Source organism: Sphingomonas sp. CFBP 13720 (assembly GCF_014842075.1).
Taxonomy (GTDB): domain Bacteria; phylum Pseudomonadota; class Alphaproteobacteria; order Sphingomonadales; family Sphingomonadaceae; genus Sphingomonas.
Map to the genome: position 1 here is coordinate 1 of NZ_JACYVA010000012.1, position 45,860 is coordinate 45,860.

General features: G+C 64.7%; 44 protein-coding genes and 2 tRNA genes. 27 read left to right on the forward strand and 19 right to left on the reverse strand.

What is annotated here, in order from left to right; genetic code table 11:
• The 8 genes from IFT55_RS16175 to murB all read right to left on the reverse strand — a co-directional run.
• Positions 1–888, reverse strand: an 888-nt coding sequence (locus IFT55_RS16175; protein WP_192093389.1) for a hypothetical protein, incomplete at its 3' end; no start/stop codon positions are given.
• A gap of 461 nt (positions 889–1,349) precedes the next feature.
• The gene (locus IFT55_RS16180) at positions 1,350–2,936 is read right to left on the reverse strand and encodes a hypothetical protein (protein ID WP_192093390.1); all 1,587 of its coding nucleotides are present in this window, start codon (positions 2,934–2,936) and stop codon (positions 1,350–1,352) included.
• Positions 2,936–3,202 carry a spike base protein, RCAP_Rcc01079 family gene (locus IFT55_RS16185; protein ID WP_192093391.1) on the reverse strand — a complete coding sequence of 89 codons (267 nt, stop codon included), beginning with the start codon at positions 3,200–3,202 and terminating at the stop codon, positions 2,936–2,938. The genes IFT55_RS16180 and IFT55_RS16185 overlap by 1 nt, the downstream gene beginning before the upstream one ends.
• Before the next feature lie 491 nt (positions 3,203–3,693).
• Positions 3,694–5,379 (reverse strand): TolC family outer membrane protein, encoded by a 1,686-nt coding sequence (locus tag IFT55_RS16190; protein ID WP_192093392.1) that lies wholly within the window; start codon positions 5,377–5,379, stop codon positions 3,694–3,696.
• 156 nt (positions 5,380–5,535) lie between these two features.
• Positions 5,536–6,927, reverse strand: a complete 1,392-nt coding sequence (locus IFT55_RS16195) for an HlyD family type I secretion periplasmic adaptor subunit (protein WP_192093393.1) — start codon at positions 6,925–6,927, stop codon at positions 5,536–5,538.
• A complete protein-coding gene (locus IFT55_RS16200) occupies positions 6,924–8,747 on the reverse strand; it encodes a type I secretion system permease/ATPase (protein ID WP_192093394.1) in 1,824 nt (607 codons plus the stop codon). The genes IFT55_RS16195 and IFT55_RS16200 overlap by 4 nt, the downstream gene beginning before the upstream one ends.
• Positions 8,748–8,778: 31 nt before the next feature.
• Positions 8,779–10,080, reverse strand: coding sequence for a UDP-N-acetylglucosamine 1-carboxyvinyltransferase (locus IFT55_RS16205; RefSeq protein ID WP_192093395.1), 1,302 nt, complete (start codon positions 10,078–10,080; stop codon positions 8,779–8,781).
• A 4-nt stretch (positions 10,081–10,084) separates the two neighbouring features.
• Positions 10,085–11,116: a UDP-N-acetylmuramate dehydrogenase gene (gene murB, locus IFT55_RS16210; RefSeq protein WP_197976508.1), complete on the reverse strand. Its 1,032-nt coding sequence runs from the start codon at positions 11,114–11,116 to the stop codon at positions 10,085–10,087.
• A 402-nt stretch (positions 11,117–11,518) separates the two neighbouring features.
• Here murB and IFT55_RS16215 point away from each other — a divergent pair, with 402 nt between their 5' ends.
• Complete coding sequence (locus tag IFT55_RS16215; RefSeq protein WP_192093396.1) at positions 11,519–12,820, forward strand: UDP-glucose dehydrogenase family protein; 1,302 nt, start codon at positions 11,519–11,521, stop codon at positions 12,818–12,820.
• Complete coding sequence (locus tag IFT55_RS16220) at positions 12,820–13,800, forward strand: NAD-dependent epimerase/dehydratase family protein (protein ID WP_192093397.1); 981 nt, start codon at positions 12,820–12,822, stop codon at positions 13,798–13,800. Before IFT55_RS16215 ends, IFT55_RS16220 begins: the two co-directional genes overlap by 1 nt.
• A gap of 420 nt (positions 13,801–14,220) precedes the next feature.
• Here IFT55_RS16220 and dapE read toward each other — a convergent pair whose 3' ends face one another.
• Entirely contained in the window at positions 14,221–15,345 is a 1,125-nt protein-coding gene (dapE, locus tag IFT55_RS16225; RefSeq protein WP_192093398.1) for a succinyl-diaminopimelate desuccinylase, read from the reverse strand.
• Positions 15,346–15,633: 288 nt separating this feature from the next.
• Between dapE and IFT55_RS16230 the strand changes: the two genes are divergently transcribed.
• Complete coding sequence (locus tag IFT55_RS16230) at positions 15,634–16,596, forward strand: esterase-like activity of phytase family protein (protein WP_192093399.1); 963 nt, start codon at positions 15,634–15,636, stop codon at positions 16,594–16,596.
• A gap of 93 nt (positions 16,597–16,689) precedes the next feature.
• On the opposite strand, the gene rpmB is transcribed toward IFT55_RS16230, so the two are convergent.
• Complete coding sequence (rpmB, locus tag IFT55_RS16235; RefSeq protein WP_192093400.1) at positions 16,690–16,986, reverse strand: 50S ribosomal protein L28; 297 nt, start codon at positions 16,984–16,986, stop codon at positions 16,690–16,692.
• A 161-nt stretch (positions 16,987–17,147) separates the two neighbouring features.
• Between rpmB and IFT55_RS16240 the strand changes: the two genes are divergently transcribed.
• From IFT55_RS16240 to IFT55_RS16250, 3 genes are all read left to right on the forward strand, one after another.
• On the forward strand, positions 17,148–17,381 hold the full coding sequence (locus IFT55_RS16240) for a hypothetical protein (protein ID WP_192093401.1): 234 nt from the start codon (positions 17,148–17,150) through the stop codon (positions 17,379–17,381).
• Between the two features lie 84 nt (positions 17,382–17,465).
• A complete protein-coding gene (locus tag IFT55_RS16245) occupies positions 17,466–17,909 on the forward strand; it encodes a nucleoside deaminase (RefSeq protein ID WP_192093427.1) in 444 nt (147 codons plus the stop codon).
• Between the two features lie 48 nt (positions 17,910–17,957).
• Entirely contained in the window at positions 17,958–18,752 is a 795-nt protein-coding gene (locus tag IFT55_RS16250; RefSeq protein ID WP_446740736.1) for an EAL domain-containing protein, read from the forward strand.
• An 18-nt stretch (positions 18,753–18,770) separates the two neighbouring features.
• Here IFT55_RS16250 and IFT55_RS16255 read toward each other — a convergent pair whose 3' ends face one another.
• Entirely contained in the window at positions 18,771–19,448 is a 678-nt protein-coding gene (locus IFT55_RS16255) for an OmpA family protein (RefSeq protein WP_192093402.1), read from the reverse strand.
• Between the two features lie 133 nt (positions 19,449–19,581).
• Here IFT55_RS16255 and IFT55_RS16260 point away from each other — a divergent pair, with 133 nt between their 5' ends.
• The gene (locus tag IFT55_RS16260; protein ID WP_192093403.1) at positions 19,582–20,886 is read left to right on the forward strand and encodes a hemolysin family protein; all 1,305 of its coding nucleotides are present in this window, start codon (positions 19,582–19,584) and stop codon (positions 20,884–20,886) included.
• A 187-nt stretch (positions 20,887–21,073) separates the two neighbouring features.
• Entirely contained in the window at positions 21,074–21,328 is a 255-nt protein-coding gene (locus IFT55_RS16265; protein WP_192093404.1) for a hypothetical protein, read from the forward strand.
• Positions 21,329–21,353: 25 nt separating this feature from the next.
• Here IFT55_RS16265 and IFT55_RS16270 read toward each other — a convergent pair whose 3' ends face one another.
• Both IFT55_RS16270 and purD read right to left on the reverse strand, forming a co-directional pair.
• Entirely contained in the window at positions 21,354–22,046 is a 693-nt protein-coding gene (locus tag IFT55_RS16270; protein WP_192093405.1) for a hypothetical protein, read from the reverse strand.
• Between the two features lie 9 nt (positions 22,047–22,055).
• A complete protein-coding gene (gene purD, locus IFT55_RS16275; RefSeq protein WP_192093406.1) occupies positions 22,056–23,318 on the reverse strand; it encodes a phosphoribosylamine--glycine ligase in 1,263 nt (420 codons plus the stop codon).
• On the opposite strand from purD, the gene xseA reads away from it, so the two are divergent.
• Genes xseA through IFT55_RS16300 form a run of 5 tightly spaced genes read left to right on the forward strand, consistent with a single transcriptional unit; the run spans position 23,317 to position 27,370 of the window.
• Positions 23,317–24,690: an exodeoxyribonuclease VII large subunit gene (gene xseA, locus IFT55_RS16280; protein WP_192093407.1), complete on the forward strand. Its 1,374-nt coding sequence runs from the start codon at positions 23,317–23,319 to the stop codon at positions 24,688–24,690. The genes purD and xseA overlap by 2 nt on opposite strands.
• A 13-nt stretch (positions 24,691–24,703) precedes the next feature.
• A complete protein-coding gene (locus IFT55_RS16285) occupies positions 24,704–24,901 on the forward strand; it encodes a DUF2093 domain-containing protein (RefSeq protein ID WP_192093408.1) in 198 nt (65 codons plus the stop codon).
• Entirely contained in the window at positions 24,898–25,728 is an 831-nt protein-coding gene (locus IFT55_RS16290; protein ID WP_192093409.1) for a M23 family metallopeptidase, read from the forward strand. The genes IFT55_RS16285 and IFT55_RS16290 overlap by 4 nt, the downstream gene beginning before the upstream one ends.
• A 44-nt stretch (positions 25,729–25,772) precedes the next feature.
• Positions 25,773–26,300: a superoxide dismutase family protein gene (locus tag IFT55_RS16295; RefSeq protein ID WP_192093410.1), complete on the forward strand. Its 528-nt coding sequence runs from the start codon at positions 25,773–25,775 to the stop codon at positions 26,298–26,300.
• Positions 26,297–27,370 (forward strand): lactonase family protein, encoded by a 1,074-nt coding sequence (locus tag IFT55_RS16300; protein ID WP_192093411.1) that lies wholly within the window; start codon positions 26,297–26,299, stop codon positions 27,368–27,370. Before IFT55_RS16295 ends, IFT55_RS16300 begins: the two co-directional genes overlap by 4 nt.
• A 40-nt stretch (positions 27,371–27,410) precedes the next feature.
• Here IFT55_RS16300 and IFT55_RS16305 read toward each other — a convergent pair whose 3' ends face one another.
• Positions 27,411–28,019 carry a 5'-methylthioadenosine/S-adenosylhomocysteine nucleosidase gene (locus tag IFT55_RS16305; RefSeq protein WP_192093412.1) on the reverse strand — a complete coding sequence of 203 codons (609 nt, stop codon included), beginning with the start codon at positions 28,017–28,019 and terminating at the stop codon, positions 27,411–27,413.
• 285 nt (positions 28,020–28,304) lie between these two features.
• Here IFT55_RS16305 and acnA point away from each other — a divergent pair, with 285 nt between their 5' ends.
• Positions 28,305–30,980, forward strand: a complete 2,676-nt coding sequence (gene acnA / locus IFT55_RS16310) for an aconitate hydratase AcnA (RefSeq protein WP_192093413.1) — start codon at positions 28,305–28,307, stop codon at positions 30,978–30,980.
• A gap of 63 nt (positions 30,981–31,043) precedes the next feature.
• On the opposite strand, the gene IFT55_RS16315 is transcribed toward acnA, so the two are convergent.
• Positions 31,044–31,571, reverse strand: a complete 528-nt coding sequence (locus tag IFT55_RS16315) for a hypothetical protein (RefSeq protein ID WP_197976509.1) — start codon at positions 31,569–31,571, stop codon at positions 31,044–31,046.
• 202 nt (positions 31,572–31,773) lie between these two features.
• On the opposite strand from IFT55_RS16315, the gene IFT55_RS16320 reads away from it, so the two are divergent.
• Both IFT55_RS16320 and IFT55_RS16325 read left to right on the forward strand, forming a co-directional pair.
• Positions 31,774–31,859, forward strand: a tRNA-Leu gene (locus IFT55_RS16320).
• Positions 31,860–31,950: 91 nt separating this feature from the next.
• Positions 31,951–33,393 carry a site-specific integrase gene (locus IFT55_RS16325; RefSeq protein ID WP_192093414.1) on the forward strand — a complete coding sequence of 481 codons (1,443 nt, stop codon included), beginning with the start codon at positions 31,951–31,953 and terminating at the stop codon, positions 33,391–33,393.
• A 749-nt stretch (positions 33,394–34,142) separates the two neighbouring features.
• On the opposite strand, the gene IFT55_RS17815 is transcribed toward IFT55_RS16325, so the two are convergent.
• Positions 34,143–34,448 (reverse strand): helix-turn-helix domain-containing protein, encoded by a 306-nt coding sequence (locus tag IFT55_RS17815; RefSeq protein WP_446740737.1) that lies wholly within the window; start codon positions 34,446–34,448, stop codon positions 34,143–34,145.
• A 686-nt stretch (positions 34,449–35,134) separates the two neighbouring features.
• Positions 35,135–35,713, reverse strand: a complete 579-nt coding sequence (locus IFT55_RS16330) for a recombinase family protein (RefSeq protein WP_192093415.1) — start codon at positions 35,711–35,713, stop codon at positions 35,135–35,137.
• 712 nt (positions 35,714–36,425) lie between these two features.
• On the opposite strand from IFT55_RS16330, the gene IFT55_RS17820 reads away from it, so the two are divergent.
• From IFT55_RS17820 to IFT55_RS16350, 4 genes are all read left to right on the forward strand, one after another.
• Positions 36,426–36,905: a TauD/TfdA family dioxygenase gene (locus tag IFT55_RS17820; protein WP_446740738.1), complete on the forward strand. Its 480-nt coding sequence runs from the start codon at positions 36,426–36,428 to the stop codon at positions 36,903–36,905.
• Positions 36,905–37,867, forward strand: a complete 963-nt coding sequence (locus IFT55_RS16340) for a hypothetical protein (protein WP_192093417.1) — start codon at positions 36,905–36,907, stop codon at positions 37,865–37,867. The genes IFT55_RS17820 and IFT55_RS16340 overlap by 1 nt, the downstream gene beginning before the upstream one ends.
• A gap of 678 nt (positions 37,868–38,545) precedes the next feature.
• Positions 38,546–39,946 (forward strand): ABC transporter substrate-binding protein, encoded by a 1,401-nt coding sequence (locus tag IFT55_RS16345; RefSeq protein WP_192093418.1) that lies wholly within the window; start codon positions 38,546–38,548, stop codon positions 39,944–39,946.
• Positions 39,947–39,951: 5 nt separating this feature from the next.
• The gene (locus IFT55_RS16350) at positions 39,952–40,383 is read left to right on the forward strand and encodes a DUF4112 domain-containing protein (protein WP_192093419.1); all 432 of its coding nucleotides are present in this window, start codon (positions 39,952–39,954) and stop codon (positions 40,381–40,383) included.
• Positions 40,384–40,500: 117 nt separating this feature from the next.
• Here the strand turns inward: IFT55_RS16350 and IFT55_RS16355 are convergent.
• Positions 40,501–40,575: transfer RNA gene (locus IFT55_RS16355), tRNA-Thr, on the reverse strand.
• A gap of 111 nt (positions 40,576–40,686) precedes the next feature.
• On the opposite strand from IFT55_RS16355, the gene IFT55_RS16360 reads away from it, so the two are divergent.
• The 4 genes from IFT55_RS16360 (at position 40,687) to IFT55_RS16375 (ending at position 43,369) form a co-directional block, all read left to right on the forward strand.
• A complete protein-coding gene (locus IFT55_RS16360) occupies positions 40,687–40,827 on the forward strand; it encodes a hypothetical protein (protein ID WP_192093420.1) in 141 nt (46 codons plus the stop codon).
• 48 nt (positions 40,828–40,875) lie between these two features.
• Positions 40,876–41,844, forward strand: a complete 969-nt coding sequence (locus IFT55_RS16365; RefSeq protein ID WP_197976510.1) for a cellulase family glycosylhydrolase — start codon at positions 40,876–40,878, stop codon at positions 41,842–41,844.
• A 65-nt stretch (positions 41,845–41,909) separates the two neighbouring features.
• Positions 41,910–42,617, forward strand: coding sequence for an alpha/beta hydrolase (locus tag IFT55_RS16370; RefSeq protein ID WP_192093421.1), 708 nt, complete (start codon positions 41,910–41,912; stop codon positions 42,615–42,617).
• Positions 42,614–43,369: a tetratricopeptide repeat protein gene (locus tag IFT55_RS16375; protein ID WP_342029336.1), complete on the forward strand. Its 756-nt coding sequence runs from the start codon at positions 42,614–42,616 to the stop codon at positions 43,367–43,369. Before IFT55_RS16370 ends, IFT55_RS16375 begins: the two co-directional genes overlap by 4 nt.
• A 13-nt stretch (positions 43,370–43,382) precedes the next feature.
• Here IFT55_RS16375 and IFT55_RS16380 read toward each other — a convergent pair whose 3' ends face one another.
• Entirely contained in the window at positions 43,383–44,096 is a 714-nt protein-coding gene (locus tag IFT55_RS16380; RefSeq protein WP_192093423.1) for an SIMPL domain-containing protein, read from the reverse strand.
• A 110-nt stretch (positions 44,097–44,206) separates the two neighbouring features.
• On the opposite strand from IFT55_RS16380, the gene IFT55_RS16385 reads away from it, so the two are divergent.
• Genes IFT55_RS16385 through IFT55_RS16395 form a run of 3 tightly spaced genes read left to right on the forward strand, consistent with a single transcriptional unit; the run spans position 44,207 to position 45,747 of the window.
• Positions 44,207–44,605: a VOC family protein gene (locus IFT55_RS16385; protein WP_192093431.1), complete on the forward strand. Its 399-nt coding sequence runs from the start codon at positions 44,207–44,209 to the stop codon at positions 44,603–44,605.
• A complete protein-coding gene (gene gloB, locus IFT55_RS16390) occupies positions 44,605–45,324 on the forward strand; it encodes a hydroxyacylglutathione hydrolase (RefSeq protein ID WP_192093424.1) in 720 nt (239 codons plus the stop codon). The genes IFT55_RS16385 and gloB overlap by 1 nt, the downstream gene beginning before the upstream one ends.
• A gap of 24 nt (positions 45,325–45,348) precedes the next feature.
• On the forward strand, positions 45,349–45,747 hold the full coding sequence (locus IFT55_RS16395) for a hypothetical protein (RefSeq protein WP_192093425.1): 399 nt from the start codon (positions 45,349–45,351) through the stop codon (positions 45,745–45,747).
• Positions 45,748–45,860 lie beyond the last annotated feature (113 nt).

Genomic DNA, 45,860 nt, shown 5'->3' on the forward strand with positions numbered 1-45,860 from the left:
CGGCGCGAGGTTCACCGGCACCGGCGGACGCGGTGCGGTGATGACACCCGAGTCGATCTGCGACAGTGTGGCGCCGAGATTGTCGGTCACGCCCAGATACATGGTGATCTTGGTCGATTCACCGGGCTTGAGCGCGCCGAGGCCGAAGGTCAGGTTCAGCGTCTGGTCGACGGTCTTGGCATATCCGACCGCCTGTTCGGTGGCATAGGCGGCAGCGGCATAGGGATCGGTGTTCACGAAGCCGTAGAAGGATGCGACCGCGCGCTGATCCGGGGTGTAGAGGAAGAACGGGGTCGACGGTGCGACCTGCGCCGTCACCAGCGCGCCATTGTCGCCCTGACGTTCGATCTTGTTCGCCGTGGCGAACTTGTCCGACTGGTCGGGATCGGCGGTCCGCATGTACCGCACGTCGTTCATCGTCACCGACGAATTGTTGGTCAGCGTGACGTCGATGCGGATGTACTTCGCATCGTCGGCCAGCGTGATCTTCTGTGCAATGCCCAGCTTGTCGGCGGTCGCGCCGCTCCACGTCGCAGCAGCGGCTTCGGACGTGCTGGCATTGTCCAGCGAGCCCTTGATCTGCGAATAGCCGGTCAGCGTCTGGTTGCTGCGCACGACGGTGGTCGCACCGAGCTTGTATCCGACGTTGAAGCCTTCGATCGCGCGCCCCTGCAACAGCACGTCGTTCAGGGTCGTTTCCTTGCCCTGACCAAAGCCGTCGAAGTCGGCAAACAAACCGACACGGCGAAGGCCGGTGTCGATGTCGGTCTCAATGCCTTTCGTGGCATTGTACATCGTTCCCAAAGTTCCGTCGACGTTGATCCCAATGCTGAGATACTTCGCCTGCAGAAAGACTTCGCCGTTTGCTACGCCGCTAGTGATTGCCATGGTATCCCCGCAAGTAAAATTTCGCCCAGGTTCGGTGCCGGCGGCACTTTTGTTGCCGTCCAGACTTTGTCCCCGAAGCCCCGAGGACGTTAATCGCTGAATCGTTTTGCCGAACTACTAAACTAATAGGTTATGGGCTTATTCACCCAATATTAGGGCGGTGCCGCCGGCCGGCGGCACCGGCTGTCCCGCCGCTACCCGCCGAGCGCTATAGAGACTCGATTCAACGGTCGACCGTCCCGCGATGAGACGTGTCGTGAGAACGGTCAAAAACAGCCAGTTCTAATAGGTTGCGTCATAATAACGGCTCATCGCCGATAACCATCCGTTCGTCGTGTCCTGGAACACCGGACCCAACCTGCCGATTTTTTGGAAAATGGTTGCTTTCCGGCCGGCCGGCTGGACTTTCCATATGATTCTACGGCCGAAATTCCGCGGCGATGAAGTGCGGATACGTGTCACTATAGCTGATAGCGCAAAACGCGGTTCTTGGCCGGCACGCCCGGATGGGTCGCCGCATCATTACCAATATGGAACACATCTTCGCCGAGCCACACGCCCTCGATCGCATCGGCACCGGGCGCCGTTTCGATACCGATCGCGACGGGCCCGCCATAATCGAGCCGGTGATACCGATGGATCGCACCGGCCGCTCCGTTAACGCCGGCGCTGACGATCAATTCGCCGGCACCGATTCGCCCGTGGCCGACGCCGGTCACGAAACAATGGTCGCTGGCAGGCGGAAGCGGAAAGCTGCCCGTCCGCGCTTTTCCCTGCTTGTCGTACAGAATCAGTTCGGCACTGTCGCGAACGATCCAGAACCCGTCGGTTTCCGGGTCGTACGCAATGCCGTTATCCCCTGCGGCGATCGGGATCGGCGTTCCGATCGCCAGCCCGGTTTCCGGCTCCATCCGAACGAGATAGCTGCGATTTCCGTCCGGCCCGGCCAGTTTGACGATGAACCAGATCGTGCCGTCGCCGGTGTCGCAGGTAATGCCCTGGCACGATCCCGCCATGTCGGACGAAAGGCCGAGGCGGGCGACATCGAATTCCAGATCGATCGCGACCATGTCCGGTGTCATCCGGGTGAACAGCAACGCATGTCGCGTGGTCCGGCCATTGGCGATGTACCAGCGGCCGGCCGGGTCGCGCGCGATTCCGGTCACGGCCATGCCGTTGCCGGCGGTGATCGGGGCGCTGCCATCGGGCAGGGCGACTGGATCGGCGGGCGATAGCGCACGTGACGCAGCGGCGGGCAGTCGCGCGACACCCAGCGCACCCAGATAGTCTGCGAGCGCGTCGTACAATATGCCGTGCTGCTGCTCGCTCAAACTATCCCCCCCGACGAAGGCGCAGAATTGCCCGTCGGCGGCGATACCGTTGGCGAGGCCAAGCCCGATCGTGGCCGCCGATGGTGCCGCCGACGGAGCAGAGCCATTGGTGGCGCCCAGCCGTCCCTGCACGAATTGTCGCAACCGCGCCGCGCCGTCGCGGTCGACGGCGCAGAAACCATAGCCGGTCGTCACCGACCCGGCGGACACCACCGTCGTCCCGTTCAGCCGGCCGGCATTCGCATCGCTGGCGTTCCGGGGGGTAATGGAAACCGATGTGCCGACGATCGTGCCGACCGGCACCGTCGCATTGCGCCCATCCTTGCGCGTCCAGCACCCGGCCATCGCGCTGTTCCGCTGGAATCGCGTCGCGCTGGCGGGGACCAGCCCGGTGTCGATCCAGTCGTCCAGTCCGTCGCACCACCAGCCACGGTCGGCGATGAACCGCGGATCGCCGCCACCGACGGCAGCATCGCGGCCCCCGGTCCAGTTCAACAATGCTGCCTCGGGCGAATGCGCCGCCAGCAGCAGCAGCGTGTCGATCCGGCTCCAGATCTGGTGATCGATCAGCGTACCGATCAGCAGGTCGATCCGCGTGGCCCGCGCCGGATCGGGCGGTGGCTGCATGCGGGCGATCAACGCCAGCGTCGCGGCCCGCATTTCCCGGACGACGGACCCGCGAACGGGCCGGGCGATGGTGATATCGAACCCCAGCATCAGCACAACGCCACGATCTGCGTCGCGGTCGTGCCCGTCGCACGGACGATCTGCGCGCGGACCGGCACGATGCTGCCCGCCGCGATGCCGCTCAGTACGACATCGTCCGTACTGTCGATCGCGCGCAGCACGATAGTACCGCCACCGCCGACGTACAGCGCCTTGGGCAGTCGGGCCAACGGCACCGTGTCGCTCGGCACGACGGCGCTGGCGCTGCGGGCCGGACCGACCGGCGAATCTGCAAAGGACCTGAAAGAATCGGACATCAACCACTCCCGCTATTCCGACCCGCGCTGGATCGTACTCGGTTTGTTCCATGCGGTGCGGTTTGTAGGAAAGTGATTTTTTCCGGTTCGGTGTGGCAGAGCGCCCTTTGCGCGGCGAAGCCGGCGGGCGGACCCCGCGCGATCCCGGACGATCGACCGCCTCGGTTCGACGCAAAACGTCTTCGCGGATCGCCTGCGATGGCCGGAGTCGCGTCGGTCGAAGTCTGCCAGAGGTCGCATGGTCCCGCCGTGCCGTCGGATTTGCTCGCGGGCTGACGCTTGCGGACACGCCCCCGAACGATCGCCGCATGCCGAAGATCGCAAAGTGGGAGTCTCTACGACAGGTCTGCCGTAGCGTTTCCGATATGCGATGAATGTTCAGGAGACCCGCGCATCGATCAGGCCCGGGTTCTGCACGACCGCCGCGTCGATCCGCAGGGTTGGGGGGGAAGACCGGCGCCAGCTATCCGCGCGGCACCGGTCGAACCCGATTACTGCTCGCCGGGAACGGCCACCGGACGGCGGGTCGACGGCGGTGCCTGATCCTCGGGTGGCAGCGGACGGGTGCGCGGGGCGTCCGGCAACGGCAGCGCCGTGCCCAGCGGGCGTTGCGGCGCGGGGTTGAGCGGCGTGCCGAGGATCGTCGGTCCGGCGACCGGGACCAGCGGGGCGTCGCGGGGATCGTCCGGCGCGCGCGCCAGTCGGTCGAGCACGCTCACCACCGGCTGGAACGGATCGATCTGCTTGGCCTTCTGCCGTTCCAGATTGCGCGTCGCGTCATAGGTCGCGTTCGCCGGGCTGAGCAGCGCGGTTTCTAGCCGGCCGATATAGGTCAGCAACGTCGCCTGCGAACTGTAACGCTGATAATCGGCATTGGCGACGAGCAGCTGCGCGTTCAGCAGCCGCTGTTCCGAATCGAGCACTTCGAAGTTGGAGCGGAAGCCTTCCTGGAACCCGCGCCGCACGCCTTCCAGCGCACGGTTCGCGGCTTCGACGCTGCGCAGGCCGATCAACTGCTGTTCGGCCGACGAGATCGTCTGGTTCCATGCCGACTGTACCTGCGACGATACGCCGCGCCGCGTCGCCTCGACATTGAACTGCAACGCCTGCTGGTTCGCCAGCGCCGCCCGGACGCGCGAATCGACCACTCCGCCGGTCAGCAACGGCACGGTCAGCGTCGCCGATGCGCTGGCCCCGCGCCGCAGATTGTTGAAACCGATCGCCGTATTGTCGTTCAGCCCGATCGCTGCATCCGCGCTCAGCACCGGATTGCGTTCGGCACGTTCGGCGGCGACGCGCGCGCGTCCGGCGCGTTCGTTCAGGATCGCCTGCCACAGGGTCGGGCTTTCGGCCTCGGCATCGCGGAACGCCATGTCGATCGACGCCGGGATACCGGGCAGCGGGGCGGGGGGCGTCAGATTGCCCGGATTGCGTCCGACCGCGGCGGCGAACCGCGCCCGGCTCCGCTGAAGATTCGCCTCGGCCTGCGACAACTGCGCCTGCACGATACCCAATTGGGCTTCGGCCTGGGCGATGTCGGTGCGGGTCAGGTCGCCTGCGCGTTCGCGCGCCCGTGCCTGATCGACCTGCCGCGCATAGGAATCGACCGATCGGCGCTGGATCGCGATCAGCGTCTGATCGCGCAGCACCGACATGTACGAATCGACGACTTCGAACAGGATGAAGTTCTCGACCTCGCGCAACCGCTCGCGTCCCGACAGGACGTCGGCTTCGGCGGCGGATACCTGCGCGGCGGTGCGGCCGCCGTTGAACAGGATCTGCGACGCAGTCAGCGACGCACCGGTCGCGCGATTGCGGTTGGTGACCAGATCGTCGAAAAAGACGTTACGCTGAACCTGTTCCTGATAGCGGATCGATCCGACCACGCTGGAACGCAGGCGATAGGGCGAGCTGGCCTGAATGACCGTCTCGTCGATCGCGCGAAGCTGCGCGCGCTGCGCTTCGAGCTGCGGGTTGTTGCGATAGGCGTCGGCCAGCGCTTCGGCCAGCGTCTCGGTCCGCGCCGCCGGATCGACGGGCAGGCTCGGCATCGGCGGGGTTGCCGGCTGGACCGGTGCCGCCGTGGTCCGGGGCGCCTGCGCGACAGCCGCTTCGCCGATGATGGCAATGCTGGCCGTCAGGCATAGTGCGATGCGCGATCGAAGTCCGGCAGTCATCCTGTCCCCCTGTAGTTCCCCGCCGCCCGATCCCCGTCCGACGCGGGGAAACCCACACGGCATTTCACACGGCAATTCAAGCGTAGAGTATCAACCATATGTCACGTCGTACGGCCGGGCGACGACGATGAAGTCGACGCCGCCCGGCCGTCCCGGTCAACGCTCGTGCATCGACCGCCGGAATGCTTCCGTCAACGGATCGAGCATATATTGCAATGCTGTACGCGGACGCAGCTTGATGAGCACGCTCACCGGCACACCGGCGCGGATACCGGTATCGGCCCCGCGCACCTGCTTCAGCAGCGCGATCTGCGACTGCGGCACCACGATTTCGGCAGTGAAGTAGCTGCGGCCCGATTTCTCGTCGGTCAGGCTGTCGGCCGACACGTTGCGGATCTGGCCCAGCAGGATCGGCAGATCGCGTTCGTGCAGCGACAGGAACTTCACCTCCGCCTGCCGGCCTTCATACACGCCGTCGATATCGCTCGGATCGAAATTCGCGCGGACTACCAGCGGCGCGGCATCGGGAACGATGTCGAGGATCGGCTGTCCCGCCTGCACGACGCCACCTTCCGAGAAGACGCGCAGTTCGACCACACGCCCCGAAACCGGCGCGCGGATCACGGTGCGTTCCAGCTGCTCCTTGGCCGACATCCATTTCGGCATGATCTCGTTCAGCTGGAACTGCGTGTCGCGCAGCAGCGTCGCAGCGTCCTCGACATAGCGACGCGACTGGGCAACGCCCGATTCGCGTGCCTGTCCGACCTGTTCGCGCGCGGCGGCGGCACGGGCGGCATAGTCCGCATCCGCACCTTCGAGCTGCTGGATCGAACGTTCGATCTGGCGGACCGAATTGCGCGAGACATAGCCTTCGTCGGCAAGCCGCTTCGTGCTGGCAAGCTGTTCTTCCAGCGACGCGCGCTGTTGCGAACTGGCGCGCGACTGCGCGGAATATCCGCCGATGCTGCGCGACGCTTCCGCCTGTTGCTGGCGGATGACGGCGCGGTTGGCAGCCAGCGCGCCGGTACGCGCGTTCAGCTGTGCCAGCTGGAGCGCCTTCGATCGTTCGACCAGCGCGCGATCCTCACCCGTGGCCTGCGCGAAGCTGGCCGGCCACTGGATCGTGCCGCCGCGGATTTCGGCTTCCAGCCGTGCCCGCTGCGCCTGAAGGTCGATCACGCTGCCCGCCAGCGCCCGCTCCGTCGCGGCCACTTCGGCCCCGCGCAGGCGGATGATGACTTGTCCCCGTTCGACATGCATGCCGTCGCGCACGTCGAGATGTTCGACATAGCCGCCGTCGCGATGCTGCACCGTCTGGCGATTGCCCGACACCACGACGCGCCCGTCGCCCGCCGCCGCCGCGTCCAGCCGGGCGAACGCCGCCCAGCCGAGCAGCACCACGAAGAACCCGACCGCGATCACGATACCGATCCACAGCGCGCGATTGGGCGAATCCTCGATCTCCAGCCGTTCCTGGATCATCTGCGGAACCGGCATCACCTGCTGGCCGGGGGTCGATGGCCCCCTGCTGACCAATTCGCCGCTCATGCTTCGCCTCCCGTCGCGCGATTGCCGCCATCGCCGGGCAGGGGGGCGGGCGGTGATCCACCCGCTGCCTGACCTGCCGTCGGCGGTGCCGCGTTCGATGCGTCGTGCGGCATCGGCGACCCCTGTACCGCCGGTGCCGCCGGACGGATCACCTTGTTGCGATCGTCATAGATCTGGATCGCGCCGTCGCGCAGCAGCATCACCTTGTCCACCGCCTGCAGCAACCCGGTCCGGTGGGTCGACACGATCACGGTCGCCCCGCGTTCACGCAGATGCTGCAGCGTATCCATCAACCGCGTCTCTGCATTGATGTCGAGATGCGCGTTGGGCTCGTCGAGAAACAGGATACTCGGCGCACCAAACAACGACCGAGCAAGTGCGACCACCTGTCGTTGGCCGGCGGAGAGACCGCCACCCTCCCGAACTGCCAGCTGGGTTTCGTAGCCGTGCTCGAAGCGCAGGATCAGGTCGTGCGCGCCGGCCAGCTTGGCGGCGGCGATCACCGCAGTGTCCAGTTCCTCGCCGCCCATCCCCTCGAACTGGCGAAAGCGCGAGATGTTCGAGTGGACCGATGCGGGGAACAGCGTCGGCGTCTGCGGCATATAGCCCAGATGGCGGCCCAGTTCCTCGCGGTTCCAATCGGTCAGGCTGGCCCCGTCGACGCGAACCTCGCCCTCGTCGGGATCGATCGCGCCGGCCAGCGCGCGCAGCAGCGTCGATTTGCCCGCGCCGCTTGGCCCGACCAGCGCCACGATCGTACCCGGCTCAACGGTAAAGCTGAGCTTGTTCAGCAGGATCCGGTCCGATCCGGGCGCGCGGATGGTCAGCCCGTCGACCTCGATCCGGCCCTGCGGTGCCGGCAGCGACGTGCGCATGACGGTGACGTCGGGCAGGCGGCAGAAATTGTTCAGCCCCTTATAGGCGTTCTGCGCGCTGATGACGTTCTTGAGCGCGTTGAGGATCTGTTCCACCGGCTGCAAGGCGCGGCCGAGGATCAGCGAGGCCGCGAAGATCGCGCCGCCCGAAATCTGCTGTTCGATCGCCAGATAGGCACCCAGCGCAAGCGCCATCGACTGAAGGAACAGTCGGAAGAACTTCGTAACCGCCAGGAAGAAGCCCGACGTGCCCGCGATCGTACCCTGTCGGCGGACCAGATCGGCACGTTCGACAAGGTGCCGCGTGACAAGTGCACCGCGCATGCCGAGCGCGCGGGCCACTTCCGATGCCTGGATTGAGTAATCCTGCACGCGATAGGCCGAACTGGTGCGCTGGCCGACTTCGTTGAGGCTGTTCTTCGTCGCGCGGTCGCTTGCGACGGCCAGCCCGATCAGCAGCAGCGAACTCAGCAGTGCCAGCAGCCCGATCAACGGATGCAGCATGTAGGAGATGATGATGTAGATCGGTGCCCATGGCGCGTCGAACATCGCGATGATCGCCGGCCCGGTCAGCGTGCCGCGCAACGTGTCGAAATCGCGCATCGCCTGCGATCGCTGTGCCGGCGTCGCGCCGTTGGTGCCCAGAACGCGGTGCAGGATGTTTGCGGCGGCCATCTTTTCGAGCCGGACGCTGGCGCGCAACAGCAGCCGCATGCGCACGGTATCCAGCGCTGCGAACACCACCAGCGAGATCGCTAGGATCAGCGACAGGACCAGCAGTGTCGACACTCCGCGCGTCGGTACGACCCGATCGTACACCTGCAACATGAAGATGGAGGGTACGAGATACAGGATGTTGATCAGACCGGAGAAAATGCCGGTGGCGACAAAGTGCCGCCGGCATTTCCGCAATGCAGCCTGTAACGGGTTCGAATCGTAGGACATGGCCGTGACAAGTTTCCTCTGGGAGGGCGCGTTACGCGCCCTCATAGGTGAGGTTGGCGTTAAGAACGCGCGCTTTTTCCAAAAACTTGTCGTACCCGCGTTCGATCTGCCACGCATCGCTGATGCGGGTTTCACCCTCAGCCACCATGCCGAGCAGCGCGAGTGCCGCACCGGCACGCAGATCGGCGGCGCGTACGTCCGCGCCCATGAGTTTCGGCGCGCCGATGATATGCGCCGTGCCCTCGCGCACAAAGCTCTTCACGCCCATCCGTTCGAAATCGGGCAGATAGGCATAGCGGCCAGCGAAACGCAGATCGACGATCCGCGATTCGCCACGTGCACACGCACCAAGCGCGGCGAAAAGCGGCTGCATGTCCGAATTGATGCCCGGATACGGCCCGGTGCTGATTTCCACCGGGTAGGGGCGACCCGACCGGACGATCGCGGTGTTGCCGTCGCGGAAAATCTTCGCGCCGCTTTCGCGCAGGAAGATCAACGGCACTTCCAGATCCTCGAACGGGAAGTCGAGGATCTCGACGTCGCCGCCGGTGATGACCGACCCGACCAGCCACGTCATCGCTTCCATATTGTCCGGCATCACCCGGCGTGACGTCCCCGACAGTTCCGGTACGCCGGTGATTTCGATGCTTTCCTGACCGTGGACGGTAATCGTCGCGCCCATCGAACGCAGGAAATCGCACAGGTCGAGGATTTCCGGCCGGATATGCGGGTTCCACAGTCGCGTGGTGCCCTTTGCCAGCGACGCCACCATCAGCGCATTTTCGGTCGCGCCGGTGGAGCGCAGCGGCAGCACGATGTCGGCGCCGGTCAGCCCGTTCGGCGCTTCCGCGAACAGCCGGCCGTCCTTGCCATATACATGTGCGCCGAGGCTGGTCAGCACCAGTTCGTGCAGGTCATAACCGCGCCCGCCAAGGTCGCAGCCGCCGGGCAGCGGTACGCTTCCCGCGCCGGTCCGTGCGACGAGTGCGCCCATGATGAGCAGCGTGTTGCGGATCGAACGGCCTTCCCACACCAGTTCGCTGGGCGGTGCGGACGCTTCCTCGATCGTCAGTGTGCCGCCGTCGATCGTGCAGCGCTTGCCCAGTACTTCGAGCATTCCGACATGGACCTGCGCGTCCAGCAGCCCTTCGGGATAATTGTGGAGGACGATGCGCTCGCCCGTCAGCAGCGAGGCGGCAAGCAGGCGCAGCACGCTGTTCTTCGCGCCGCTGACGGTGACGGTGCCTTCCAGACGGGACGACCGTACCGACAGGATGCGGTTGGACGGGGCGGAGGCGTGATCCGCCTGAAGCGGGGCAGTGGTCGTGTTCATCGGGTCAAGCTCCAGTATGCGGACGTTCGTCCAGTTGCTCGGCAACTTCATGCGCCGGGCGCATGGTGCCGTCGGGGGCTAAATGGCGGACTTCGGCATCCATCGCGATGCCGGACATGGCGGTGACGCTGCGTCGCGCCAGCCGGATGAGGTGCAGGACGTCGCGTGCCAGCGCGCCGCCATTGTTCACGATGAAATTGGCGTGATCGGGCGAGATCTGCGCACCCCCCTCGCGCGTGCCCTTCAGTCCGGCGCGCTCGATCGCGAGGCCGGGAGGGCCGATCAGCGAATAGAGTTTGGGGTCGCTGACGAACACCGATCCGCAATTGGCGCGGACCTTGGGGAACTTGGCACGGCGCGATTGCAGGATCGATATCGCCTCGCGCCGCATCGCTCCGGCATCGCCCGCGTCGAATCGCAGCCGCGCCGACACGACGATCAGGTCGCCGCGCTGCAAGCGTGACGCACGATAGCTGTAGTCCAATGCGGCATGATCGATGCGGTGGGTGCCACCCTGATGATCGATCGCGTCGACATGGACGACGTTCTCACCGATCCCCTTGCGCTGGCTGCCGCCGTTCATCGTGATTAGGCCACCCAGCGTACCGGGAATGCCGATCGCATGGACCGCGCCCGACAGCCCGGCATCGATGACCTGCCGCACGAACGTCGGCACCCAAACCCCCGCGCCGGCATCGACCACCCCGTCGCCCCGGAACGTCACGCCACCCAGCGCGCGGCCGATGCGGATAACGACGCCCCGGAATCCGGCATCGTCGAACAACAGGTTCGATCCATCGCCGATCACGATATGCCGTGCGCCATGGCGCGTGACGATCGCCAGCGCAGCCGCGAGCGATTCGGCCGACGCGGGCGTCACGACGACGTCCGCCGGCCCGCCGATCCGCCAGCGCCCCAGCGATGCGAGCGGTACGTCGACCGCGACTTCGCCGGGCGCGAGACTGTCCTGAAGCGCCCGTGCCACGGTCATGCCGGCTTCCCCGTCCGCCAACGCGGCGATTTCATTCGACGCCATGTGCGTCCTTCCCCCGTTTCGCCGACCTGCGCGCCCGACCCATGCCGGTCGGATGATCGCGACGCCGCCGCCCGTCGCGCAATCCCGCCCGGGCGAAACGATCGTTTCCGCCGTGCTGATTAGAGTGCCAGCAAGGTTAGGTCCAGTGCCACGTTGCAGCGCAATGTACGGTGATGGAACGAACATGTCGGATCACGCGAGACATTTGCGGTTTCACCCGCTAACGGGGACCGGTCGCAGCTTGCGGGGGCACCGGACAATTTTAATCGCATGCGATCGCTTGTGTCACGACAGGACGAAGTTCCTGTCTTTAGTCACTGGCATCGTCCTGTATTCACGCATAAAGGGCGATGCTGCACCGCAGCAAGCCATATCAGTATCAGGCAGAAGAAGGAACGAATGATGCGCATCCGGATGGTAGGTTCTGGTTATGTCGGCCTCGTGTCGGGAGCGTGCTTCGCGGACTTCGGCCACGAAGTCATCTGCATCGACAAGGATCAGGGCAAGATCGACGCGCTGCTTGCGGGCCGCATGCCGATCTATGAGCCGGGCCTCGACGAACTGGTGTCGCGCAACGTCGCCGCCGGCCGCCTGTCGTTCAGCACCGATCTGGCCGCCAGCGTGAAGGATGCCGATGCGATCTTCATCGCGGTCGGTACGCCGTCGCGTCGTGGCGATGGCCATGCTGATCTGAGCTACGTCTATGCGGCCGCCAAGGAAATCGCTGGCGCCGTGACCGGCTTCACCGTCGTGGTGGACAAGTCGACCGTGCCGGTCGGCACCGGTGACGAGGTCGAGCGCATCATTCGCGAAACCAACCCGAACGCCGACGTGTCGGTCGTGTCGAACCCCGAATTCTTGCGCGAAGGCGCGGCGATCGACGATTTCAAGCGTCCCGACCGCGTCGTCATCGGCGGCGACGACGAGCGCGCACTGGAAGTGATGCGCGAAGTGTATCGCCCGCTGTATCTCAACAAGTCGGCGCTGGTCGAAATGAGCCGTCGTGCGGCCGAGCTGACCAAATATGCCGGCAATGCGTTCCTCGCGACGAAGATCACCTTCATCAACGAGATCGCGGACCTTTGCGAAAAGGTCGGCGCGAACGTGCAGGATGTTGCGCGGGGTATCGGCCTCGACAACCGCATCGGCGGCAAGTTCCTCCACGCCGGTCCGGGCTATGGTGGTTCGTGCTTCCCGAAGGACACGCTGGCGCTGCTCAAGACCGCGCAGGACATGGATGCGCCGCAGCGTATCGTCGAGGCGGTCGTCGCGGTGAACGACAACCGCAAGCGCGCAATGGGCCGCAAGGTCATCGCGGCCATGGGCGGTGACGTGCGTGGCAAGACCGTCGCGATCCTCGGCCTGACGTTCAAGCCGAACACCGACGATATGCGCGACAGCCCGGCGATCTCGGTCATCCAGACGTTGCAGGATGCCGGCGCGACCGTCCGTGCGTTCGATCCGGAAGGCACCGAACAGGCCAAGAAGGTGCTCGACAACGTCGTGTACTGCGAAGGCGCCTACGAGGCGATGGAGGGCGCGGACTGCGTCACGATCGTCACCGAATGGGACGCGTTCCGCGCGCTCGACCTCGACCGCGTGAAATCGCTGCTGTCGGCGCCGATCATGGTCGACCTGCGCAACGTCTATCCGCGCGATACGGTTGAAAAGGCCGGCTTCACCTATCACGCAGTGGGTCGCTGATGCCGGTGCCCGTGCTGGTGACGGGCGTGGCCGGATTTATCGGCCACGCCACCGCGCATCGCCTGCTCGCCCGTGGCGAACAGGTGATCGGGATCGATATCGTCAATGACTATTACGATCCCGCGCTGAAAGCGGCGCGGCTGGCCACCTTCGATGGGCTGCCGGATTTTACCTTCCACCGCATGGACGTCGCCGACGTCGCGGCGGTGGCGGCGCTGGTGCGCGACAACGGTATCCGCCGGGTCGTGCACCTCGCCGCACAGGCGGGGGTCCGCTATAGTATCGAGAATCCTTTCGCCTATGAACGCTCGAATCTGGCGGGCCACCTGTCGATCCTAGAGGCGTGTCGCGCCATCGATGGCTTCGAACATCTCGTCTACGCATCGTCCAGCTCGGTCTATGGCGACAAGCCGATGGGCGGCGCGGGCTTCGTAGAGAGCGAACCGGCGGTATCGCCCGTCTCGCTCTATGCCGCGACGAAGCGCGCATGCGAATTGATGAGCGAATCCTATGCGAAGCTGTATCGCTATCCGCAGACCGGACTTCGCTTCTTCACGGTGTACGGTCCATGGGGCCGGCCAGACATGGCGTATTTCAGCTTCACGCAAAAGATCATCGCCGGTCAGCCGATCGAGGTGTTCGGTGAGGGCAGGATGGCGCGCGACTTCACCTATATCGACGATATCGTCGACGGGATCGTCGGCGCGCTCGATCATCCGCCGGAGCCGGGCGATCACCGCGTGCTCAACATCGGCGACAGCCATCCCGTCGGCCTGATGGAAATGATCGAGACGCTCGAACGCTCGATCGGGCGTGAAGCGGTGAAGGTGATGCGGCCGATGCAGCCGGGCGATGTCACCGCGACCTATGCCGACGTCAGCAAACTGCACGCGCTGACCGGCTACCGGCCCAAGGTCATGTTGGCCGAAGGGCTCGCGCGCTTCGCCGAATGGTACAAGGGATATTACCGCGTGAATTGACGCGGAATGGGGGCTGACCTCGTGTCGATCGGGAACGCCTGATCGTTGCGACGATGCCCCTTCAGACCGGGTCGGCCGGGTTTTGGTCGAAGCGCCTGATCGACGCACGGGCGGCAATCCCTCGATGCGCCGCCGTCCGATCCGCGATCTTTCGTTCCGGCCGAGGTCGGGATGCGAAGTCGCTGCCGACGCGAAAAATCTATGCTGGATCGACATCAAGCCAAAATTGGTCTTCTGTCGTCACCCGGACCCGTTCCGTGGTTCACCTGACCGCGAGCGATGCGTAAAGAGGGGCTCGACCGGCACCGGTTGCCGCACGGTGGACCCGGCACAGGGCCAAGGTGACCGTCGTGCAGGCCGCAGGGGCATCATTGCGCTGAACGTCGACCCGAACTGGCCTCGCCAGACCGGGTGACGCTACTATCCGGCCAACCCTGCTTTCAGGATATCGGCATAGATCGCCGTCAGCGCATGCAGGTCGTCGACCGCTACCGCTTCGTCGACCTTGTGCATCGTGGCGTTCAGCAATCCGAATTCGACCGTCGGGCACAGCGCCGACAGGAACCGCGCATCCGATGTGCCGCCGGTGGTCGATAGTTCCGGTCGCCGTCCGGTGTGACGTTCGATCGCATCGCCGATCAATGTCGAGAAATTGCCGGGCGGGGTGAGGAACGCTTCGCCCGAAATGCGTCCTTCGACACGCGCGCCCGATGCATGCGTATGAACGATCGCCGCAATCCGATCGATCAGCTCAGGCCCGCGCTGTTCGTCGTTGAAGCGGATCGACAGCCGTGCCGAGGCGCGGGCTGGAATGACGTTGGTCGCGACATTCCCTACCGTCAGGTCGGTGACCTCGATGTTCGAGGGCTGGAACCAGTCGTTGCCGTGATCGAGCACCACGTCTTCGATCGCCGCCAGCGCCGCGATCAGCTTCGGGATCGGATTGTCGGCCAGATGGGGATAGGCGACATGCCCCTGCCGTCCGTCGACGTCGATCCAGATGTTGACCGATCCGCGCCGCCCGATCTTGATCATGTCGCCCAGCATCGTGGTCGACGTCGGTTCGCCGACGAGGCAGAGGTCCGGTCGCAACGAGCGTTCGGCCATCCGATCGATCAGCGCCCGCGTGCCATGGATCGCGGGACCTTCCTCGTCACCCGTGATGATGAGGCTGACCGTGCCGTCACCCGCTGGCACCCGCGCGACGGCGGCTACGAACGCCGCGACTGCTCCCTTCATGTCGACGGCACCGCGCCCATAGAGCATGCCGCCGCGTAACACGCCTGCAAATGGTCCTGCCTGCCAGCCATCTCCGGCCGGAACCACGTCGACATGACCCGCAAAGGCGAAATGGCGTCCGCCCGTTCCCCGCACCGCCAGCAGATTCTCAACCGGCCCATCTGGCGCTTCGCCGACGACGAACCGATCGACTGCAAAGCCGATCGCGGTCAGTTCGGCTTCCAGGAGTGCGAACACCCCGCCTGTCGCGGGCGTGACGCTGTCGCAAGCGATCAGGCGTTGGGTCAGGTCGACGACATCGGGCATCAGCTTCTCCACAGGCACAAGGACGGGCTGTAGCGGGCGCGGTGTGAAATGCCACCGGGTCCGCTGCCGTCCGAAGGATAGACTGACCCATAGCCGCCAGCGATAGGCTCACGCCGTCCTGCGCATGCGTTTTAGGGTCTGCGAGGTCGTATGTTTCCCACAGGGCCGCTGGGGGCAGATCGACGCGGGCACCGGTCGGGGCAGAAGGGACGGGCAGTGATCATCGTTTCGAAGGAGAGCGTCGATCCTGCCTAGCACTCGCCGCGCCAACCGTTACAGCCGGGCGCCATGCGGATCCTGTTCGTCATTCTGGCAGTGCTGCTGCTTGTTCCGGCCTGGAGCGGGGCGGAGCGGCTGCCACTCCATCGCGGACCACCGGCGATCGATGTGAAGCGGGTCGCGCTGTACCCCGACGATCCGGCGCGGCGGGACGTTGGCGGCCTGCGCTATCTGGGCGGGGCGGTGCTGACGTCGCGGGATCCGGCGTTCGGGGGATTTTCGGCACTACACGTGCGAGGCGACCGGTTCAGCCTGTTGTCGGATGGGGGCACCGTCGTGCAATTCCGCATGGGCGACGACTGGACGCCGCATGACATTCGCCTGCATGATCTGGGCGGACCGGGCACCGGTTGGGAAAAACGTGATCGCGATACCGAATCGCTCGCGGTTCGTCCCGACGGGTCGGTGCTGGTCGGATATGAACGGCACAACCAGATCTGGCGTTTTTCGCCCGACATGTCGCGCATATTCGGCCATGTCGCGCCACGCCCGATGGCCGCATGGTCCGCGAACAGCGGCGCGGAGGCGATGGCGCAACTGCGCGACGGCAGCGTCGTGGTGTTGAGCGAAAGCCATGCCGAGAAGGGGCAGCGCGGATATAGTGCGGTGCGGTTCCTTGGCGATCCGACCCGGCCCGGCACCCGCTATCATCGCTTTTACTATACCCCGCCGGTGGCACTGGTCAGTACCGACGCGACGGAACTACCCGATGGGCGACTGCTGGTGCTGACGCGTCGGGCGCGGTTGCGTGACCTGTTCACCTCGACGCTGGAGGTTGTCGACATTCGGAGCGTGCGGCCGGGGCAGACTTTGCGCGGAAAGACGCTCGCCGTCCTCGCCCCCCCGACGATCCACGACAATTTCGAAGCGCTGGCAATGACGCGCGAAGCGGGCCGGACGATCCTGTGGATGATGTCGGACGACAACCAGTCGCGGTTGCAACGAACCTATCTGCTGAAATTCGCGCTGTAGGCGGAAGTCTCCGATGTCGAAACGACGTCGTTGACGCAGAAAAACCCCCGAAACCGAAGTTTCGAGGGCTAATTCCGTGTCGATCGCGCCGGATCAGGCTGCGTCGGCGAGCTTTGCCTTCTTGGCGACATCACGCTTGAGGCGACGTGCGCGCAGCGAGAGGTCGTCGTCGCTGGTTTTCAGCAGCCAGTTGTCCAGACCGCCGACATGCTCGACCGAGCGGAGGCCGTGCGTCGAGACGCGCAGGCGCACCGAACGCTCCAGCGAGTCGGATATCAGCGTGACGTTCTGCAGATTGGGCAGGAACGTACGCTTGGTCTTGTTATTCGCGTGGGAAACGTTGTGACCCACCTGCCGGCCCTTGCCGGTCAGTTCGCAGATGCGCGACATGATCGTCTATCCTGATTCTGTATCAGGGCAAGTGCCCCGGAAAGAGGGCGCGGATAGCGACTGCCGGGGGCGGCGTCAACCGCGCGCATCGTGCAACCCGCCGCGATCCGGCGCGTTGTTTCGCCATCGTTTCGGTTTCGCAAGGTTCAACGGAGGGTCGTATGCGCACGTTACTCGTATTGATCGGCGTGGCGGCGCTGATCCTCGTCGGACTGATGTCGCTGGGCTTCGTCAGTCTGGACCAGACCCGCACCGCCGCACTCCCTACAGTCAAGCTGGAAGGCGGCCAGACGCCCAAGTTCGACGTCGATGTCGGCAAGGTCGATGTCGGCACGGTAAACCGCACGGTTGAAGTGCCGGCGATCTCGGTCGAGCGCCCGGGCAACACGCAGTAAGGCGATCTGAGCCGACTTCGCCTGCGTCCGCTGGCCCCCGGACCGAAAGGCTGGCATCACGCCACGATGTTCGATTCCCGCCCGATGCGGCTGGCGCTGGATGCCGCGCGCGCGGCCGCAGCCACCGGCGAAGTGCCGGTGGGTGCGGTTATCGTCCGTAACGGTGAAGTGATCGCGACTGGTGCAAATTGCCCACGTGCGACCTTCGATCCGACTGCACATGCGGAAATCGTTGCGATCCGTGCGGCCGCGCGGACTCTCGGCCGCGACCGTCTGGACGATTGCGATCTTTGGGTGACGTTGGAGCCATGTGCGATGTGCGCTGGAGCGATCGCTCATGCTCGCATCGCCCGGCTCTATTATGGCGCGGACGATCCGAAGGGCGGGGCGATCGTGCATGGCCCGCGATTGTTTGCCCAACCGACCTGTCATCATCGACCTGAACTGTATGCGGGGATCGGTGAGGCGGAATCGGCAGAACTGCTGCGTGCGTTCTTCGCGGCCCGGCGCTGTTCGGCACCTTTATAACCTGGGTAAATCGCGATCCGTTAACGCTTTGCCACCATAAAGGACGGCATGATTTCGTCCGATTCCTGTCCGCCCAAGGTCCGCTGTTCCGGCTGCCGAGATGGTGCGGCACTCGATTTCGCCATTGCGATGGCGTTCCAGCCGATCGTCGACCTGACCACCGGTCTGCCTTTTGCCTATGAGGCGCTGGTGCGCGGCGCGAACGGCGAATCGGCAGCCAACGTGCTGGCGCGAGTGACGCCCGACAACCGGTATGCGTTCGACCAGCGCTGTCGCGTCGCCGCGATCGAAGGCGCGGTCGCCGCCGGCATCCTCGACACCGGCGCGCGGTTGTCGATGAACTTCCTGCCCAATGCTGTCTATTCGCCTGCCGCCTGTATCCAGCTGACGCTGCGCACGTCGCAGGCGACGGGAATGCCGATCGAACGCCTCATCTTCGAATTTACCGAGAATGAGCGGATGGACGATCCGGCGCATGTCGCTACGATCGTCGATACCTACCGCCGGATGGGCTTCGGCACCGCGCTCGACGATTTCGGCGCGGGCCATGCCGGACTGAACCTGCTTGCGCGGTTCCAACCCGATATCGTCAAGCTCGACATGGAGTTGGTCCGGGGAATCGAAGTCAGCATGCCGCGGCGGATGATTGTCGAAGCAGTCGTGCGCCTGTGCGAATCGCTCGGACTCACCGTCGTCGCGGAAGGGGTGGAGACGCAGGCCGAACTCGACGCTCTGCGCGCGATCGGCATCCGCTATATCCAGGGCTACTATTTCGCGCGTCCGGGGTTCGCGACGCTGCCAGCGATACGTATGGACTCAGGCGGCGAACGACTCGTCGCCTGAGTCCCAGCAGTCGTAGCGTTACTGAAGGTCGCCCTGTTCGATCGGCACGATCTTGATCTCGACCCGTCGATTGGCCGCGCGGCCTTCTTCGGTCTGGTTCGACGCGACCGGCTGTTCGAAGCCGAAGCCGCGCGTGCCAATCCGGGCGGACTGAACGCCCTTCGTCGACAGATAGCTGGCGACCGCGCCCGCGCGACGTTCCGACAAGGACTGGTTGTACGACGCCGATCCGGTCGAATCGGTATGGCCGTACACGTCGATATAGGTCTGGTTATATTGCGACAGCACCTGCGCCACCTCGTCCAGCGTCGGACGGAACTGCGGCTGTACCGTCGCGCTGTCATAGCCGAAAGTGATGCCCGACGGCATGTTGAGCACCAGATCGTCGCCGCGCCGGATTACCTGCACGTCGGTGCCGGCGGTACGTGCACGCAGGTCACGCTCCTGCCGGTCCATATACGCGCCGACGCCTGCGCCCGCGAGGCCGCCGATCCCGGCGCCGAGGATCTTTTCGGTCCGGTCGCGCCGTCCGCCGACAAGGTCGCCGAGTAGATAGCCGCCGACGGCGCCACCAAGGCCGCCGATCGCCGCCTTCGAGATCGTCCGTTCGCCCGTCACCGGGTCGGTCACGCACGCGCTGGTCAGCATTGCGGCCGACAATGCCCCAGCGACCCAGATTTTCGATGCGAACGCCATATAGTCCTCCGTGAAATTCGTTCTTGGCCGGGAAAACACCGGCGGTGACGGCCTTGTTCCGCATCCGTATTGAACAAAGCCTGACTGACCGGTTGTGCAAGTGTCAGGGTTGCGGCATGGGGGTGTCAGTTCGATGGAACCTCTCACACCCTTCCCCTGGTTCGACGTCGTCATCATCCTTGCGCTGGTGGCGTTGAACGGCGTGTTCGCCATGTCCGAACTCGCCATCGTGTCCGCGCGCAAGGCACGGCTGGACGGCCTTGCCCGTAACGGGGGCAAGGGCGCGGCGACCGCGCTGTTGCTGGCCGACGATCCCGGCAAGTTCCTGTCGACCGTCCAGATCGGCATCACGCTGATCGGCATCATCGCCGGTGCCTATTCGGGGTCCAGCCTCGGCGGTCCGACCGGCGAACGCCTTGTATTGCTTGGCCTTCCTGAATCGTTGGCGGCGAATGTCGGGTTCGGGGTGGTGATCGCAATCACCACGTTCGCCAGCCTGGTCATCGGCGAACTGGTGCCGAAGCAGTTCGCGCTGCGCAGCCCGGAACCGATCGCGGTGCTGGTCGCGGTGCCGATGCTGTGGCTGTCGCGGATCACCGCGCCGTTCGTGTGGCTGCTGGACAACACATCGGCGCTGATCTTCAAGATCCTGCGGCTGAACCGCGAATCGGAAAACCGCGTGACGGCGGAGGAGCTCCACTTGCTGGTCGCCGAAGCCAGCCGATCGGGCGTGATCGAGGAACACGAACGCTCGATCATTTCGGGCGTCGTCCGCCTTGCCGACCGTCCGGTGCGCGAAGTCATGACGCCGCGTACCGACGTACAGTGGCTCGACGTGACGCTGGACGATGCCGGCGTGCGCGCGGCGATGGCACAGACGCCGCACACCCGCCTGCCGGTGGCCGAGGGATCGGTCGATGCGGTGATCGGCGTGGTGCAGGCGCGCGATATCGTCGCAGCGATCTGTCGCGGCGAACCGCTCGATCTGCGCACGCTGATGCATGCCGCGCCGGTGCTGCCCGATCAGGTCGATGCGATGGATGCGTTGCAGGCGATTCGCCGGGCCGAAGTGCCGATGGGCCTCGTCCACGACGAATATGGTCATTTCGAAGGAATCGTGACGCCCGCCGATCTGCTGCGCGCGATCGCGGGCGATTATGCGTCGGATACGGACGACGGCGACAGCCCGCATATCGTACGGCGCGACGACGGATCGCTGCTGGTATCCGGCCAGACCCCGGCGGACCAGCTGGCCGAACGCATCGGCATCGACCTGTCCGAAGACCGCGACTATGCGACCGTCGCCGGTCTGGCGCTCGCGATCCTCAAGCATCTCCCGACCGAGGGCGAGCATTTCACCGAGCAGGGCTGGCGGTTCGAGATCGTCGACATGGACGGCCGCAAGATCGACAAGCTGCTGGTCGAAAGCGTCGAATAGCCGGCGTTCCACGCTATCGTCCCGTTGCGATGCACAGCAGTCTGCCGCACCGCACAACCGCGTTGCGCGGGGACGGGTGCCAATGATACGATCGTTGCATGGGCATCGCGGCGAACTATGCAGAGCTGGTCCAGTGGATCAGGAACAATACCGACATGTCGATACGGTCCTGCACATCCACGCCGGAATGGCCGTCCTTGTCCTCGCCCGGTTGGCGACTCGCTATCCGCTGTCGCACCCGGTTCCGCTGATGGTCGTGGTGACGATCGCCGTCGTCAACGAAGTGCTGAACCGGTTGGCATGGGGATCGTGGCGACTGCACGACACGATGATGGATTTCAGCTACTCGATTTTCTGGCCCGTAGTGCTTTTCGCAACGCTGGCGCTGGGCCAGCGCCATGCGACGAAGCGCGAGCGGCAGCTGGCCGGACAGCGCAGGTAGGTCGGTCCGGGCAACCGCGCCCGGATCAAAGTTTTCCGAAGCGTGCCTCGAACCCTGCACGGTCCCCTGCCGCAAGCAACCGTGCCTGTTCTACCCATCGGTCGCGTGTCATGCGCGGCGCGAACGTGCCCAGTTGCTCCGCCACGGCGTCTGCCTCCGCATCGCTCAAACGGGCCAGTGCCGCGATATCGGCAATGCCCTGATCGACCAGCATCGCCGCGACCTTTGGCCCAAGTCCCTTGAGCAGCGTCAGGTCGCTGCCGGTCGGGGTCGGGGCCGATTCCGGCGGCGCAACGGCTGCCGGAAGTTCGGGAGCGATCGTTGGTTCGGAGACGATTGGCGCAGCGGCGACCCGCTCCGCTGCGACGGCGGGACGCATCGCCGGTTCGGCCACGACCGGTTTGACTGCCACCGGTGCCGGGACAGGCGATGCCGCCACCGGCGCGTCCGTTCGGTCGGGCAGCGTCGTCTGACGAGCGACCGCCGGATCGGCCGGTGTGTCGGGATCGGGGCTGGGGGCATTGCCGCCATGATCGAGATGGCCTGCATCCTCCAGCTCGCGCGTGCCCCTGCGCCGCCGCCGGGCCAGCCGCATGCCATAGATGATGCCAATGATCGTCAGCACCGCCAGCAGCGCGATCAGCCCGAAGGTGACGTTGGTGAACGGGCCGACCGCGTCGGCGGCCTCTGCCGGGGAAGAAGCGATACTGTCCTGCATGTCCGTCCCTTATTCGCCTTCGCGCGCTATTTCGCGCCATCCGATATCGCGGCGGCAGAACCCCGGAAAGTCGAGTGCGTCAACTCCGCGATACGCCGCCGCCTGCGCTGCGCGTACCGTGTCGCCGGTCGCCGTGACCGCCAGCACGCGGCCGCCCGCCGTCACAACGTCCGACCCCGCGTTGCGGGTTCCGGCATGAAAGACCGTCGTCCCGGCCGCCTCCGCCCGGTCGATGCCTCCGATCGGTTGTCCGGTTACCGGCGTGCCGGGATAGCCGGTCGCGGCCATGACCACCGTCAGCGACGTTGCCGCCGAAAAGACCGGCGGCGTCACCGTGTCCAGCCGCCCCTGCGCCACCGCCAGCAGGATCGGCAACAGATCGCCGTCCAGCCGCGTCATCAGCACCTGACATTCCGGGTCGCCGAACCGCGCGTTATATTCGATCAGCTTCGGCCCACGGTCGGTCAGCATCAGTCCGGCATACAGGACGCCCGAATAGGGCGTGCCGCGCGCCGCCATCGCCGCCACGGTCGGTCGCACGATCGTGTCGATCGCCTGCTGTTCCAGCGCCGGGGTCAGTACGCGGGCGGGGGAATAGGCGCCCATGCCGCCGGTGTTCGGGCCGACGTCGCCGTCGCCGACGCGCTTGTGATCCTGCGCCGATCCGAACGGCATCAGGTGCACGCCATCGGTCAGCACGAACAGGCTGGCTTCCTCGCCGGTCAGGAATTCCTCGATCACCGCCTCACCGCCGGGCTGGTCGAAGATCGCGGCCAGTGCGGCCTCCGCCTCGGCACGGTCCATCGCGATCGTCACGCCCTTGCCCGCCGCAAGCCCGTCCGCCTTGATGACCACCGGCAGCGAGAAGGGCGACAATGCGGCGATCGCACCATTCAGATCGGTGACGCGGACATAGCCGGCGGTCGGGATATCCGCCTCGCGGCACAGATCCTTGGTATAGCCCTTCGATCCTTCGAGCTGTGCCGCCGCCGCCGATGGGCCGAACACCGCCACGCCCGCCGCGCGCAGATCGTCGGCCAGACCCGCGACCAGCGGTGCTTCGGGACCGACGACGACGAGCGACACCCGCGTTTCGGCACAGAACCGCGCCACCGCGGCATGATCCGCGATGTCGAGCGGGACGATCGTCGCGTGGCGCGCGATGCCGGGGTTGCCGGGCGCGGCATAAAGCGTATCGAGGACGGCCGATTGCGCCAGCTTCCACGCCAGCGCATGTTCGCGGCCACCCGATCCGATCAGCAGGACATTCATGGACGATCGCTTCCCCGATTTTCAGTCGAGCCGGCTCGTAGCCGACCCGCAGTCCCGCGACAACGCCACCCCCGAAAGCGTGTCGGAACTGGCCGGCCGGCTCAAGCGGATGGTGGAGAGCGAGTTCGGCCGCGTCCGGCTGCGCGGTGAGATTTCCGGCTACAAGCGCGCGACGTCGGGCCATGTCTATCTGGCGCTCAAGGACGACGGCGCGCTGATCGACGGGGTGATGTGGCGCGGTTCGGCGGGCAGCCTGCCGTTCACGCCGCAGGACGGGATCGAGGTGATCGCGACCGGCAAGCTGACCACCTATCCCGGTCGGTCGCGCTACCAGATCGTGATCGACCGGATGGAGTTGGCGGGCGAGGGCGCGCTGATGGCGCTGCTCGAAAAGCTGAAAGGTCAGCTTGCGGGCGAGGGGCTGTTCGCGCCGGAGCGCAAGCGCCGCCTGCCGTTCCTGCCGCGTACGATCGGCATCGTCACATCGCCGACCGGGGCGGTGGTGCGGGATATTCTCCACCGGTTGGAGGATCGCTGTCCGACGCATGTGCTGGTGTGGCCGGTCAAGGTGCAGGGCGAGGGATCGGCAGCGGAAATCGCGGCGGCGGTGCGCGGCTTCGGCGCGCTGCCACTCGACGGCCCGGTGCGTCGCCCCGACCTGCTGATCGTTGCGCGCGGCGGCGGATCGATCGAGGATCTGTGGGCATTCAACGAGGAAGTCGTGGTCCGCGCCGTCGCCGGCTCCCCGATCCCCGTCATCTCGGCGGTCGGGCATGAAACCGACACCACGCTGTGCGACCATGCCGCCGATCTGCGCGCACCGACGCCGACCGCCGCCGCCGAAATCGCGGTCCCGGTCCGCGCCGAACTGGCGCACAGCATCGCGACCCTGTCGCTCAGGACGCAGCGTTGCGTGCGGCGCTACCATGAACGCGGCAGCGAACGGCTGGCGGCGCTGGTGCGCGTGATGCCCCGCCGCGATGCATTGCTGGGGCCGCAGCGGCAACGGGTCGACGACCTTGCCGGCCGGCTGTCGCTCGCGCTCGAACGCCGCGTGGCCGGGGCGCGGCGCGATCTGGACCGGCGCGGCGGTGCGCTGCGCCCCGCGATCCTGACGCAACGGCTGGCGCAGGCGCGCACGCGGTTCGACGGCGCGGCGCGGATGCTGGACAGCGTCAATCCCGACAATCTGTTGCAGAAGGGCTATGTCCGCGTCGTAGCCCGCGCGACTGGCCGGACCATCGCGTCCGCCGCCGATGCCCGCGCGGCCGGCGCGCTGTCGCTGCACTTCCGCGACGGCGAGGTCGAGGCGAAGGTTGAGCGCGGCTCCGCCCGGCCCTATGTCGCACCGACGCAACCCACGCTTCTCTGACCCGGACCACCCCATGTTGATGCCCAGCAGCCGCCCCGCCAAACTCCAGTATCTCATGAGCAGCTTTCGCGTGCTGGTCGATGGCGACCATGTCACCTGCGCGGTCAGCGGCAAGCGCATTCCGATCGACGAACTCCGCTACTGGAGCGCTGCCCGGCAGGAAGCCTATTACGATGCCGAAGCCGCGACCGAGGCGATGACGCGCGCATGACACTCGCCGGCGTCGCGCTGTCGGCGCTGTCGGTGCTGATCGCCGCGCCCGGCATGGCGCAGGGGATCGACCTGTCCGGTACGCCGGGACAAGGGATGTTGATGACCGGGACCGTTCCGGCGGGGACCGTCGCGCTGACGCTGGACGGACGACCGGTCGAGGTCGCTCCCGATCGCCGGTTTCTGATCGCGTTCGATCGCGACGCAGCCCCCGTCGCGACGTTGGTCGCTACCACGTCGGACGGGCACAGCGTCGTTCGTACGATTGCCGTACCGGCCCGCGCATGGCGGATCGAGCGGTTGCCGACGCTGCCCCGCACGTCGCAGCCGACTGCGGAATTCCAGCGTCGCCGCGCCCCCGAACTGGCGCAGATCGCCGCCGCCCGCGACACCATGACCGACGCGGCGGGCTGGCGGCAGCGGTTCGTCTGGCCGGTGACCGGGCGGGTATCGGGGCTGTTCGGGGCGCAGCGTATCTATGCCGGTACGCCGGGGGCCTATCATTCGGGTGTCGACGTCGCCCGGCCGACCGGCACGCCGATCGTCGCGCCCGCCGACGGTGTCGTGATCCTCGCCGCCCCGGCGCCGTTCACGTTGGAAGGCAATCTGTTGATGATCGATCATGGCATGGGGCTGAACTCGGCGTTCCTGCACCTGTCGCGGATCGACGTACGCGTCGGCGACCGCGTGCAACAGGGGCAGGCGATCGGCGCGGTCGGGGCGACCGGTCGCGCGACGGGGCCGCACCTCCACTGGAGCATGAAGTGGCGTGACGCCCGGATCGATCCGCTGCTGATCGCCGGCCCGATGCCCCGGCTGGAACCGTGAACGCCGCTGGTCCATTACGCTTCAAACCAATCGGGAGACCGTCGATGTTTCGTGCCACCTTTCTGACCGCGATCGCCGCAACGGCGCTTGCCGGCTGCACCACCACGACGGCAGGCGACGAAGCGCCCGCGCAACGCAGTGCAGTCGCTCCGCTGCGCACCGCCGCAGGTGCCGATGTCGGCAGCGTCACCGCGACGCAGGTCGATGGCGGCCTGCGTATCGCGATCGACGCGCGTGGCATGCCGCAGGGGCCGCACGGCGCCCATATCCATACCGTCGGTCGGTGCGATGCGCCCGATTTCACGACGGCGGGCGGACATTGGAACCCCACGGCACGTCAGCATGGCACCAGCAATCCGGCTGGTCCGCATGTCGGCGACGCGCCCAACCTGTTGGTCGGTACGGACGGTAGCGGGTCGCTATCGATAACGTTGCCCGGCGGTACGCTGGCGGAGCTGCTCGACGCCGATGGAGCGGCGTTCGTGGTCCACGCCGCAGCCGACGATTACCGCACCGATCCGTCAGGCAATTCGGGGGCGAGGCTCGCGTGCGGGGTGTTTGCGGCGGCATGACCAGCCGGCGTGACGTGATGGCCGGCATCGCCGCCATGGGTACGTTGGCCGCAACCCCCGTCCGTGCCGGTACGGCGCGACCGGCGTTGGTGGCGGGAACCTATGCGGGGAAGGGCGGGGCGGGGCTGGTCCCGATCGACCCCGCCGGGCGGGTCGGCGCGCCCGTCACCGCGCTGAAGGATGTTTCGTTCGGCGTCTCGCGTGCGACCGGTCCCCGGTATCTGGTGCGGGAAGGTCCCGCCGGACGATTGATCGCGACCGATCGTGCGGGGAATATCCTTGCCGATCGGGCGAGCGGTGGCGACGATCCGTGCCATATCGCGATCGATCCTGCCGCGCGCGCTCTGGCCGTCGCCAATTATTCGTCGGGGACGGTGTCGGTCTATCCGCTCGACCGGGCTGGGTTGCCCGGCGATCCGGTCGTCCGCCAGCAACGCGGCACCGGGCCGAATACGGAACGACAGGGCGGGCCGCATGCGCACTGGGTCGGGTTCACCGCTAATGGCCGTCATCTGCACGCCGTCGACCTCGGCGCGGACGCCGTCTTCGCCTATGCGATGCGGGGCGCGATCCCGTCCGAACCGCGGGTTGCATGGCGTGCGCCGGCGGGATCGGGGCCGCGTCATCTGGCGCATCATCCGCGTCGCCCGCTCGCCTATGTCGTCACCGAAATGGCGAACACGCTGGTCACGCTGACGGCCGCATCCGATGGCAGTTTCACGACGCGATCGACCCGCTCGCTGCTGCCAGCGGACTTTGCCGGACCGTCGCAGGCGGCGCATATCGCGATCGATCGCCGTGGCCGCCGCCTATATGCCTCCAATCGCGGGCATAACAGCATCGCGGTGTTCGATCTGGGCGACGACGGGACGCCGCGCCCGATCCAGCACATCGTCAGCGGCGGCGACTGGCCGCGCTTCTTCCTGTTGCTCGAAGACGCCGGGCAATTGCTGGTCGCGAACGAACGCAGCGGGACGGTGGCGGTGTTCGCGATCGGTTCGGATGGCCGGTTGTCCCCGACCGACGAGCGGATAGCGATCCCCGGCGTGGTGTTTCTCGACCGCGCATAGGGATGGTGCGGTCGCCCTTCCAGGTCATGGGATGGCCCGGTCAGGCGGCCGTCAGACGATCCACCGCCGCCGCCAGCCGTTCGTCCAGCACCTCCAGCATCGCGGTCCATCCGCCCAGCGCGTCGAGTTCGCCCGGTCCGTCGGAAACCCCGCGTAGTCCGGCGAGCGGCACGCCGAAGCGCTGGCAGGCGCGCAACACGGCGAACGTCTCCATATCGACCATATCGGCGTCGATCCGGTCATAGTCGTCGCCACCGACGATGTTCGCGCCGGTCGACAGCCGCGCCGCTGCCAACCCCGCGATCGGCATGGCCAGCGGCATCTCCGCCGGATGGTCGGTGAACGGCGTGACCCCCTTCGCCACGCCGATCCGCGTCGCATCCATGTCGTGCCACGACACGCTCGCCACCTGCCACACCGATCCCAGCGCCAGCCGCCGCGACCCTGCCGACCCGATCGACACGACCATATCGGGAAGCCCGCCCGCCGCAGCCAGTCCGCCCAGCGCCACGCCGGTCGCCAGCGCGGCCTCGACCGGTCCGACCCCCGTCACCAGCGGATCGAACCGCGCACGTAGATGCCGGCCGTATTCGTGCGTCGTCGCCATGACGAACAGCGTTCGCCGCCCGTCGATCGTCGTGAGTTCCATTGGTGCAGTGTATGGCGGCGCGTGCGGTGTGGCGCAATCGGACGGAAGCGTTCCGTTATCGCCCGCCCAGCTACGTCCAATATTGCTATTGCGAATTGACATCAATTGTGATGAACTGGATTGACGGCAGATCGGCGCTTTGCAGCGGATTCACCCACTTCCCCCGGCGGCACCCCCTTGCTAAGGCGCGGCGTACAGCACGCATTCGCACCTGCGGTACGCGCGTGGCGGCCACACGATCGGCCAGCCCCTTCAGCGTCCGCGACCATCTGGGAAGGACCCCGCATGACCGCAATCGGCCAGGACACGCTCGGCACTCGCGACACGCTCGATGTCGAGGGCAAGACCTATTCATATTATTCGCTGGCGAAGGCCGCGGCGAAGCTGGGCGACGTGTCGCGGCTGCCCTTTTCGATGAAGGTGCTGCTGGAGAACATGCTGAGGTTCGAGGACGGCGTCACCGTCACGCCGGAAGATGCGCAGGCGATCGTCGACTGGCAGAAGGACGCGCGGTCGGACCGCGAGATCCAGTATCGCCCGGCGCGCGTGCTGATGCAGGATTTCACCGGCGTTCCCTGCGTCGTCGATCTGGCGGCGATGCGCGACGCGATCACGGGCCTCGGCGGCGATGCGGCCAAGATCAATCCGCAGGTTCCGGTCCACCTCGTGATCGACCATTCGGTCATGGTCGACGAATTCGGCACGCCGAAGGCGGCCGAAGCGAATGTCGAGCTGGAATATCAGCGCAACATCGAACGCTATGAATTCCTGAAATGGGGATCGAAGGCGCTCGACAATTTCTCGGTCGTGCCCCCGGGCACCGGCATCTGTCACCAGGTGAACCTCGAATATGTCGCGCAGGCGGTGTGGTCGTCCGAATCGACCGACGGCACCGGCATGATCGCCTATCCCGACACGCTGGTCGGCACCGACAGCCACACGACGATGGTCAACGGCCTTGGCGTACTCGGCTGGGGCGTGGGCGGGATCGAGGCGGAAGCCGCGATGCTCGGCCAGCCGGTATCGATGCTGATCCCCGAAGTCGTCGGCTTCAAGCTGACCGGCAAGCTTCAGGAAGGCATTACCGCCACCGATCTGGTGCTGACCGTCACCCAGATGCTGCGCGCCAAGGGCGTGGTCGGCCGTTTCGTCGAATTTTATGGTCCCGGCCTGTCGGCGATGACGCTGGCGGATCGCGCGACCATCGCCAACATGGCCCCGGAATATGGCGCGACCTGCGGCTTCTTCCCGATCGACGACAAGACGATGGACTATATGCGCCTGACTGCGCGTCCGGCCGAAGTGATCGCGCTGACCGAAGCCTATGCGAAGGCGAACGGCTTCTGGCGGTATGACGATGCCGCCGATCCGATCTTCACCGATACGCTCGAACTCGACATGTCGTCGGTCGTGCCGTCGCTCGCCGGCCCGAAGCGTCCGCAGGATCGCGTCGAACTGCCGATGGTCGACGACGTATTCAACGGCGACCTGACCAACGTGTACAAGAAGGCCGCCGCCGTGCGGGTGCCGGTCGAGGGTGCCACGCACGATATCGGCGACGGCGACGTTGTGATCGCCGCCATCACCAGCTGCACCAACACGTCGAACCCGTCGGTGCTGGTCGCCGCCGGTCTGGTCGCGCGCAAGGCGCATGCGCTGGGCCTCAAGCCCAAGCCATGGGTCAAGACGTCGCTAGCACCGGGATCGCAGGTCGTGACCGACTATCTCGACAAGTCGGGCCTGACGCAGGATCTGAACGCGGTCGGCTTCAACCTCGTCGGCTATGGCTGCACCACCTGCATCGGCAATTCGGGGCCGCTGGCTGCACCGATCAGCGCCGCGATCAACGGCAACGACATCGTCGCCGCGTCGGTCCTGTCGGGCAACCGCAACTTCGAAGGCCGCGTGTCGGCTGACGTGCGCGCCAACTTCCTCGCCAGCCCGCCGCTGGTCGTCGCCTATGCGCTCAAGGGCACGGTGACGCAGGACATGGTGTCGACCCCGATCGGGCAGGGAACGGACGGACAGGACGTCTATCTCAAGGACATCTGGCCGACCAACCAGGAGGTGGCCGACCTGATGGCCGCCAACATCGACGACGGCATGTTCCGTGCGCGCTACGGCAACGTCTATGCCGGCGACGCGCACTGGGCGGGGATCGAGGTCGAGGGTTCGGACACCTATCGCTGGCCGACCAGCAGCACCTACATCGCCAATCCGCCCTATTTCGACGGGCTGACGATGACCCCGAACGCGGTGGCCGACATCGTCGAGGCCAAGCCGCTGGCGATCCTTGGCGATTCGATCACCACCGATCATATCTCGCCCGCCGGATCGATCAAGGCGGACAGCCCGGCCGGCACGTTCCTGCAGGAGCATCAGGTCAGCCGCGCGGACTTCAACTCGTACGGCGCACGTCGCGGCAACCATGACGTGATGATGCGCGGCACCTTCGCCAACATCCGCATCAAGAACGAGATGGTCCCCGGCGTCGAAGGCGGCATGAGCCGTTACGACGGCGAAGTCATGGCGATCTATGACGCAGCGATGCGTCACAAGGCTGACGGCACGCCGCTGGTGGTGGTCGCGGGCAAGGAATATGGCACCGGATCGTCGCGCGACTGGGCGGCGAAGGGCACCAACCTGCTGGGCGTCCGTGCGGTCATCACCGAAAGCTTCGAGCGGATCCATCGCTCGAACCTCGTCGGCATGGGCGTGCTGCCGCTCCAGTTCGCCGAGGGCGTCACGCGCCAGACGCTGGGTCTGACCGGCGACGAGACGTTCACGATCCGTGGCGTCGCGGAACTGCGCCCGCGGCAGGACGTGGAAGTCGAACTGGTCCGCGCCGACGGATCGTCGGAAACCTTCCTGACCAAGTGCCGGATCGATACCGTCAACGAGCTGGAATATTTCCTGAACGGCGGCATCCTGCACTACGTCCTGCGCAAGCTGGCCGCATAAGCCATCGTCCGGTAACGGCAGGAAAGGCCGCGTCACCGTCGGGTGGCGCGGCCTTTTCGTATTTCAGGCCGCTGCCCGGCCGAACAGCCATGCCGATGCCAGCCACAATCCGGCGAACAGCACCGTGATCGGTCCGATGAACCCGAACCCGGCCACCAGCGCGACCATGAACACCGCGACCTGAGCCGCCGCCGTCGCGATCATCGCCCGCCGCATCCCCGCTGCCCGCGCCCGTGCGGCCACCGTTCCGCCGATCGCGACCGCCAGTACGCCGGCGAACAGCAGGTTGGCGGCATTGTCCTCCGAACCTATGATCCCGACCGCCAGGTTGATCCACACCAACAGGAACGCCGCCAGCAACGCCAGCCCCGCCGCGATGCGGTACGCCGCACTTGCCGACGTCCGTACCGCCAGCTCGAATGCGATCCCCACGCCGCCGATCATCGCGGCGGCGAACGCGAAGTCGGCCGGCGTCCAGTCGACTTCCTGCGTAAACTGCATCGCGACCAGCGGCAGCGCCACCAGACCCGCCGCCGTACTCCATGCCGCAACCCGTATCCGGTTGCCCCGCTGCCCCGTCATGACCGTCATTCCTGCCTCCTGTCGCTGTTCGGGGCAGGATAGGGCAGGGTCACCAGTCCGGGAAAGCATGGGTTCGAAGGAAGGACGATGCAGGAACGGTGCAGTCTGCCGCTGCGCCTAGCAAAGATCGACGCCCGGAACGGCGTTCATGCCGGTGGGTCACTTACCCGGCTTGACGGTTCGGCCGCGATCCGCTTGGAACCAAGCGCGGGCGGACGTGGCGAAATGGTAGACGCAGCGGACTTAAAATCCGCTTCCCCTATGGGAGTGTGGGTTCGAGTCCCACCGTCCGCACCAAGCGCTTCTAAGCCCTTCTAGGGCCTCAAGATGCTCAGAAATCAGCCTCTTTTGACCGCTTGCCTATTACATTTGTATTAGGACCGCGATCATGTGCACGTACCTCGATACAGTCGGCAGCACCTACTATTTCCGGCGGGTCGTACCGCTCGAACTGAGGCCGTACATTCTCACCCGAACGGGCAATCCTCGGACGGAGTGGAAAATTTCGCTCGGCACAAAGGATCGGGCTGAAGCGAAGCGGCTGTTGCCAGGTATCACCGAGGGCACCAACGTCGAAATCGACGCGGCGATGGCGCGGCGGGCGCGGGAGGATGCTCGGAACGTCCCCGAGGCGACCGTTGGGCGTCGTTCTCGCAACCCGGGAGCACAGACTGGACTCTATGCTCGACTTGCTCAGGAGCAAGCTGACAGGCGCGAGGCGCGGCGACGGCTCAGGGAGGAAATGGAGGACACAGCTCGGAGTTTTTCTACGTCCGAACTCGATCCGATCCACGCGATCATCAAAGACATCATGCGCGAGCGGGAGGAAGCAGCGCAGGGGCAGGCCCAGCCGGAAGTCGCGTCGCGAATTGGGCAACGCACAGCCGTTCCGCTGATCGACCTGTTCGACTCTTACGCCAAAGAGCAGGGGATGAGTCCGGTGACGGCTCAGGATTGGAAGGGCGTGCTGCGGTCGTTGGTCCGGTTTGTTGGGCATGACGACGCTACCCGACTCGTTGTCGACGATATAGATCGCTGGCGGGACATGCTCCTGTCCGAAGCGACCAAGCGGGGCGGCCTACGCAGCCCTCGCACAGTAAAAGACAATTACCTGTCGGCGCTGCGTTCCACGCTCAACTACGCGGTGAGCAAGCGCAAGCTGCCTGAGAACGTCGCTTCCACGGTGACGGTCCGCATACCACGGCAGCCGAAACTACGCGAGCGGGACTTCACCGACGCAGAAGCAGCCTCGATTTTAAGTGCTACCCTGAAGCTACAAACAGATGCACCGGCGCTAACCCAACGGGCGCGGCGCTGGATACCTTGGTTGTGCGCCTACACAGGCGCGCGGGTAAACGAGATAAGCCAGCTCCGCGGCAGCGACGTTGTGGAAGTGGAGGGTGTGTGGACCATTCACATCACGCCCGAGGCCGGGCGGGTTAAGTCTGGCGAAGCCCGGACAGTCCCGCTGCATCCGCACATAATTGAGCAAGGGTTCCTAGCTCTGGTCGATCAGGTTGGCGCTGGCGCGCTGTTCTACGATCCCGGCAGGGTGCGGAAGCCGGGTGCGGCGAACCGGCATGTGTCAAAGGTTGGCGAGCGTCTTGCTGCTTGGGTTCGGGAAGAGGGCGGGGTCGCTGATCCCAACGTGTCCCCGAATCACGGCTGGCGACACACGTTCAAGACGCGAGCATTGGAGGCAGGGATGCCCGAAAGGTTCATGGACGCGATACAGGGGCATGCCGCACGAAGTGTGGGACAAACCTACGGGCGGGTTCCGATTAAGACGCTTGCTGAGGCAGTGGCTAAGCTGCCAAGATTCGCGGTGTAGGGGTACCTCAACAGGGTGGCGTTATCGCTGCGGCTCAGAAGACGGTCTACGCGCTCCATGGGGACTTTCACCCCCGGCACCTTCCCGAGCAGTTTACCTACCTCGCGATCATACGCCACAGGTGGCGAGCGGTACTTCGGGTTGTCCGCATCGTAGGCGGCAGCAACGGCCTTGCCGGGCAGCACCACGGACGGACGCGGGTTTCGTATTTTGAATGCGGAATCCCTAGTATTTCGAGCGTAGCCCGAAGCGGAGACATTTTCCGACGATCCGTGTTGGTAGTACGCCTCTCAACAGAGAAGTAATGGGACACTGAGGTTTAAAAGATAGTTATTAATAATTTCATTGCTATAGAAATTGATCTACAAAAATCAAGAGAGATAGTGCCCGTACATGCGCGTCTCAGGGTCGCAAGCTTAGCCCTCAATGAAAGTCTATAATAGGGCTAGCTAGTCAGGATTGATTGGAGGACGAGCTTGGTAGCTAGCTACAGGTTTAATCCTGTATTATATACATCATTCTAGATTGGATAGTGGTAGGAGTGGCCCGGTCCATCCCGACCAAATAGATTGATCGTTCAAGTCCGGCCCACTTACATCATTCTGAGTTGGATCAGCGTGTAGGTGGCGGCCCGGCTCGCGCAACGGTCAGCACAATGCTGATCGCCATCCGGGGATTGCTCCCGTCCAAACGCGATGATCGTTACCGTCCGATCCACGACGAAAGAGGCTCCGCTAAAAGCGTTTTCTCTACTTAGGGGGTATCAATTCAAGAACGGCAGAAATCTGGGAAATTCCAGCATCTAATTTGGGGTTTTGAGCTAGCCCGACTTCGTCCGTCTGTAACCGGAAAAGCAAACTCTTGAGGCGCTTTTCCCCCTCTTCGATCTCACGATCCCACTCCCGCATTTTCTTTTCACGCTTCCATGCTTCACGTCCTGCAATCGCAGCTTCGCCGTAGTCGCGACAGTATCTTTTTACCGTGGCCTCGCTGATGCCAAAATGTTTGGCGGTCTGTCGTATGCTAGTCTTCCGAGACTGTCGCCATCCCGCCACTCTGCGCGCGTCTTCTATTATGAGTGGTCGTCCCCCAACACTCGCTGGGGTCTTAGTATGTTGCTGCAAGCTCAGCCGATCATTTACGCGTTTGGCAGCCAGATATAATCCGGCGTGAGAGTCAGACGCTATACAAGGAGGAAAGGTAACAGACCTGCGGCTGAGCTTCGGAGCATCCAAGACTTGCTCCGGTGTCCCTCAGGGCCGTCTTGGCGGCGAGGGTGCGCATCTAGCGCAAGGAGGAAAATGCCTGCGGCTCCGGCATCTGTCAATCGGCCTTTGGGTGCCCCACAGAGAGTCCTCGGCGTTCACTACTGCCGACTGGTCTGTCTCGGCCCGCCGATCAGAGAAGCGCCTCAGCGGGCGTCTGCGTTGACCTAGCAAGGGCGCACGCGTGGCGCTGTTCTGACATCAGGCCATAGAGTGCGCCGATCAGGTGCGCACGACGCGTAAGCTCGCTGGTGCAATCAGAGACGGGCGCAAACCCGGCGCTCCCATGCGAATGGCATAGCCCTGCTCAACCAAGTATGCGGCCTCCTCTAATGATCGCACAAAGGTTGAGCTTTCCCTGTGGTGGCGCTTCTCGGGGATGCGCCGGTCGACTAGCTCGTAGCCCCGTTCGGACAGCACCGGCTGCTCGTCCCTGCCGTCGCGGGGCTTTAGCCGTTCGATCGTGACAGTCATACTCAGTCCGCCCGCTGCTCAATGCGCTGGATGGATGAGCGAGACATGCCGAACTCCTTGGCTAAGACACCTAGCGAAACGCCTAGCGCGCGGCGGATGCGAATGTCATGCTGCTGAGCATTGGAAAGCGACTGTTTGCGGCCAAGCTGTTTCCCCTCAGCCTTTGCACGAGCAAGGCCGGATTGCGTCCGCTCTATCAGGAGGTCGCGCTCGAATTCCGCAACGGCATTGATAACGCCCATTGTCATTTTGCCTGCCGGGCTAGTCAAATCGACGCCACCTAGTGCAAGGCAATGGACTCTGACACCTTCGCTTGCGAGCCGATCTACCGTGGCGCGAACGTCCATCGCGTTGCGACCAAGCCGATCTAGCTTGGTAACTAGAAGGACATCGCCGTCCTCAAGCCGATCTACGAGCTTTGCAAAGCCGACACGTTCCATAGCAGCCGTGGAGCCGGACACGGTTTCCGTCACAACCCGCTTAGGCTCTACTGTAAAGCCCGCCGCCTCAATCTCGCGTACCTGATTATCCGTGCTCTGATCCGCAGTGCTGACGCGGCAGTAAGCAAAAGTACGGGCCATGCTTTTCCTCCTGTACCGAAAACCTGTTCCGCAATGTGTGGCGTACCGGAAGTAAGGTCAAGCTATATTTTGGGACAAGCTACGGCAGTGTCCCAGAACCCTACGATTTCGGGCTAGCCTGTGAGCAAGCGCAGGCCATAGGCTAAATCGTAGAGTGGGCTGATACGTGGCCTTGCACGGCTAGGCATCGGTGACGCTGGACCGGCCGTGCTTCATGGTCACACAGCCCCATCAATGCCGCGTAGTGATACCACTCAAGCTGAATCATTACGGCGGCAAACACAGGGCTACCCTGTAGCAGGACCATAGTGGCAAGGCTCTTAATGGTCCTCCAAAGCTGCTCTGCATTGATGACACGCCTGCCGGCATACTTATCCCCCCATAATGCAGGACGCGCGCTTTTGGCATACAGGCCTGAGCAGGGTCGGTACGGGGGTAATCGCATGTGTGAGATGTGGGACTTGCCTCCTCGTATAAGCGGATCAGAATAAGGTCACGATCATGTTTGGCTCTCGCGCGTTGACGGCGGAGATGTCAGATTGGCGTTATGGACATTCAAACATCACTCCAGCGTAACGGCTGGGCGGCGCTATCCTGCGCGTCATTCGGATGGTCCGAAATTGAGCAGTTTCTAGCTAAGCTCGATGCGTGGCCCGCCTCAGACCCCAAGATCCTTCGTCCCGTTTCTCGGTCCGTTGCGCGACCCGGGACCATGTCCGCAGTTACAGGCTATTCGCGCCAGCCGCTTCACACTGATGGCGCACATTTAGCCGAGCCTCCAAGATATGTTGTACTCCGGTGTCTTGATCCCGGCGAGCGGTCCTGCCCAACTATAATCGGCACACTTGACTGGAAAGCTATTACGGCAACCAAGCCGTATGCTCTCTACAGAGCCGGATGGAGGGTGCGCCCTCGACCTTATCAAAGCTTTCAAGCCAAGATCGTTGACGAAGCGTCGACCCATAACAGAATACGCTACGATCCAATTTGCATGCGCCCCGAAAGAGGTGGTGAAATTGCAAAGAATGCTACTATCCAAATTTTGGACATGTACACGTACCTACACGTGCATTATTGGAAGAAAGGTGAATTTCTTATTCTCGATAACTGGTTAGTCTTGCATGGCCGAGGCGATGGCGGGGATCAGGCTATTAGTCGGTGCTTAGAGCGCAGAGCATACGGAGCAGTTTAATGGATTGGGATAGCGGCCTTTTACTGAGAAAAGCCAAGGTTTATGCGCTGCGTGCGCATGACGAAGGTATAGAGTCAGAACTGTTCGGCTTTTGGCTTAGCCTAGCGATGGAACTGCTCACGCGATCGGCGCTTGCTGCAATCCATCCGGTCCTTTTAGCCGATCCAAGGGAGGAGGGGAACATCCACTATTCCTTTGGGATAAACCCCAAGGGCAATCCTAGGTCGATCCAGGCTAAAACGGTGTTTGCTAGATGCTCTATATTCATCGAAGGTTTCACCGATCAAATGGTAGCGCATTGTTTAATCTTGGCTGATCGACGTAATAAGGAGCTTCATACAGGAGCACAGTCTTTTGGAGCAACAGACAGTTCCACTTGGCTGCCACAGACCTATGAGGTCATGGAGGTCGTGCTCAAAAGTATGAGTGTTGAGCTAACCAACTTTTTTGGAAACGCTCATGGCGATCTTGTAAGCAGCATGCTTAAGGATCGCCGCTCCCACATTCACGGGGAGGTTCAGAAAAAGGTCGCCGCTAGCCGTAAAGCGTTCGGTGATCTTAAAGGAACTGAGAAAGCTACGAGAGTGAGCGGAGGCCAACATTTACTAGCGGAGTGGGCAAAAACTAGTCCAATGAACAAGGTCTGCGAGTGCCCCGCATGCTCGTATAGCGCAGCACTTACTGGCGAGTCTTTGAATCGAGGATCGGTAAAGCTCGATGAAAATAATGGCCTGTTAACAAGGGAGTTGCGCGTCTTACCGAACAGCCTCCGGTGCCCAACATGCCACCTGAAGCTTGATGGATACCAAGAGCTTTTGCAAGTCAACTTGGGTCAAGTGTTCGTTACAACGGAAGAAGAAGACCCAATCGAGTTTTTCGGTATCGTCCCTGAGGACCACGTTGATATGGATAAAGTTCTTGAGGCGTATTATGAATCTCAGCACGAGTATGATAACGAATAGTAGAGTAATCCTGTCTTCGTCGTATTTCGGCATGTCATAATTTATGGGGCGTCCGATGATCGCGGATAATCGCAGATCGTCTGAACCACAGTGCTCTAGATGTTATCGTTTATGACTGTGCAATGATGCTTCGTCGTGGTGACGCTATCCTAGGCGCTGCGTCTTGAACAGGTCAGAAGAGCCGGTGTCGCTACGAAGGATACAAAAACAGATGTTAACCCTTGCCAGAGCTATGTTGCTCAGTATGGTCGCCTGAAGGATCAGTTGACTTAGCTGGCGGAGGCTGACGCGGCTCTTGTTGTCGTGTCACGCGTTTTAAGCATAGGCGTTCAGGCCCGTCTCGGTGATTGCCTAGAAGTTTGTAAGTCGCTGTTTGGACCGACGCATTGTCGTGCTTTCTTCTCATTTATATTATGTCGAACCTTCGTCGATCATCCGGCCTCACGCGCGAAGATCGTAATTCGTCAATGCCGAAGGGACACGTTGGCGGGCACACGTCGCTGAGCCGATTTAATCTTGTGCCCCTTCGCAGGTTTGTTACATTTGCCTATACCATCCACTATTGGCGGCGGCCACATAGGTATTGATTCTGCTTGGTTTTTCGGATTTCGGGTTCGAGTCCCACCGTCCGCACCACCCCACTGGTTCGCCGCGCCGGTTTCGTGGCATGGAGGGGCGATGCTTCGGTTCCTGCTTTCCGCGTCGCTACTTGCGTCGCTCGGCGCGTGCGAACGGCGGTCCGACGACCAGCCGGTGGTCGTCGGCGTTATCCCCGATCGCGACCGGCGCGAAGGCGGCGTCCGCGTCGTGGTTCGCGCTGCGCTGGCGCAGGGGCTGGTGCGTTTCGATGCGGCGGGACAGGTCGAACCGGCGCTGGCCGAGCGTTGGAGCATGGTCGACGACGGGCGCAGCTATATCTTTCGGCTGGCGGACGCGACGTGGAGCGACGGGACGGCGGTTACGGCGGCACAGGTCGTGATGAGCCTGCGCCGGGCGGTACGGGCCGGGGCGGCGCATCGGTTGACCCCCTTCCTGAGATCGATCGACGAGATCGTGGCGATGACGCCGCAGGTGATCGAAATCCGGCTGAAGCGACCGAACACCGAATTGCTCACGCTGCTGGCGCAGCCCGAACTGGCGGTATCGCGCGGATCGCGGGGCAGCGGGCCTTTGCGCCCGGTAGCGGGGCCGGGGACCAGGTTGCGCCCGCCCGTCGATACCGACGGCGATGCGGCACCCTCCCTCCCTTCCGACGAAGTGCAGGTGCAGGGCGAACGCGCGGCATTGGCGGTGGCGCGGTTTGCGCGGCGGCGGTCGGATCTCGTACTCGGCGGGACGATCGCCGACTGGCCGTTGGTCGCGGCGGCACGTATCGCACCCGTCGAGGTGCGGATCGACCCGGCGGGTGGCCTGTTCGGTTTCGCGTTCGCCAGTCGAAGCGGGTTCCTCGCAACGCCGCAGGGGCGGGCGGCGATTGCGATGGCGCTCCAATCCGCCGCTATTCCCGGTGCAATCGACGCAAGTTGGAACGACGCGGTCGCGATCCTGCCCGCGCGCCTCGATTCGGCTGCCGGTCCGGCGCTGCCGCCATGGCATGGGTTGTCGCGCGACCGGCAACGCACGTTGGCGCGCGAGCAGGTGACGGCATGGACCGCGCCGCTCGTGGTCCGCGTCGCGTTGCCCGCGGGGCCGGGGGGAACGTTGTTGTGGGGGCGGATCGTTGCCGCTCTCGGTAGCGTCGGCGTTGGTGCGGAGCGGGTTGCTTCCGATGCGCCGGCGGACCTGCGGTTGGTCGACCGGGTGGCGCCCTATGACAGCGCGCGCTGGTATCTGGCGACAGCGTGCCGGCCTTGTTCGAACGACACAGCGACGCTGATTGAGGATGCGCGCGATGCGGCCGACCTGCCCGAGCGTGCTCGGCGGCTGGCGGTGGCGGATGTGGCGCTGGCGCGCGACGTTGCGTTCGTGCCGCTGGCGCGTCCATGGCGCTGGTCGCTGGTCGCGCGACGGCTGGACGGGTTCCAGACCAACCCCCGCGCGGTCCACCCGTTGAACCATCTCCGCGCCGATCCCAGATAGGTTTCATGGCCAAACCGATCCATATCTCGCCCGAAACCTTCGACCGTATCGCCGGTTCGCTCGACCGTAGCCCCGCCGCCGTCCGTGGCAGGGTCGTGGCGATCGAACGGCTGATGGAACGGTCGCTGACGATTCCCGGCATGAACCGGGCGGTCGGACTGGACTTCCTGCTGAACTTCATCCCGGTCGTCGGCAGTTTCATCGGCGCGGCGATGGGCAGCTATATGCTGTGGGAGGCGCGTAACCTCGGCATGTCCAAATGGCAGATGGCGCGGATGGCAGGCAATGTCGGCACCGATTGGGCGTTGGGGCTGATCCCGCTGGTCGGGGCGGTGCCCGACTTCTTCTTCCGGTCGAACACGCGCAATCTGCGCATCATCCGCCGGCACCTCGACAAGCATCATCCGGCGACTGTCACCGTCGACGTTCAGGGCTGACCGAACGCGGTCATCGCCGCGTTTGGATGGGCCTCGATTGCTCGACCTCAAATCCGTCGACGAATGACGCTCACGCCGGGGCGGTCCCTTTCGGGATATGTCGACCGCGGGAAAAAATGGTGCTGCCGGTGAGGATTGAACTCACGACCTCAGCCTTACCAAGGATGCGCTCTACCACTGAGCTACGGCAGCACTGCAACCGGGAAGGAACTCCCCGGCGCGGGAGGGGCCTATGTGCAGCGTTCGAGGGGGAAGTCAAGCGACCGTTGCCAGCAAAGCCGTTGAAAGCGTAGAAACCGTCGCATGAACGACGATGACGAACGCAAGGCGCGCCTTGCCGAGGCGCTGCGCCAGAACCTGCGGCGGCGCAAGGCGCAGGCGCGGGCGGAACGGGACGTGCAGGTGAAGCCAGTTAGCGAAGACGGATCGCCCGTGCGCGATTGACAGCGCTGGTCACGCACGACAGGCTTCTGAAAAACAAGGGAGGATGCGGTGCGGCGCTGGTGGTTGTTGCTGATGGCGATGTTGATCGGGCAGGGGGCGTTGGCGCAGGGCGTGGCGCCCGCCGGGTCGCCGGTCGCCATGCACGGGCGACTGGCGGTGCAGGGCAATCGCGTGGTCGACGCACAGGGTTGCCCCTTTGCGGTACAGGGCATGTCGCTGTTCTGGAGCCAGTGGCAACCACGATATTACAACGCGAAGACCGTGGCATGGCTGGTGCGCGACTGGCGGGTCAGCGCGGTGCGTGCGGCGATCGCGGCGCAATCGGGCGGATATGATACGCAGCCGGCGGTCGAGACCGCCAAGGCCGAAGCCGTGATCGACGCGGCGATCGCGCAGGGCGTGTATGTGGTGGTCGACTGGCACGCGCATCAGCCGCGCCCCGCCGATGCGGTGCGGTTTTTCAGTCATATCGCGCGCAAATATCGCGGCGTGCCCAACCTGATCTACGAACCGTATAACGAGCCGTTGCCCGAACATGGCTGGGCCGACATTCTGAAGCCCTATCATATGCAGGTGATCGGCGCGATCCGGGCGATCGATCCGGGCGCGTTCGTGGTGGCCGGCACGCGAAGCTGGTCGCAGGACGTCGATGAGGCGGCGGCCGATCCGCTGCCGTTCCGCAACGTCGCCTATACGCTGCATTATTATGCCGCGACGCATAAGGCGGCGCTGCGGGCCAAGGCCGATCTGGCGCTGAAGCGCGGCATCGCGCTGTTCGTGACGGAATATGGCACGACGGCCGCCAACGGTGATGCGCCGATCGATGCGGCCGAGGCCCGGATCTGGTGGGACTGGTGCGCGCGAAACGGGATCAGTCATCTCAACTGGTCGATCGCGAACAAGGACGAGGCGTCCGCCGTGCTGAAACCGGGCGTCACCGCGCTTGCGGGATGGGGCGAGCGCGACCTGACCGACTCCGGGCGGCTGGTGCGGGCGCGGTTGCGGGCAGAGCGGTAGGGCAGGCGCGGCTTCCGCCGCCAAAATCCTTCACCGTTGAGGCGGACCGTGGCATGGGACGCCGCATGACCGATCCCCGTCCGCTCGCCTGTCGCCAAACCCCCGGTGCGGGGCCGACGATCCTGTTCCTGCCCGGCTATGCATCCGACATGGGCGGTACGAAGGCCTTGGCGATCGAGGCGTGGGCGAAGGCCACCGGCCGCGCGTTCGTGCGGTTCGATTATGCCGGGTGCGGCGAAAGCCCCGGGGCGTTCGAGGATCAGACGCTGGCGGGTTGGCGCGACGATGCGCTGGCGGTGATCGACGAACTGATCGCCGGGCCGGTCGTACTGGTCGGATCGTCGATGGGCGGGTGGATCATGCTGCTGGTCGCCCGCGCACGGCCCGACCGGATTGCGGCGATGGTCGGCATCGCGCCCGCGCCCGACTTCACCGACTGGGGCTTCACGCAGGCGGAGAAGCTGGCGATGCTGACCGACGGGCGGATCGAGCGGCCGTCGCCCTATGCCGATACGCCGACCGTCTATACCCGCGTCTTCTGGGCATCGGGCGAAGCGAACCGGGTGCTGATCGGGCCGGTGCCGGTCGACGTGCCGGTACGGTTGATTCAGGGGCAGCGCGATCCCGACGTGCCGTGGGAGCGGACGCTGCATCTGGCATCGTCGCTGCGTTCAGCCGATGTGCAGACATGGCTGGTCAAGGATGGCGACCATCGCCTGTCGCGCGACGGCGATATCGCCCTGATCCTGCGCGCCATCGAGGATGTATCGTGACTGCCCTGCTGCCGATCCTGTTGTTCGCGGTGCAAGCCGCCGGTCCCGCAGCGCCGACCGGGCTGACGCCCGAGGCCCGGTATGATTCCTGCGTCGATGCGGCGACGACCGATCCCGAAAGCGCCGAACGGATCGCGGGCCAGTGGCGGCTGGTCGGCGGCGGGTTCCTCGCGCGGCAGTGCCTCGGCATGAGCTATGCCACGCGCGAACGGTGGAAGGCGGCGGCCGAGGCGTTCGAACAGGCCGCGCGCGAGGCGGAAGTAGCGAAGGACGTCCGGGCGGCGAATTACTGGGCACAGGCCGGCAATGCACGGCTGGCCGATGGCGATACCGGCGCGGCCGGCACGGCGCTCGATGCGGCGCTGGCGACGGGATCGCTGACCGGACTGGCACGGGGCGAGGCGCAGCTCGACCGGGCGCGGGTCCGGGTGGCGGCGGGGGATCTGACCGGTGCGCGCGGCGATCTGGACCGTGCGGTCAAGGATGCGCCCGCCGATCCGCTGGCATGGCTGTTGTCGGCCACGCTGGCGCGGCGGACGGGCGACCTGCCGCGCGCGCGCGCCGATATCGCGGAGGCGCTGCGGCGGTCGGCGGACGACGCGTCAGTCCAGCTGGAGGCCGGCAACATCGCGGGCCTGTCGGGCGATACCGAGGCGGCACGCGCCGCGTTCGAGGCGGCGCAGCGGCTGGCCCCCGACAGCGCGCAGGCGAAGGCCGCGGCGACGGCGATCGATACCCTGCCGGTGGAGTGAGGGGGTTCCTCGCTTATTCCAGATAGAAGTCGACCGTCGTCACCACGCGCACCTTTTTGAGCGGCGTGTCGGCCACGCCATAGCCCGCCTGTTCGCCGTCGCGTGCCTCGACCGAGAAATAGCCCTGCGTCGCGCTCTTGATGCCGCCGACCTGCGTGGCGCTGTCCTTTGCGAACTGTTCGGCGGCAGCACGCGCGTCCTTGGTCGCGGCGGCGACCATCGCCGGCTTGACCGCATCCAGCCGGGTGAAGCTGTAACTGATGCCCGATCCTTCCTGCAGCACCACGCCCTGTCGCACGAGGTCGAACTGGCGTGCCACGGCACGTCGTGCGCGGGCGATATCGGTGGTGCGCAGTTGCAGCCGCTGGTTGATCGTCACCGTCTGTGCGCCGTTGACGAAGCCTTGCGACACGCTGGCACCGGCGGGTGACAGTGCGTCGGCGGCGAACCCCAGATCGGCGAAGAAGCGCCGGATGGTCTGGGTATCGCGTTCGATCCCGCCCTGGACTTCGGCAAGGTCCAGTCCCTGTTCGGAATAGTTGAGCGTCCAGACCGCAAGGTCGGCCGTGACGTTGCGTTCGGCAAGGCCGCGTACCGTCACCGACCGGTCGGCATGCCTTGCCCGCACCAGCCCGTTGCCGAGCAGATAGCCACCGACGATCATGCCGATCGCCAGCAGCAGTGCGGCGACGATCGCGGTCCGATTAAACGACGCACCCTGTTGCATGACGATTCACCCTCCCGATATCTTCGGCATACACCTTTGCGGTTCGTCGTTGAACGGCGGCTTGCAGACAAAGAACGGAGCGATTTGTGTCGACGAAATATCTGCATACCATGATCCGCGTGACCGATCCCGATGCGACGATCGCTTTCTTCGGCCTGCTGGGGCTGAGCGAGGTGCGGCGGATGGAAAACGAGAAGGGCCGCTTCACGCTGATCTTCCTTGCCGCGCCGGGACAGGAAGGCGTCGCCGAAGTGGAACTGACGCATAACTGGGATGCCGAGCCGTATGACGGCGGACGCAATTTCGGACACTTGGCGTTCCGGGTCGACGATATCTATGCGACGTGCCAGCGGCTGGCCGATGCCGGCGTGACGATCAACCGCCCGCCGCGCGACGGACATATGGCGTTCGTGAAGACACCCGACGGCATCTCGATCGAGTTGCTGCAGGACGGGTCGCTCGACCCCGCCGAGCCATGGGCGTCGATGCCGAACACGGGTAGCTGGTAATGGAGATCGTCCGCGTTCCGGTGCTATCGGACAATTATGCCTGGCTGCTGCACGATCCAGCAAGCGGCGCGACGGTGGCGATCGATCCGGGCGAGGCGCAGCCGCTGATCGATGCGGCGGCGACACGCGGCTGGACGATCGGCGGGATCTGGAACACGCACTGGCATCCCGATCACGTCGGCGGCAATGCCGCGCTGAAGGCTGCGACGGGGGCGGAGATCACCGGCCCCGAAGCTGAACGCGCGAAGATTGACGGCATGGACCGTGGCGTGGGCGAAGGCGCGATGGTGTCGGTTGGCGACCATCTGGCGCAGGTGTGGCAGGTGCCGGGCCACACCGCCGGGCATATCGCGTTCCACTTTGCCGACGACGCGGTGATCTTCACCGGCGACACGCTGTTCGCGATGGGGTGTGGGCGGTTGTTCGAAGGGACCGCGGCGGAGATGTTCGTCAACATGCGCCGCTATGCCGCACTGTCGCCGGACACCCGCGTCTATTGCGGGCACGAATACACCCTGTCGAACGGTCGCTACGCAGTCTCCGCCGAGCCGGACAATGCCGCGATCGTCGAGCGTCTGGCCGCGGTCGAAGCGATGCGTGCGGCAGGGGAGGCGACGATTCCGACCACGATCGGCGCGGAGCTTGCCACCAACCCGTTTATGCGCGCTAGTGATGCCGAGGCACTGGCGCGGCACCGATCCGCGAAAGATTCGTTCTGATATCAGGATGACGGGAGAGGCGAGATGAAGCGTTTGGCATGGACGGCGACGGCATTGCTGATCGGGGCGTGCGCCACTCCCCAACAACAGGCCGAGACGAAGGAACGGGGCGAACGGTTGTTGGCGAAGACGCTGGAAGGGCGCGTCGCCGGGCCGGCGCAGAATTGCATTCCAACCGGCTTCACCAACGGCCCGCAGGTGGTGGGCGACTCGCTGATCTATCGGCAGAGCGGCAAGCGGATCTGGCGCAGTCAGGTGGGCGACCGCTGTCCGTTCCTCCGCGACGACCAGATCGTGGTGTCGATCCTGTACGGGACGCAGGTCTGTCGCAACGACCGCTTCCGGCTGGTCGACCGGGGATCGCGCATCCCGTCGGGCGACTGTACGTTCGGCGAGTTCGTGCCGTACGACAAGGTGCGGTAGGGGCGCTCGCGACGGTTTGACTTCTCAGTAGCACGACGGCGGTGAGCGCGGGCTAGAGCGGTTTTCGATCAGTCTGCATCATATCCGCATGCGGCGAAGTAGTTGGCGCATTC

Bases quoted from the DNA above. Each gene is read 5' to 3' on its own strand.
- IFT55_RS16190 (WP_192093392.1), bottom strand. From the start codon at position 5,379: ATGACTGCCGGACTTCGATCGCGCATCGCACTATGCCTGACGGCCAGC.
- purD (WP_192093406.1), bottom strand. From the start codon at position 23,318: ATGAATGTCCTGCTGATCGGATCGGGTGGCCGCGAACATGCGCTGGCG.
- IFT55_RS16305 (WP_192093412.1), bottom strand. From the start codon at position 28,019: ATGGAACTCACGACGATCGACGGGCGGCGAACGCTGTTCGTCATGGCG.
- IFT55_RS16185 (WP_192093391.1), bottom strand. From the start codon at position 3,202: ATGTCCGATTCTTTCAGGTCCTTTGCAGATTCGCCGGTCGGTCCGGCC.
- IFT55_RS16240 (WP_192093401.1), top strand. From the start codon at position 17,148: ATGCGCACGTTACTCGTATTGATCGGCGTGGCGGCGCTGATCCTCGTC.
- IFT55_RS16300 (WP_192093411.1), top strand. From the start codon at position 26,297: ATGACCAGCCGGCGTGACGTGATGGCCGGCATCGCCGCCATGGGTACG.
- murB (WP_197976508.1), bottom strand. From the start codon at position 11,116: ATGGCGTCGAATGAAATCGCCGCGTTGGCGGACGGGGAAGCCGGCATG.
- IFT55_RS16350 (WP_192093419.1), top strand. From the start codon at position 39,952: ATGGCCAAACCGATCCATATCTCGCCCGAAACCTTCGACCGTATCGCC.
- rpmB (WP_192093400.1), bottom strand. From the start codon at position 16,986: ATGTCGCGCATCTGCGAACTGACCGGCAAGGGCCGGCAGGTGGGTCAC.
- IFT55_RS16295 (WP_192093410.1), top strand. From the start codon at position 25,773: ATGTTTCGTGCCACCTTTCTGACCGCGATCGCCGCAACGGCGCTTGCC.
- IFT55_RS16360 (WP_192093420.1), top strand. From the start codon at position 40,687: ATGAACGACGATGACGAACGCAAGGCGCGCCTTGCCGAGGCGCTGCGC.
- IFT55_RS16180 (WP_192093390.1), bottom strand. From the start codon at position 2,936: ATGCTGGGGTTCGATATCACCATCGCCCGGCCCGTTCGCGGGTCCGTC.
- IFT55_RS17820 (WP_446740738.1), top strand. From the start codon at position 36,426: ATGTCCGCAGTTACAGGCTATTCGCGCCAGCCGCTTCACACTGATGGC.
- IFT55_RS16215 (WP_192093396.1), top strand. From the start codon at position 11,519: ATGCGCATCCGGATGGTAGGTTCTGGTTATGTCGGCCTCGTGTCGGGA.
- IFT55_RS16345 (WP_192093418.1), top strand. From the start codon at position 38,546: ATGCTTCGGTTCCTGCTTTCCGCGTCGCTACTTGCGTCGCTCGGCGCG.
- IFT55_RS16245 (WP_192093427.1), top strand. From the start codon at position 17,466: ATGCGGCTGGCGCTGGATGCCGCGCGCGCGGCCGCAGCCACCGGCGAA.
- dapE (WP_192093398.1), bottom strand. From the start codon at position 15,345: ATGCCCGATGTCGTCGACCTGACCCAACGCCTGATCGCTTGCGACAGC.
- IFT55_RS16200 (WP_192093394.1), bottom strand. From the start codon at position 8,747: ATGTCCTACGATTCGAACCCGTTACAGGCTGCATTGCGGAAATGCCGG.
- IFT55_RS16195 (WP_192093393.1), bottom strand. From the start codon at position 6,927: ATGAGCGGCGAATTGGTCAGCAGGGGGCCATCGACCCCCGGCCAGCAG.
- IFT55_RS16325 (WP_192093414.1), top strand. From the start codon at position 31,951: ATGTGCACGTACCTCGATACAGTCGGCAGCACCTACTATTTCCGGCGG.
- IFT55_RS16220 (WP_192093397.1), top strand. From the start codon at position 12,820: ATGCCGGTGCCCGTGCTGGTGACGGGCGTGGCCGGATTTATCGGCCAC.
- IFT55_RS16315 (WP_197976509.1), bottom strand. From the start codon at position 31,571: ATGACGGTCATGACGGGGCAGCGGGGCAACCGGATACGGGTTGCGGCA.
- IFT55_RS16250 (WP_446740736.1), top strand. From the start codon at position 17,958: ATGATTTCGTCCGATTCCTGTCCGCCCAAGGTCCGCTGTTCCGGCTGC.
- IFT55_RS16265 (WP_192093404.1), top strand. From the start codon at position 21,074: ATGGCCGTCCTTGTCCTCGCCCGGTTGGCGACTCGCTATCCGCTGTCG.
- IFT55_RS16395 (WP_192093425.1), top strand. From the start codon at position 45,349: ATGAAGCGTTTGGCATGGACGGCGACGGCATTGCTGATCGGGGCGTGC.
- gloB (WP_192093424.1), top strand. From the start codon at position 44,605: ATGGAGATCGTCCGCGTTCCGGTGCTATCGGACAATTATGCCTGGCTG.
- acnA (WP_192093413.1), top strand. From the start codon at position 28,305: ATGACCGCAATCGGCCAGGACACGCTCGGCACTCGCGACACGCTCGAT.
- IFT55_RS16330 (WP_192093415.1), bottom strand. From the start codon at position 35,713: ATGGCCCGTACTTTTGCTTACTGCCGCGTCAGCACTGCGGATCAGAGC.
- IFT55_RS16380 (WP_192093423.1), bottom strand. From the start codon at position 44,096: ATGCAACAGGGTGCGTCGTTTAATCGGACCGCGATCGTCGCCGCACTG.
- IFT55_RS16290 (WP_192093409.1), top strand. From the start codon at position 24,898: ATGACACTCGCCGGCGTCGCGCTGTCGGCGCTGTCGGTGCTGATCGCC.
- IFT55_RS16270 (WP_192093405.1), bottom strand. From the start codon at position 22,046: ATGCAGGACAGTATCGCTTCTTCCCCGGCAGAGGCCGCCGACGCGGTC.
- IFT55_RS16340 (WP_192093417.1), top strand. From the start codon at position 36,905: ATGGATTGGGATAGCGGCCTTTTACTGAGAAAAGCCAAGGTTTATGCG.
- IFT55_RS16230 (WP_192093399.1), top strand. From the start codon at position 15,634: ATGCGGATCCTGTTCGTCATTCTGGCAGTGCTGCTGCTTGTTCCGGCC.
- IFT55_RS16255 (WP_192093402.1), bottom strand. From the start codon at position 19,448: ATGGCGTTCGCATCGAAAATCTGGGTCGCTGGGGCATTGTCGGCCGCA.
- IFT55_RS16260 (WP_192093403.1), top strand. From the start codon at position 19,582: ATGGAACCTCTCACACCCTTCCCCTGGTTCGACGTCGTCATCATCCTT.
- xseA (WP_192093407.1), top strand. From the start codon at position 23,317: ATGGACGATCGCTTCCCCGATTTTCAGTCGAGCCGGCTCGTAGCCGAC.
- IFT55_RS16285 (WP_192093408.1), top strand. From the start codon at position 24,704: ATGTTGATGCCCAGCAGCCGCCCCGCCAAACTCCAGTATCTCATGAGC.
- IFT55_RS16205 (WP_192093395.1), bottom strand. From the start codon at position 10,080: ATGAACACGACCACTGCCCCGCTTCAGGCGGATCACGCCTCCGCCCCG.
- IFT55_RS16385 (WP_192093431.1), top strand. From the start codon at position 44,207: ATGATCCGCGTGACCGATCCCGATGCGACGATCGCTTTCTTCGGCCTG.
- IFT55_RS16370 (WP_192093421.1), top strand. From the start codon at position 41,910: ATGACCGATCCCCGTCCGCTCGCCTGTCGCCAAACCCCCGGTGCGGGG.